General features: G+C 68.8%; 55 protein-coding genes and 1 pseudogene (1 of these 56 cut by a window edge). 14 read left to right on the forward strand and 42 right to left on the reverse strand.

Going from position 1 to position 56982, the window contains the following annotated elements; translation table 11 throughout:
- The 20 genes from AWB95_RS11835 to AWB95_RS11930 form a co-directional block, all read right to left on the reverse strand.
- On the reverse strand, positions 1-168 hold the beginning of the coding sequence (locus AWB95_RS11835) for a phage holin family protein (protein WP_238600862.1). Its footprint begins 192 nt before the window's first position; only the first 168 of its 360 coding nucleotides appear in the window; the start codon lies at positions 166-168; the stop codon falls past the left edge of the window.
- A gap of 82 nt (positions 169-250) precedes the next feature.
- A complete protein-coding gene (wag31, locus tag AWB95_RS11840; RefSeq protein ID WP_085168256.1) occupies positions 251-1063 on the reverse strand; it encodes a DivIVA-like cell division protein Wag31 in 813 nt (270 codons plus the stop codon).
- Between the two features lie 229 nt (positions 1064-1292).
- A complete protein-coding gene (locus AWB95_RS11845) occupies positions 1293-1583 on the reverse strand; it encodes a YggT family protein (RefSeq protein ID WP_062540808.1) in 291 nt (96 codons plus the stop codon).
- Between the two features lie 104 nt (positions 1584-1687).
- Positions 1688-2326, reverse strand: coding sequence for a cell division protein SepF (locus AWB95_RS11850; RefSeq protein WP_062540809.1), 639 nt, complete (start codon positions 2324-2326; stop codon positions 1688-1690).
- 67 nt (positions 2327-2393) lie between these two features.
- A complete protein-coding gene (locus AWB95_RS11855; protein ID WP_062540810.1) occupies positions 2394-3149 on the reverse strand; it encodes a YggS family pyridoxal phosphate-dependent enzyme in 756 nt (251 codons plus the stop codon).
- Positions 3146-3844 carry a peptidoglycan editing factor PgeF gene (pgeF, locus tag AWB95_RS11860; protein ID WP_062540811.1) on the reverse strand — a complete coding sequence of 233 codons (699 nt, stop codon included), beginning with the start codon at positions 3842-3844 and terminating at the stop codon, positions 3146-3148. Before pgeF ends, AWB95_RS11855 begins: the two co-directional genes overlap by 4 nt.
- A gap of 29 nt (positions 3845-3873) precedes the next feature.
- Positions 3874-5013 (reverse strand): cell division protein FtsZ, encoded by a 1140-nt coding sequence (gene ftsZ / locus AWB95_RS11865; RefSeq protein WP_062540813.1) that lies wholly within the window; start codon positions 5011-5013, stop codon positions 3874-3876.
- A 260-nt stretch (positions 5014-5273) separates the two neighbouring features.
- A complete protein-coding gene (locus AWB95_RS11870) occupies positions 5274-6176 on the reverse strand; it encodes a cell division protein FtsQ/DivIB (protein ID WP_085168257.1) in 903 nt (300 codons plus the stop codon).
- Positions 6173-7630, reverse strand: a complete 1458-nt coding sequence (gene murC, locus AWB95_RS11875) for a UDP-N-acetylmuramate--L-alanine ligase (RefSeq protein WP_085168295.1) — start codon at positions 7628-7630, stop codon at positions 6173-6175. The genes AWB95_RS11870 and murC overlap by 4 nt, the downstream gene beginning before the upstream one ends.
- Positions 7627-8793, reverse strand: coding sequence for an undecaprenyldiphospho-muramoylpentapeptide beta-N-acetylglucosaminyltransferase (gene murG, locus AWB95_RS11880; RefSeq protein ID WP_085168258.1), 1167 nt, complete (start codon positions 8791-8793; stop codon positions 7627-7629). Before murG ends, murC begins: the two co-directional genes overlap by 4 nt.
- Positions 8790-10373: a putative lipid II flippase FtsW gene (gene ftsW / locus AWB95_RS11885; RefSeq protein WP_238600871.1), complete on the reverse strand. Its 1584-nt coding sequence runs from the start codon at positions 10371-10373 to the stop codon at positions 8790-8792. Before ftsW ends, murG begins: the two co-directional genes overlap by 4 nt.
- 18 nt (positions 10374-10391) lie before the next feature.
- A complete protein-coding gene (gene murD / locus AWB95_RS11890; protein WP_085168259.1) occupies positions 10392-11849 on the reverse strand; it encodes a UDP-N-acetylmuramoyl-L-alanine--D-glutamate ligase in 1458 nt (485 codons plus the stop codon).
- Position 11850: 1 nt separating this feature from the next.
- On the reverse strand, positions 11851-12930 hold the full coding sequence (mraY, locus tag AWB95_RS11895) for a phospho-N-acetylmuramoyl-pentapeptide-transferase (protein WP_062541898.1): 1080 nt from the start codon (positions 12928-12930) through the stop codon (positions 11851-11853).
- Positions 12927-14483, reverse strand: coding sequence for a UDP-N-acetylmuramoyl-tripeptide--D-alanyl-D-alanine ligase (locus tag AWB95_RS11900; protein WP_085168260.1), 1557 nt, complete (start codon positions 14481-14483; stop codon positions 12927-12929). Before AWB95_RS11900 ends, mraY begins: the two co-directional genes overlap by 4 nt.
- Complete coding sequence (locus AWB95_RS11905) at positions 14480-16033, reverse strand: UDP-N-acetylmuramoyl-L-alanyl-D-glutamate--2,6-diaminopimelate ligase (protein WP_238600863.1); 1554 nt, start codon at positions 16031-16033, stop codon at positions 14480-14482. Before AWB95_RS11905 ends, AWB95_RS11900 begins: the two co-directional genes overlap by 4 nt.
- A gap of 70 nt (positions 16034-16103) precedes the next feature.
- Positions 16104-17978, reverse strand: a complete 1875-nt coding sequence (locus AWB95_RS11910) for a peptidoglycan D,D-transpeptidase FtsI family protein (protein WP_232315781.1) — start codon at positions 17976-17978, stop codon at positions 16104-16106.
- Between the two features lie 68 nt (positions 17979-18046).
- The gene (ftsL, locus tag AWB95_RS11915) at positions 18047-19168 is read right to left on the reverse strand and encodes a cell division protein FtsL (RefSeq protein ID WP_085168262.1); all 1122 of its coding nucleotides are present in this window, start codon (positions 19166-19168) and stop codon (positions 18047-18049) included.
- A complete protein-coding gene (gene rsmH / locus AWB95_RS11920) occupies positions 19168-20400 on the reverse strand; it encodes a 16S rRNA (cytosine(1402)-N(4))-methyltransferase RsmH (RefSeq protein WP_139818489.1) in 1233 nt (410 codons plus the stop codon). Before rsmH ends, ftsL begins: the two co-directional genes overlap by 1 nt.
- Positions 20375-20806, reverse strand: a complete 432-nt coding sequence (gene mraZ, locus AWB95_RS11925) for a division/cell wall cluster transcriptional repressor MraZ (RefSeq protein ID WP_062538546.1) — start codon at positions 20804-20806, stop codon at positions 20375-20377. The genes rsmH and mraZ overlap by 26 nt, the downstream gene beginning before the upstream one ends.
- Before the next feature lie 340 nt (positions 20807-21146).
- Entirely contained in the window at positions 21147-21536 is a 390-nt protein-coding gene (locus AWB95_RS11930) for a DUF3040 domain-containing protein (RefSeq protein WP_062538545.1), read from the reverse strand.
- 208 nt (positions 21537-21744) lie between these two features.
- On the opposite strand from AWB95_RS11930, the gene AWB95_RS11935 reads away from it, so the two are divergent.
- Positions 21745-22344 (forward strand): GNAT family N-acetyltransferase, encoded by a 600-nt coding sequence (locus tag AWB95_RS11935; RefSeq protein WP_062538550.1) that lies wholly within the window; start codon positions 21745-21747, stop codon positions 22342-22344.
- A 60-nt stretch (positions 22345-22404) separates the two neighbouring features.
- The gene (locus AWB95_RS11940) at positions 22405-23079 is read left to right on the forward strand and encodes an LppM family (lipo)protein (RefSeq protein WP_099539470.1); all 675 of its coding nucleotides are present in this window, start codon (positions 22405-22407) and stop codon (positions 23077-23079) included.
- Here AWB95_RS11940 and AWB95_RS11945 read toward each other — a convergent pair.
- The gene (locus tag AWB95_RS11945; protein ID WP_062538544.1) at positions 23076-23966 is read right to left on the reverse strand and encodes a mycobacterial-type methylenetetrahydrofolate reductase; all 891 of its coding nucleotides are present in this window, start codon (positions 23964-23966) and stop codon (positions 23076-23078) included. The genes AWB95_RS11940 and AWB95_RS11945 overlap by 4 nt on opposite strands.
- Positions 23967-24142: 176 nt before the next feature.
- On the opposite strand from AWB95_RS11945, the gene idsA2 reads away from it, so the two are divergent.
- On the forward strand, positions 24143-25222 hold the full coding sequence (idsA2, locus tag AWB95_RS11950; protein WP_062538543.1) for a bifunctional (2E,6E)-farnesyl/geranyl diphosphate synthase: 1080 nt from the start codon (positions 24143-24145) through the stop codon (positions 25220-25222).
- Positions 25223-25227: 5 nt separating this feature from the next.
- On the forward strand, positions 25228-26748 hold the full coding sequence (locus tag AWB95_RS11955; protein WP_062538542.1) for an alpha-(1->6)-mannopyranosyltransferase A: 1521 nt from the start codon (positions 25228-25230) through the stop codon (positions 26746-26748).
- Here the strand turns inward: AWB95_RS11955 and AWB95_RS11960 are convergent.
- A complete protein-coding gene (locus AWB95_RS11960; protein WP_062538541.1) occupies positions 26735-27139 on the reverse strand; it encodes an Rv2175c family DNA-binding protein in 405 nt (134 codons plus the stop codon). The two genes, AWB95_RS11955 and AWB95_RS11960, sit on opposite strands and share 14 nt — an antisense overlap.
- 79 nt (positions 27140-27218) lie before the next feature.
- Here AWB95_RS11960 and AWB95_RS11965 point away from each other — a divergent pair, with 79 nt between their 5' ends.
- Complete coding sequence (locus AWB95_RS11965; RefSeq protein WP_180275949.1) at positions 27219-28367, forward strand: protein kinase domain-containing protein; 1149 nt, start codon at positions 27219-27221, stop codon at positions 28365-28367.
- An 84-nt stretch (positions 28368-28451) separates the two neighbouring features.
- Here the strand turns inward: AWB95_RS11965 and AWB95_RS11970 are convergent, their stop codons facing one another.
- The 3 genes from AWB95_RS11970 to AWB95_RS11980 form a co-directional block, all read right to left on the reverse strand.
- On the reverse strand, positions 28452-29840 hold the full coding sequence (locus tag AWB95_RS11970) for a class II 3-deoxy-7-phosphoheptulonate synthase (protein WP_062538548.1): 1389 nt from the start codon (positions 29838-29840) through the stop codon (positions 28452-28454).
- Positions 29841-29918: 78 nt separating this feature from the next.
- The gene (locus AWB95_RS11975; protein ID WP_062538539.1) at positions 29919-30413 is read right to left on the reverse strand and encodes a polyadenylate-specific 3'-exoribonuclease AS; all 495 of its coding nucleotides are present in this window, start codon (positions 30411-30413) and stop codon (positions 29919-29921) included.
- A gap of 11 nt (positions 30414-30424) precedes the next feature.
- Positions 30425-31300, reverse strand: a complete 876-nt coding sequence (locus tag AWB95_RS11980) for a hypothetical protein (protein WP_062538538.1) — start codon at positions 31298-31300, stop codon at positions 30425-30427.
- A gap of 83 nt (positions 31301-31383) precedes the next feature.
- Here AWB95_RS11980 and AWB95_RS11985 point away from each other — a divergent pair, with 83 nt between their 5' ends.
- Complete coding sequence (locus AWB95_RS11985) at positions 31384-32682, forward strand: glycosyltransferase 87 family protein (RefSeq protein ID WP_062538537.1); 1299 nt, start codon at positions 31384-31386, stop codon at positions 32680-32682.
- 6 nt (positions 32683-32688) lie between these two features.
- Here AWB95_RS11985 and AWB95_RS11990 read toward each other — a convergent pair whose 3' ends face one another.
- The 5 genes from AWB95_RS11990 to AWB95_RS12010 form a co-directional block, all read right to left on the reverse strand.
- Complete coding sequence (locus tag AWB95_RS11990) at positions 32689-33420, reverse strand: lysophospholipid acyltransferase family protein (protein ID WP_062538536.1); 732 nt, start codon at positions 33418-33420, stop codon at positions 32689-32691.
- Between the two features lie 102 nt (positions 33421-33522).
- Complete coding sequence (locus AWB95_RS11995) at positions 33523-33903, reverse strand: hypothetical protein (RefSeq protein ID WP_062538547.1); 381 nt, start codon at positions 33901-33903, stop codon at positions 33523-33525.
- Entirely contained in the window at positions 33900-35171 is a 1272-nt protein-coding gene (locus tag AWB95_RS12000) for an ArsA family ATPase (RefSeq protein WP_085168263.1), read from the reverse strand. The genes AWB95_RS11995 and AWB95_RS12000 overlap by 4 nt, the downstream gene beginning before the upstream one ends.
- On the reverse strand, positions 35164-35601 hold the full coding sequence (locus AWB95_RS12005; protein WP_062538535.1) for an SRPBCC family protein: 438 nt from the start codon (positions 35599-35601) through the stop codon (positions 35164-35166). The genes AWB95_RS12000 and AWB95_RS12005 overlap by 8 nt, the downstream gene beginning before the upstream one ends.
- Positions 35602-35687: 86 nt before the next feature.
- Positions 35688-36077 carry a hypothetical protein gene (locus tag AWB95_RS12010; RefSeq protein ID WP_062538534.1) on the reverse strand — a complete coding sequence of 130 codons (390 nt, stop codon included), beginning with the start codon at positions 36075-36077 and terminating at the stop codon, positions 35688-35690.
- Between the two features lie 117 nt (positions 36078-36194).
- Here AWB95_RS12010 and AWB95_RS12015 point away from each other — a divergent pair, with 117 nt between their 5' ends.
- Positions 36195-37991: an AMP-dependent synthetase/ligase gene (locus AWB95_RS12015; RefSeq protein ID WP_085168264.1), complete on the forward strand. Its 1797-nt coding sequence runs from the start codon at positions 36195-36197 to the stop codon at positions 37989-37991.
- Between the two features lie 330 nt (positions 37992-38321).
- Here AWB95_RS12015 and AWB95_RS23275 read toward each other — a convergent pair whose 3' ends face one another.
- The 5 genes from AWB95_RS23275 to AWB95_RS12035 all read right to left on the reverse strand — a co-directional run bounded on the left by AWB95_RS23275 (position 38322) and on the right by AWB95_RS12035 (position 42177).
- Positions 38322-38480, reverse strand: a complete 159-nt coding sequence (locus AWB95_RS23275; RefSeq protein WP_169714672.1) for a hypothetical protein — start codon at positions 38478-38480, stop codon at positions 38322-38324.
- A 268-nt stretch (positions 38481-38748) separates the two neighbouring features.
- Positions 38749-39879 carry a GDP-mannose-dependent alpha-(1-6)-phosphatidylinositol monomannoside mannosyltransferase gene (pimB, locus tag AWB95_RS12020; protein ID WP_085168265.1) on the reverse strand — a complete coding sequence of 377 codons (1131 nt, stop codon included), beginning with the start codon at positions 39877-39879 and terminating at the stop codon, positions 38749-38751.
- Positions 39880-39888: 9 nt separating this feature from the next.
- Positions 39889-40668: a hypothetical protein gene (locus tag AWB95_RS12025; RefSeq protein ID WP_085168266.1), complete on the reverse strand. Its 780-nt coding sequence runs from the start codon at positions 40666-40668 to the stop codon at positions 39889-39891.
- A gap of 13 nt (positions 40669-40681) precedes the next feature.
- Complete coding sequence (gene ripC, locus AWB95_RS12030) at positions 40682-41815, reverse strand: peptidoglycan hydrolase RipC (protein WP_085168267.1); 1134 nt, start codon at positions 41813-41815, stop codon at positions 40682-40684.
- Positions 41816-41937: 122 nt separating this feature from the next.
- Positions 41938-42177: a hypothetical protein gene (locus AWB95_RS12035; RefSeq protein ID WP_062541811.1), complete on the reverse strand. Its 240-nt coding sequence runs from the start codon at positions 42175-42177 to the stop codon at positions 41938-41940.
- A gap of 104 nt (positions 42178-42281) precedes the next feature.
- On the opposite strand from AWB95_RS12035, the pseudogene AWB95_RS12040 reads away from it, so the two are divergent.
- A pseudogene (locus tag AWB95_RS12040) lies at positions 42282-44066 on the forward strand (DEDD exonuclease domain-containing protein); the annotation flags it as partial.
- On the opposite strand, the gene trpD reads toward AWB95_RS12040, so the two are convergent.
- On the reverse strand, positions 44004-45002 hold the full coding sequence (trpD, locus tag AWB95_RS23760) for an anthranilate phosphoribosyltransferase (protein WP_238600872.1): 999 nt from the start codon (positions 45000-45002) through the stop codon (positions 44004-44006). The pseudogene AWB95_RS12040 and the gene trpD sit on opposite strands and share 63 nt — an antisense overlap.
- A gap of 186 nt (positions 45003-45188) precedes the next feature.
- On the opposite strand from trpD, the gene ctaE reads away from it, so the two are divergent.
- The 4 genes from ctaE to qcrB are packed head-to-tail and all read left to right on the forward strand — an operon-like array spanning position 45189 to position 49472.
- Entirely contained in the window at positions 45189-45800 is a 612-nt protein-coding gene (gene ctaE, locus AWB95_RS12050) for an aa3-type cytochrome oxidase subunit III (protein WP_062539962.1), read from the forward strand.
- Positions 45797-46642, forward strand: coding sequence for a cytochrome bc1 complex diheme cytochrome c subunit (gene qcrC, locus AWB95_RS12055; RefSeq protein WP_062539961.1), 846 nt, complete (start codon positions 45797-45799; stop codon positions 46640-46642). The genes ctaE and qcrC overlap by 4 nt, the downstream gene beginning before the upstream one ends.
- A complete protein-coding gene (gene qcrA / locus AWB95_RS12060; protein WP_346223238.1) occupies positions 46636-47835 on the forward strand; it encodes a cytochrome bc1 complex Rieske iron-sulfur subunit in 1200 nt (399 codons plus the stop codon). Before qcrC ends, qcrA begins: the two co-directional genes overlap by 7 nt.
- Positions 47832-49472: a cytochrome bc1 complex cytochrome b subunit gene (gene qcrB, locus AWB95_RS12065; protein ID WP_062539959.1), complete on the forward strand. Its 1641-nt coding sequence runs from the start codon at positions 47832-47834 to the stop codon at positions 49470-49472. Before qcrA ends, qcrB begins: the two co-directional genes overlap by 4 nt.
- Before the next feature lie 91 nt (positions 49473-49563).
- Here qcrB and AWB95_RS12070 read toward each other — a convergent pair whose 3' ends face one another.
- The 4 genes from AWB95_RS12070 to ctaC all read right to left on the reverse strand — a co-directional run bounded on the left by AWB95_RS12070 (position 49564) and on the right by ctaC (position 52640).
- Positions 49564-50196 carry a DUF2561 family protein gene (locus tag AWB95_RS12070; RefSeq protein ID WP_085168270.1) on the reverse strand — a complete coding sequence of 211 codons (633 nt, stop codon included), beginning with the start codon at positions 50194-50196 and terminating at the stop codon, positions 49564-49566.
- Positions 50196-50957, reverse strand: a complete 762-nt coding sequence (locus AWB95_RS12075; RefSeq protein WP_085168271.1) for an MmpS family transport accessory protein — start codon at positions 50955-50957, stop codon at positions 50196-50198. The genes AWB95_RS12070 and AWB95_RS12075 overlap by 1 nt, the downstream gene beginning before the upstream one ends.
- Before the next feature lie 192 nt (positions 50958-51149).
- The gene (locus AWB95_RS12080) at positions 51150-51569 is read right to left on the reverse strand and encodes a cytochrome c oxidase subunit 4 (RefSeq protein WP_085168272.1); all 420 of its coding nucleotides are present in this window, start codon (positions 51567-51569) and stop codon (positions 51150-51152) included.
- An 18-nt stretch (positions 51570-51587) separates the two neighbouring features.
- Positions 51588-52640, reverse strand: coding sequence for an aa3-type cytochrome oxidase subunit II (ctaC, locus tag AWB95_RS12085; protein ID WP_062541565.1), 1053 nt, complete (start codon positions 52638-52640; stop codon positions 51588-51590).
- Positions 52641-52792: 152 nt separating this feature from the next.
- Here ctaC and asnB point away from each other — a divergent pair, with 152 nt between their 5' ends.
- Positions 52793-54712 carry an asparagine synthase (glutamine-hydrolyzing) gene (gene asnB / locus AWB95_RS12090; protein WP_062541564.1) on the forward strand — a complete coding sequence of 640 codons (1920 nt, stop codon included), beginning with the start codon at positions 52793-52795 and terminating at the stop codon, positions 54710-54712.
- A gap of 56 nt (positions 54713-54768) precedes the next feature.
- On the opposite strand, the gene AWB95_RS12095 is transcribed toward asnB, so the two are convergent.
- On the reverse strand, positions 54769-55746 hold the full coding sequence (locus AWB95_RS12095; protein WP_062541566.1) for a carbohydrate kinase family protein: 978 nt from the start codon (positions 55744-55746) through the stop codon (positions 54769-54771).
- Positions 55747-55867: 121 nt separating this feature from the next.
- Here AWB95_RS12095 and AWB95_RS12100 point away from each other — a divergent pair, with 121 nt between their 5' ends.
- Positions 55868-56551, forward strand: a complete 684-nt coding sequence (locus tag AWB95_RS12100; RefSeq protein WP_062541563.1) for an Rv0361 family membrane protein — start codon at positions 55868-55870, stop codon at positions 56549-56551.
- Positions 56552-56595: 44 nt separating this feature from the next.
- Here AWB95_RS12100 and AWB95_RS12105 read toward each other — a convergent pair whose 3' ends face one another.
- On the reverse strand, positions 56596-56952 hold the full coding sequence (locus tag AWB95_RS12105; protein ID WP_085168273.1) for an iron-sulfur cluster assembly accessory protein: 357 nt from the start codon (positions 56950-56952) through the stop codon (positions 56596-56598).
- Positions 56953-56982 lie beyond the last annotated feature (30 nt).

The raw sequence follows: 56982 nt of genomic DNA on the forward strand, positions 1-56982 counted from the left end.
GCCGGTTTCGCGGCGCTGGCGTTCCTGCAGCGCATCGATGATCAGCAGCACCACCCCGAGCACGCTGGCAGCGATGCACACCCAGGCCACCAACTCGTTGCTGGTGACAACGGCGAACACCAACGCGGCAAGGCCTATCACCGCTAACACCAGCGCGATAATCAGCATCGCTCAACCTCCAGCCGACGGGGCAAGACACTAAAGACTGCCAAGCACGCTACCGCCCGCCGGGCCCGGCACCTTCGATCTGTTAGTTATTGCCGCGATTGAACTGGTTGAATCCCCCGGCGTCGTTGGTGGCGCTGGAGTCGACGGGCGCCGCAGAGCCGCGCTGGCCGAGTTCCTCGAGCTGCGATTCGAGGTAGGTCTTGAGCCGGGTGCGGTATTCGCGTTCGAAGGTGCGCAATTGCTCGAGCCGGCCCTCCAGCACGGTGCGCTGCTGGTTGATGGTGCCCATGATCTCGGAGTGCTTGCGCTCGGCGTCCGCCTGCAGCGCGTCGGCCTTCTCCTGGGCCTGCCGCAACTGGGCTTCCGAGCGGGTCTGCGCGTCGGCCAGCATCGCGTCGGCACGCTGCCGCGCCTCGGCCACAGTGGTTTCCGCTTCCCGGCGGGCTTCGGACAGGATCTGGTCGGCGTTCGCCCGGGCATCCGCCAGCAGCTTGTCGGCCTCGGCCTTGGCGGTGCTGGTCAACCGGTCTGCGGTGTCTTGCGCCAGGCTGAGTACTCGGGCGGCCTTCATGGCCTGGTCCTCGCTGACGGCGGTGGCCGCCGCGGGCTGCACCGGGGCAGGTGCGGGCGTGGGCCGGGGCTCCGGCTCCGGCTCCGGCTCGTACAGCGGCATCGCCTGGGTGGGCTGGGCACCGCCACCGGCGCGGGCCGCGGCCAGCTCCTGGTCCAGCTCGGCGACCCGCTGGCGCAGATCCGAGTTCTCCTCGATGAGGCGGGTCAGCTCGTTTTCCACCAGGTCGAGGAAGGCGTCGACCTCGTCTTCGTTGTAGCCGCGCTTGCCGATCGGCGGCTTACTGAAGGCCACATTGTGGACATCGGCTGGTGTAAGCGGCATTGTTTGCCCCCTCGAGTCTGGACGGTCAAACCGATCTGGAAAGTGTAGATCGGCATGAACGGTGTCGTAGCCGTACTGCAACTGCCGCCCATCCTGTCACACCAGACCCGCCGGTTGCCGATTCGCCCGATAATTAAGACCGAATTTCAAACTTTAAGAGCCGCGAAATCGATGCCTTAAGAATCCAAATGCCGCTGCCGCAAACGGTCTTACCCACCCGGGCACCGGGTCAGACAGCGGCGCTGAAGGCCAGTTGCATGCCGATGAACGCCACCAGCAGCAGCACCATGATCGAGAGGTCGAAGCGGACGGCGCCGATGGTGAGCTGCGGGATGAGCCGGCGCAGCAGCTTCACGGGCGGATCGGTGAGCGACATGATGAGCTCCAGGATCACCACCGTGGCGCCGCGCGGGCGCCAATCGCGGCTGAACGACCGGATGAACTCGATGACCACCCGGGCGATCAGCAGGAGCCAGAAGACGAACAGCGCAAAGCCCAGAATTTTGAAGAACAGCGCCAACGAGAGCCCGACCTTACTGATGAGGATGTGACATTCACGACAGCGCCGACGGTGGCGCCGGCGCGGCGATTGCCAGCCTACCCGGCCACGGGTGTCGGGCCCCGTTACTGGTAGGCGTAGAAGCCGGTTTCGGCGATCCGGCGACGTTCCTCTGGCGTCACGTCGACGTCGGCGGGCGAGAGCAGAAACACCTTGGTCGCGACCTTGTCGAACGAGCCCCGCAGCGCGAAGGCCAGCCCGGCAGCGAAGTCGACCAGCCGCTTGGCGTCGGCGTTGTCCATCGACACCAGGTCCATGATCACCGGGGTGCCGTCGCGGAAGCGCTCGCCAATGGTGCGGGCTTCGCTGTAGTCCTTGGGCCGCAGCGTGGTGATCTTCGACAGTGGGCTGCCCTCTTCGAAGAGCATCGCCATCCGGCGCGGGTCCATCGCCAGCGCGCCGCGGGTCGAGCCCCGCAACGCGCCGAACCGCGGCCGGGCCAGCTCGGTGCGCTCGTAGTCGCGGGCCCGGAAGCGGTGGTCGTCGGCGTAGCCGCCGCGGTAGCTGCCCGGCGGGTAGTCGGCGGGCTCACCGCGGAGGTCGTCGTAGTCGCGCCCCTCGTAGCGGTCGTACCCGTCGTCGGCGAACCGGCGGCGCGAGTAGCCGTGCTGGGTGGGAGCGCGGTCGTCGTCGTAGTACTCGTCGTCGTAGTCCTCCATCGGCGCCATACCGAAGTAGGCCTTGACCTTGTGCAGTGTGCTCATCTCGGGACCCCTTCTTGGCGGCTGAAGATTCGGTGTCTGTGATGAAGGTGTGACTGGAGTGACTAGTTCACGGTGACCGTAACGGTCGGCGGCCCATTAACGCGGTACCGACACGCACACAGGTCGAACCATGTTTGACAGCCGCTTCCAGGTCGTTTGACATGCCGGCCGACAATCCGATCGCGTTCGGGTGCGACTGTCGGACCCGATGGTGCTCGGATTGCAGCCGCGCGAACGCGGTCTCGGCATCCCAGTCCAGCGGCGGGATGGCCATCAACCCGGCGAGTTCCAGCGCATCGGCGGTGTCGACGCGGGCACAGATTTCGTCGACGGCGTCGGGCGCAGAGACGTCGACACCGCCGCGGGACACGTCGCCGTCGAGGCTGAGCTGCACGTAGACGCGCAGCGGGTGCTCGCGTCGGCCCTCCTGCAGTGCCGCGCCCACCGCGCGTTCGAGCGCGGTCACCACCCGCATGCTGCTGACCGAGTGGACGGTGTGCGCCCAGGTGGCCAGCGACCGGGCCTTGTTGCGCTGGATCTGGCCCACCATGTGCCACTGCACCGCCGCCGAGGCCGGCCCCAGCAACTCCCGGAGTTGTCGCACCTTCGCCGACGCTTCCTGTTCCCGGGATTCGCCGAACGACGAGCATCCCAATCGCGACAAAATCGCCACATCGGTTGCCGGAAAGAATTTGGTAATCGGCAGAAGTTCAATTTCGTCGACATTACGTCCGGCCGCCTCGGCGGCGGCCGCAAGGCGTCTGCGCAGTGCGCTCAAGGCGTCGGCCAATTCGGATTCCCGGTTGCGCAGCACGGCGGTCATTCGATCCACACCACCGACGCCATCCGGCCGGTCGGCGCGCCGCGGCGATGACTGAACAGGCTGGTGTCCTCGACCGTGCAGCGCGGGTCGACGTCGATGGCGATTACCCCCAAATCCTTTAGCTGGCAGGCGATTCCGGCGCGAAGATCCAGCCCCGGCGTGCCGGCCGAGGTGGTGGTGCGGCTTCCCGGCAGCGCCGCCTCCACCTCGTCGGCCATCGCGGCGGGCACCTCGTAGTCGCGGCCGCTGACCGCCGGGCCGAGCAGAGCGGAAATGTCGTCGGTGTGCGCGCCGGCCGCCAGCATTGTCTCCAGGGTGCGGGCCACCACACCTTTTTGGGCGCCGACCCTACCGGCGTGCACGGCGGCGACGACCCCGGCGCGTGCGTCGGCCATCAACACCGGCACGCAGTCGGCGGTCAGCACCGCCAACGCCAGGTGCCGCTCGGCGGTCACCAGGGCATCGGTGTCGTCGACCGCGGTATCCCGCGGGCGATCGACGACCTCGACCCGGTCGCCGTGGACCTGGTGCATCCAGATCAGCGGGTGCCCGATGGCCGCGCCCAGCCTGGTCCTGTTGGCCGCCACCGCAGCGGGGTCGTCGCCCACGTGGTCGCCGAGGTTGAAGCTGTCGTAGGGCGGCGCCGAGACGCCGCCCACCCGGGTGGTCGTCACCCGCCGGATGCGAACGCTCACGTACCCAGTATCCGTGCGGCGGTGAGGGGCTAGCGCCGCATGAACGGCGGCACGTCGACGTCCTCGTCGTCCTCCCCGCCGATGTCCAAGGTTGAGCCGTTGGTCTGCAGCGGCACACTGACCGCGTCCGCGGGCTCGAACAGCGGCGAGGCCACCTTGCCGGCCTTCCCGGGCGCGATCGTTTGGCCCTGGCCGCTGCCAACGATCGGCTTGCGACCGGGCCCGGCGGCGTCGAACCCGGCCGCGATCACCGTCACCCGGACTTCGTCGCCCAGCGAGTCGTCGATGACCGTGCCGAAGATGATGTTGGCGTCCTGGTGGGCGGCGTCCTGCACCAGCGAGGCGGCCTCGTTGATTTCGAACAGGCCCAGGTCGCTTCCGCCGGCGATCGACATCAGCACACCGCGCGCGCCCTCCATGGACTGCTCGAGCAGCGGCGAGTTGATCGCGATCTCGGCGGCCTTGAGCGCCCGGCCGTCGCCGCGGGCCGAGCCGATGCCCATCAGCGCGGTGCCGGCGCCGGACATGATGCCCTTGACGTCGGCGAAGTCGACGTTGATCAGCCCCGGCGTGGTGATCAGGTCGGTGATGCCCTGCACGCCGTTGAGCAGCACCTCGTCGGCGCTGCGGAAGGCGTCCATCAGCGACACCGCGGCATCGCCCATCTGCAGCAGCCGGTCGTTGGGAATCACGATCAGGGTGTCGCAGCTTTCCCGCAGCGTGGTGATGCCGGTCTCGGCCTGAAGGCCACGCCGCTTGCCCTCGAAGGAGAACGGCCGGGTGACGACGCCGACGGTCAGCGCGCCCAGCTTGCGGGCAATGCTGGCGACGACGGGCGCCCCGCCGGTGCCGGTGCCGCCGCCTTCGCCGGCCGTGACGAACACCATGTCGGCCCCGCGCAGCAGCTCTTCGATCTCGTCCTTGGCGTCCTCGGCGGCCTTCCGCCCGACCTCGGGGTCGGCGCCGGCGCCCAAGCCGCGGGTGGAGTCGCGCCCGACATCGAGCTTGACGTCGGCGTCGCTCATCAACAGCGCCTGGGCGTCGGTGTTGATGGCGATGAACTCCACGCCCTTGAGCCCCTGCTCGATCATCCGGTTGACGGCGTTGACACCGCCGCCCCCGATACCCACGACTTTGATGACGGCCAGGTAGTTATGCGGGGGGGTCATCATTCCGTCTTCCTCCCTGTGGGACTTTGGCCTAGTGGCGTTGCCGCCTGGCAAACCTAAACCTCAAGTAAAGGGTTAGAGTTATGTCAAGTAGTTCCGCGCAAACAGAACGGTATGGGCACGACGCGCGCGATCCATGCAGGCGCGCCGGGGACTTCCCGGCGAATTTTCGGCAATTTCGCGCCGGGCCCTGCGCGAGCGTGAAGCCAGTTTCACTTTCGACGGCGAGCGTGAAACCAGTTTCACGCTCGATCGATCGGTTACTTGACCGTCGGCAGGTCGGGGCTGGACACGTCGTAGGTGTGCCCGGGCTGGGTGAGCAGCGCCGCCAGCTTCTCGGCCTTTTCCTCGGTGCGGTCGGTGGTCCCCCAGATCACCGTGCGACCGTCGGTCAGGGTCAGCGTGATCGAGGAAACCGACGGCGCCGCTATCCGGCCGACCTGTCCGGCCACCTCCGGGCGCAGCGCGGTCAGCACCTCCAGGGCGGCCTTGGTCGCCGGGTCGCTCGGCCCCGGGTTGTCGACGTCGAGGTAGGGCAACGCCGGCGGTGGCGGCGCGGTCGCGAAGTCGACGCCGTCGCGGTCGTAGAGATGCGGGCCGTCGGGAAAGTCCTTGACCACCACCGGAATTCGCTCGACGACGGTGATTCGCAGCGCCGACGGGTATTGGCGCTGCACCCGCGCACTGGCCACCCGGCGGATGGCCGCCACCCGGTCGGCGACCGCGCCGGTGTCGATCTGCAGCAACGGCGTTCCGGGCTGGACTCTCGCCGCGTCGAGCACTTCCTCGCGGGTGACCGTTCCGGTCCCGGTGACGACGATGCTGCGCGCCGACATGACCGGCGTGAAATACAGAATCAACCCCAGCCCGACGGCGACCACCGACACCAGGATGGTCGCCAGTGCCATCTTCAGCCCCCGAACCGCGCCTCGCGGAACGGGTTTCGACTCGCTGGTCTGCCCGCGGGCGCGGCGTTTGGCTTCGCGGCGAGCCTGCTCGATCGCCCGCGCGCGGGCCTGCGCCGCCCGCCGCTCGGCGCGTTCCCGGCGTGCGCGCCGGCGAGGACCCTCGAACTCCCCCGGCGGAGCACCCTGTAGCGGCGGCCCGGCGGCGAAGATCGGTTCCGTCACGACCTCGGCGGGAGCATCGTTGTCATCGGTCACAACAACATCCCCGGCCGTCCCGGCGTGCTGCGGTTGGCCCGCACCCGCAGCGCGGTGAGGATCTCGGGCCCCAGCATGGTCACGTCGCCGGCGCCCATCGTGACGACGACGTCGCCCGGCCCGGCGGCCGCGGCCACCGCCTCGGCGACCGCGGAGAAGTCGGATACGTAGTGCACCGGCACACTGACGTGCTCGGCGACGCTGGCACCGCTGACCCCGGCCAGCGGCTGTTCGCGTGCCGCGTAGACGTCGAGCACGAAAACCTCATCGGCCGCATCGAGCGCCCGCCCGAATTGGGCTGCGAAATCCCTTGTGCGGGAATACAAATGCGGCTGGAAGACCGCAAGCGACCGGCCGCTGCCGCTCTGCTCGAGCAGGGTGCGCACAGCGGACAGCGTCGCGCCGACCTCGGTCGGGTGGTGGGCGTAGTCGTCGAACACGCGCACCGACGATGCGGTGCCGATCAATTCGAAGCGGCGACGCACCCCTTCGAAGCCGGCTAGTCCATCGAGCACGCGGTCGGCGGGAGCCCCGATCTCGACGGCGGCCACCAGGGCGCCCAGCGCGTTGAGCGCCATATGCCGGCCCGGCACCGAGAGCCGCATCACCGACGGGTGGATTTCGCCGGACAGCTTGATGTGCGCGACCCCGCCGGTGCCCTCTTGCTCCCAGGACAGCAGCTCGCCGGCTAACTGGTCGCCCGACGAGCCGTAACGCAGCACCCGAATCCCCAGTGCCGCAGTGCGTTCGGCCAGCGCCGCCGCGCCCGGGTCGTCGGTGCAGACCACCAGCGCCCCGCCCGGGACCAGCCGTTCCACGAACGAGTCGAACACCGCCGCATAAGCGTCGGCGCTGCCGAAGAAGTCCAGGTGGTCGGACTCGATGTTGGTGACCACCGCGACGTTCGGGGTGTACTCCAGCAGCGAGCCGTCGCTTTCGTCGGCCTCGGCGACGAAATAGTCGCCGCTGCCGTGGTGGGCGTTGGTGCCGGCCTCGCCCAGCTCGCCGCCGACCGCGAAAGACGGATCGAACCCGCAGTGCTGCAGCGCGACGATGAGCATCGACGTCGTCGTCGTCTTGCCGTGCGTGCCGGTCACCATCAGCGTGGTGCGCCCGGCCATCAGCTTGGCCAGCACCGCGGGCCGCAACACCACCGGGATGCCGCGCCGCCGGGCCTCGACCAGCTCCGGGTTGGTTTTCGGGATCGCGGCGTGCGTAGTGATCACAGCGGTGGCGCCACCGGGCAGCAGATCCAGCGACGACGCGTCGTGGCCGATCCGGATCACCGCGCCGCGAGCCCGCAGCGCGCGCACCCCGCGGGACTCCTTGGCGTCCGATCCCGAGACCATCCCGCCGCGGTCCAGCAGGATGCGGGCGACCCCCGACATGCCCGCTCCCCCGATGCCGACCATGTGGACCCGCTGCAGCTCGCGGGGCAACGGCTCGGCGGTCATCGCCGCCCCCGGCGCAGCGCGCACGCCACGTCCAACGCGACACGGGCGACCTGCTCGGCTGCGTCGCGGTGACCGACCCGCGCCGCGGCTGCGGTCATCGCCGCCAGGCGCGGTGCGTCGGTCAGCAGCCCGGCCACCTGCTGCGCCACGAAACCCGGCGTCAGGTCGGCGTCGGCGACCAACAGGCCGCCGCCGGCGTTGACCACCGGCAGCGCGTTGAGCCGCTGCTCACCGTTGCCGATCGGCAGTGGCACGTAGACGGCGGGCAGGCCGACGGCCGACACTTCGGCCACCGTCATCGCGCCCGACCGGCAGATCGCCAAGTCGGCGGCGGCGTAGGCCAGGTCCATCCGGTCCAGGTACGGCAGTGCCACGTACGGCGGGTCGCCCGGCGCCGGGGTGCGCAGGTCGAGAGCGTTCTTGGCGCCGTAGGCATGCAGTACGGCCACGCCGGCGGCGGCCAAGTCGGCGGCGGCCGCGGCGACCGCCCGGTTGATCGACGCCGCACCCTGCGACCCGCCGAACACCAGTAGCACCCGCGCGTCGTCGGCGAAACCGAAGTTCGCCAGCGCCGTCGACCGCAGCGCCGCACGGTCCAGCGAGGTGATGGCCGAGCGGATCGGCACGCCGACCACCTCGGCGCGCGGCAGCCCGCAATCGGGCACCGCGGAGAGCACGCGCTGCGCGGAGCGGGCCCCGACCCGGTTGGCCAGCCCCGCGCTGGCGTTGGCCTCGTGGATCACCACCGGCACGCGGCGACGGCGGGCGGCCAGGTAGGCGGGCAGCGCCACGTAACCGCCGAATCCGACCACGACGTCGGCGGCGACGCCGTCGAGCACGGCACCGGCTTGCCGGACCGCCCGCAACACCCTCGGCGGGAGCCGGAGCAAGTCTCCGGTGGGCTTGCGGGGCAACGGAACCGGGGTGATCAGCTCGAGGTGGTAGCCGCGCTCGGGGACTAGCCGGGTCTCCAGGCCGCGGGGGGTGCCCAGTGCGGTGATGCGGACCTGCGGATCCAGCGCCACCAACGCGTCAGCGACGGCCATCGCGGGCTCGACGTGGCCGGCCGTGCCGCCGCCGGCGAGCACCACCGACAACGACGTGCTGCCCGAACGGGAGTTGTCGTTCACCCCGCTGGTCGGCTCTGTGACCGAGTCCCTCACCCGTAACGCTGACCTTCCAGTGCGCGAGCACGCCCGCCGCGTGCGTGCCGCTCTTCATGCCTTTGTCGCGACCCGCTGCGCCCGGCTGCGCCGCGCTGGCGATCGCCACCGTTGTGTTGTCGCGACCCGCTGCGCCCGGCTGCGCCGCGCTGGCGATCGCCACCTCCATCATGCCGCCCGCGGGTCCGCGTGGTACCCCCAGACCGGCCGGCGGGCCGGTCGGCCGCGCGGGCCCGAGCCGGCCGAGCGGGTGGCGTGGGGTTTTGCGGGCGGGCGCGCAACCGGTCGCGCAGCGCCTCCACCCGGGTGGGCGAGTACGGCTCGGGCAACGGCAGGCGCAGCAGCCGGTTCATCCGGTCGTCGCGCCCGGCGCGCAGCGCGGCGACGGCCTCCGGTTCGTGGCGTGCCGCGTTGGCCATCATGCCGATCATCAGAAGCGTTGTCGCCGTTGATGTTCCACCGGCGGAAATGAGCGGCAGCTGCAGGCCGGTGACCGGCAGCAGGCCGATCACGTAGCCGACGTTGATGAACACCTGGCCGAGGACCCACATCGTGGTGGTAGCGGTCAGCAGCCGCAGGAAGGGGTCGGCGGAGCGGCGCGCGATGCGCATGCCGGTGTAGGCGAACAAGCCGAACAGCGCCAGCAGCCCGAACGCGCCGACGAAGCCGAGCTCCTCGCCGATGATCGCGAAGATGAAGTCGTTGTGGGCGTTGGGCAGGTAGTTCCACTTGGCGGTGCCCTGGCCCAGGCCGTGGCCGAAGATACCGCCGTTGGCCAGCGCGAACTTTGCTTGTTTGGCCTGGTAGCCGGAGCCCTGGGAGTCGGCGGCCGGATCGAGCCAGGACCGCACCCGGTCGGACCGATAGCCCTCGGACACCGCGAGGATCGCCGCGGAGACGATCACCGCGAGCAGCGAACTGAGGAAGACGCGCAGCGGCAGGCCGGCGTACCACAGCAGGGCCAGCAGGATGATGCCCAGCGACACCGTCTGGCCGAGGTCGGGCTGGGCGACGATGAGTGCCAACGCGATGACGGCCGCCGGCACCAGCGGGATCAGCATCTCGCGCAGCGACGCCCGCTCCATGCGCCGGGCGGCCAGCAGGTGCGCCCCCCAGATCGCGAACGCGATCTTGGTCAGCTCGGAGGGCTGCATCGAGAAGCCGGCGACCACGAACCAGCCGCGAGAACCGTTGGCGTAGTGGCCGACTCCGGGCACCAGCACCAGGACCAGCAGCACGATCGTGAGTGCGTAACCGGTAAACGCGGTGCGGCGCATCAACCGCACCGGCACCCGCAGCGCCAGGTAGCAGGCCACCAGCCCGATCACCGTCCACAACACCTGGCGGCCGAAGATCACCCAGGCCGACCCGTCGTCGTCGTAGGAGCGCACCCCCGACGCGGAGAGCACCATGATCAGGCCGAGCGTGGTCAGCAGCGCGGCCACCGCGATGATCAGGTGAAACGACGTCATCGGCCGGCCCAGCCAGGTGCCGAACCGGGTCCTGGGAGCCGCTGTGCCGCTCGCCGGCGTCTCGGCCGCTTCCCCACCCTTCGGATCCCGGTGCAGCAACCGGGCCAGCGCGTTCTTCACCACCGCCTACCGGGTCGTGGCGCGTACCGCGGCGGCGAATGCGTCGCCGCGGTCGGCGTAACCGGTGAACTGGTCGAAGGATGCGCCTGCGGGCGCCAGCAGCACGGTGTCGCCGGGCGCGGCGATGTCGCGGGCGGCGGCCACGGCGGCGGCCATCACGCGACTGCCGGGGGCCTCACCCGGTAGAGCAACAACTCTTGTCACAGGAGTCACAGGAGACTCAGCAGTCGCATGCATATCAGCATCCTCGCCTGTCACAAGCTCCACGACGGGGACATCCGGCGCGTGTCGCGATAACGCCTCGGCAACCTTGTCCCGGTCGCGGCCGATCAGAACCGCCCCGACCAGCCGCGACGCCATCCTGGCCACCGCCTCGTCGACCGACGCGCCCTTGAGCAGCCCGCCCGCGATCCACACCACCCGCGGGTAGGCCAGCACGGATGCCACCGCGGCGTGCGGGTTGGTGGCCTTGGAGTCGTCGACGTAACTGATCCCGTCGACAACGGCAACCAGCTCGGCGCGGTGCCGGCCCACCCGGAAGCTCGCCAGCGCGTCCGCAATCGCCGTCGCGGGCACGTCGAGACTGCGGGCCAGCGCGGCCGCGGCCAGCGCGTCGAGCACTCCGACCGGCCCGGGCACCGGTATCGACGAGACCGCGGCCAGGGCCAGGTCGTCGGCGAAGGCGCGATCGATCAGCTGGCCGTCGCGCACGCCGAGTTCGCCGACGGCGGGCTCACCCAGCCGGAAGCCGACCCGCACCGGCGCCGGCGCGTTGTCCAGCAGCGCCGCGGCCCGTTGATCGTCGAGCCCGACGACCGCGACCCGCCCGCCCAGCACCCGCGCCTTGGCGACGGCGTAGTCGGCCATGCTGCCGTGCCAGTCCAGATGGTCCTCGGCGATGTTGAGCACCACGCCGGCCTCCGGCCGCAGCGACGGCGCCCAATGCAGCTGGAAGCTGGACAGCTCGACGGCCAGCAGATCGGCGGGCTCGCGCAGCGCGTCCAGCACGGGGTTGCCGATGTTGCCGCACAGCCGGGCGTCCAGGCCGGCCGCGGTCAGCATCGCGTGCAGCATCGACGTGGTGGTGGTCTTGCCGTTGGTGCCCGTGACGGCCAGCCAGCGCCGCGGGGGCCCGTAGTGGCCCGACGCGTCGAGCCGCCAGGCCAGTTCGACGTCGCCCCAGATCGGCACGCCGGCGGCCGCGGCCGCCGCCAGCACCGGCGCCGTCGGCGGGAAACCCGGGCTGGTGATCACCAGGGCAAAGTCGCCGATGCGCGACGCGGCGGTCGACGGGTCCACCGCCGCCAGCCCGGCGTCGGCGTACCGCTGCCGGGTGGCCGGATCGTCGTCGCACAGCGTCGCAGGCACGCCCAGCGACCTCAGCACCGAGAGCACCGACTGCCCGGTGACCCCGCCGCCGGTGACCAACACCTGCGTGCCGGGCGCCAACGGTTCCAGTGTCATCTCAGCCGCCGGTCGCCGCGAGCCATTCGCTGTAGAACAGCGCCACACCCAGACCGCAGCTGATCGCGGTCAGCAGCCAGAACCGGATGATCACCGTGGTTTCGGCCCAGCCGACAAGCTCGAAGTGGTGGTGGAACGGCGCCATCCGGAACACCCGGCGACCGGTGGTGCGAAACGTCAGGATCTGCAGCACCACCGAGACGATCTCGGCGACGAACAGCGAACCGAGCACGACGGCGAGGAGTTCGGTGCGGCTGGTCACCGACAGCCCGGCGATGATGCCACCCAGCGCCAGCGACCCGGTGTCGCCCATGAAGATCTTCGCCGGCGCGGCGTTCCACCACAAAAAGCCGATGCAGGCGCCCGCCGTCGCCGCGGCGATCAGCGCCAGGTCCAGCGGGTCGCGCACGTTGTAGCAGCCCAGGCCCGGCGCGGTGGCGCAGGCGTTGCGGTACTGCCAGAACGTGATCAGCACATAGGCGGCACAGACCATAGCCATGGCTCCCCCGGCCAGCCCGTCCAGGCCGTCGGTGAAATTCACCGCGTTCGACCAGGCGCTCACCATCACCACGCAGAACAGCACGAACAATGCGGGAGCCAATGTGACAGTAGCGATTTCGCGCACGTACGACAGGTCGGCGCTGCCCGGGGTGAGCCCGTCGTCGTTGCGAAATCCAAGCACCAGCACGCCGAACACCACTGCGGCGGTGATCTGCCCGACCGTCTTGGCGGTCTTGTTCAGTCCCAGGTTGCGCGACCGGCGGATCTTGATCAGATCGTCGACGAACCCGACGCCGCCGAGCGCGGTGGCCAGGAACAGCACCAGCAGCCCCGACGCCGAGGGCCCGCCGCCGTCGAATGCCATGCCCGCGAGGTGGGTGCCCAGGTAACCCGCCCAGATGCCGGCGAGGATCGCCACCCCGCCCATCGACGGCGTGCCGCGCTTGGTCTTGTGGCTCGGCGGTCCGTCTTCGCGGATCTCATGGCCGAAGCCCTGCCGGGTGAACAACCGGATCAGCAGCGGGGTCAGCACAATCGACACCGTCAGCGCGATGGCGACGGCGATGAGGATTTCGATCATCGGGCAGCGTCCAGGCCATCAGCGTCCAGGCCCATCGGCTCGGCGGCGGGTGACGAGCGCTTAGCGCGAGGAGAGACGCCGCCCATCGGCTCCGCGAGCAGCGCGTCGGCGAGCGCGCCCAGCCCGGCCGCGTTGGACGCCTTCACCAGCACCACGTCGCCCGGCTGCAGTTCGGCCCGCAACAGCGCCAGGGCCGCGTCGGCGTCGGCGACGATGGTGGCCTCGCCTCCCCACGAACCCTCCATGACCGCGCCGTGGTGCATGGCGTTCATCGACCTCCCGGTTCCCACGACAATGAGTCGAGACACATCTAAGCGCACCGCCAACCGGCCGATGCGATCATGCTCGGCAATCGTGTCGTCGCCGAGTTCGGCCATCTCGCCCAACACAGCCCAGCTGCGCCGTCCGCCCCGCGCCATCCACGCCAGCGCCTGCAGACCCGCTCGCATCGAGTCGGGGTTGGCGTTGTAGGCGTCGTCGATGACGGTGACGTCGTCGGCGCGGGCGGTCACCCGCATCCGGTGCTGCGAAACCGGTCCCGCGGCACCCAGCGCGGCCGCCACCTGATCGAGGCTCGCGCCACATTCCAGCGCGACCGCCGCCGCACACAACGCGTTGCCGACCTGATGGTCGCCGTGCACGGCCAGGGCGACGTCGACGGCCCGCTCACCGGCGTGCAGCGTGAACTGCGGGCGGGCCAGCTCGTCGAGGGTGACCGGGCCGGCCCACACGTCGGCGGGTCCACTGCGGCTGACCCGCACCACCCGGGCGGCGGTTTTGTCGGCCATCGCCGCCACCGCCGGGTCGTCGACGTTGAGGACGACCACGCCTGACTCTGGAATAGCTTGCGGCAGTTCGGCTTTCGTTGCCGCGATGGCCTCGCGGGAGCCGAACTCGCCCAGGTGCGCGGTGCCGACGTTGAGCACCACCCCGATCGCGGGTGGAGCGGTGGCGGCCAGCGCCGCGATGTTGCCGGGATGACGCGCCGAAAGCTCGAGGACCAGAAAATCGGTACTTTCGGTGGCGCGCAGCACCGTCCAGGGATGGCCGAGCTCGTTGTTGAACGAGCCCGGCGGTGCCACCACCTCGCCGAGCGGGGCGAGCACCGCGGCCAGAAGATCCTTGGTCGACGTCTTGCCCGACGAGCCGGTGATCCCGACGATGGTCAGGCCGTTGGCGACCAGTTGCGCGGCCACCGCCGAGGCCAGCCTGGCCAGCGCGACCAGCACCGCCGCGCCCGACCCGTCGGTGTCGTGCTCGAGCACGCCCGCGCGGCTTGATGCCTGCCGGTCGGGGGTCACCACGATTGCCGGCACTCCGACCGGACGGGCGGCCAGCACAGCCACCGCGCCGGCCGCCACCGCCGCCGCGGCGTGGTCGTGCCCGTCGGCGCGCGCGCCCGGCAGTGCCAGGAACAGCCCGCCGGGCGTGATTTTGCGGGAGTCGAATTCGACGGTCCCGGTGACGTGCACGTCGGCAGCATCCGCGGGCGAGATGTCGGCCAGCTCGCCGCCGACGATCTCGGCAATCCGGGCGACGGTCAGGTCGATCATCGGCGCTGCTCCTCCAGGGCGGCACCGAGCTCGACGCGGTCGTCGAACGGGCGGGTCTGCCCGCCGCCGCTCTGCCCGGTTTCGTGGCCTTTGCCGGTGACCAGGACGATGTCGCCGGGGCCCGCCCATCCGACCGCGTGCCGGATGGCGGCGCGCCGGTCGCCGATTTCGACGACCTCCGCGGTGCCTTCGGTTGTGCCGGAAAGGATTTCGCGACGGATGGCGGCCGGGTCTTCACCGCGGGGGTTGTCGTCGGTGACGACCACCAGGTCGGCCAGCTGCGCCGCGATCCTGCCCATCGGCGCCCGCTTGCCGGGGTCGCGCTCGCCGCCCGCCCCGAACACCACGGCCAGCCGGCTGCCGGGACGGCGCAGTGACATCAGCACCGCGCGCAGCGCGCCCGGCTTGTGGGCGTAGTCGACCAATGCCAGGAAGTCCTGGCCGCGGTCGATCTGTTCGAGTCGCCCCGGCACCCGGATGTCGCGCAGCCCGGTCGCGGCCTGCTCCGGCGATACGCCCAGCACATCCAGGATGGCCAGTGCGACAAGCGTATTGGCGATGTTGTAGCGGCCCGGCAGCCCGATGCGCACCCGGTGGTGCACGCCGGCGGGGTCGACGGCGGTGAAGTCGTGGCCGCCGGCGTCGGCCGTGACGTCCTCGGCGCGCCAGTCCGCGACGTCGCCCTCGGCGCTGACGGTGATCGCGGCGTCCGCGCGTTCCGCCATCGCGCGGCCGGCGTCGTCGTCCACACACACCACGGCGGTGCGAGCGTGCAACGGCGAGGCCGGGTCGAACAACCGCGCCTTGGCCTCGAAATACTCGGCCATGCTGCCGTGGAAGTCGAGGTGGTCGCGGGACAGGTTGGTGAACCCGCCCACGGCGAACCGAACACCGTCGACGCGGCCCAGCGCCAGCGCATGACTGGACACCTCCATCACCACGGTGTCCACGCCGCGTTCGGCCATCACCGCGAGCCGGGCCTGCAATGCGGGCGCCTCCGGGGTGGTCAACGCGCTGGGAACGTCGGCGCCGTCGATCCGGATGCCGATGGTCCCGATCAGACCCACGATCCGGCCGGCCGCCCGCAGACCGGCCTCGATCAGGTAGGTCGTGGTGGTCTTGCCCGACGTTCCGGTGATCCCGACCACGGCCAGCCGCTCGGACGGATGCTGGTAAATCGTGGCGGCGAGTTCGCCGAGCACAGTGCGCGGCGACGGGTGAATCAGCACCGGCACCGCAGCGGCCATCTCGGCGACCCCGTCGGCATCCGTTAGCACCGCCACCGCGCCTCTCGCGACGGCGTCACCGGCATAGCGGGCGCCGTGGGTCGATGAGCCGGGCAGCGCGGCGAACAGGTCGCCGGGCTGCACGTCCTGTGCTCGCAGCGTCACCCCGGTGACCCGCAGGTCGGGTACCACGCTGCCCTCCGCGGACACGGCGCCGATCTGGGCCGCCAGCCCCGGCAACGGCACGCCGGACCCGGCGCTGGGCCGCAGCGCAGTGGGCACGTCATCACCTCCGTCCGCTGCCTGTTTCAGACGTCGTATCAACGCCGTTAACGGCCATGACACCTTATCTGTCCGGCGGCGTCGCGGGTCGCGGAGACGGCCGCTGTCGGCGTCAGGCCTGCAGGGTCAGCGGCGGCCCGGGATCGGGCGACAGCGGAACGTTTTCGCGCTGCAGCAGCCAGCCCGCGATGTTGTGGAACAGCGGAGCAGCGGTGTGTCCGGGTGCGCCGTCCGACGAGCGCTGCGGGTTGTCCATCATGATCCCGATGACGTAGCGCGGATTGTCGGTGGTGGCCATCCCGGCGAAGGTGATCCAGTACACGTCGTCGAAGTAGCAGCCGCAGGCCGGGTTGATCTGCTGTGCCGTCCCGGTTTTCCCGGAGATCTGGTAGCCCTCGATCGCGGCTGCGGGACCGGTGCCCTGCTGATAGCCCATCGGGTCGCGCTGCACCACGGCGCGCAACATGCTGCGCACGGTTTGCGCGGTCTCCGATGACACCACCCGAACACCTTGCGGCCGCGGCTCTTCGGTGCGGGTGCCGTCCGGCGCGATGGTCGCCTTGATGATCCGCGGAGGCATCCGCAGGCCGTCGTTGGCGATCGTCTGATACATGCCGGTCATCTGCAACAATGTCATCGAAAGCCCTTGCCCGATAGGCAGGTTGGAGAACGTGCTGCCCGACCACTGGTCGATCGGGGGCACCAGTCCCGCACTCTCACCGGGCAGTCCCACGCCGGTGCGCTGCCCCAGCCCGAACTTGCGCAGCATGTCGAACCAGCGGTCGGGGCCGACGCGCTGGGCCAGCATCAGCGTGCCCACGTTGGACGATTTTCCGAAAATGCCGGTGGTGGTGTAGGGCATCACGCCGTGGTTCCAGGCGTCGTGCACGGTGACGCCGCCCATGTGGATGGAGCCCGGCACCTGCAGTACCTCGTCGGGGTTGGAGAGGCCGTATTCGATGACCGACGACGCGGTGATCACCTTGTTCACCGAGCCCGGCTCGAACGGTGACGACACCGGCAGGTTGCCCATCTGCTTGTCGCCCTGGCGCCCGATGTCTTGGGACGGGTCGAAGGTGTTGTCGTTCGACATCGCCAGCACCTCACCGGTTTTGGCGTCCAGCACCACAGCGGAGACGTTGCGGGCACCGGAGAGGTTTTTGGCCTGCTGCACCTGCTGCTGGACGTAGAACTGGATGTCGTCGTCGATGGTCAGCTGCACCGTCGAACCGTTGACGGCCTTGTGCTGGTTGCGGTAGCTGCCGGGGATCACCACGCCGTCGGAGCCGCGGTCGTAGGTGACCGACCCGTCGGTCCCGGCCAGCACCGCGTCCAGCGAGTCCTCCAGGCCCAGCAGACCGTGCCCGTCCCAGTCGATGCCGCCGACGATGTTGGCGGCCAGCGATCCGCCGGGGTACTGCCGCAAATCCTGACGCTCGGCACCCACTTCCGGGAATTTCGTGGTGATCGCGGTGGCGATGGCCGGGTCGACCGCGCGCGCCAGGTAGACGAACGTCTCGTCGCTTTGCAGCTTCTTCAGCACCGTGGCGTTGTCGGGCTTGTTGTTCAGCCGGGCCGAAACCTCCTTGGCGATGTCGCGCAATCGCTGCCCAGGATCGGGGCTGTTGGCGTTTTTCTGTTTGGCCTCGGCCAGTTGCTTGCGGATCTTGCGCGGTTGGAAGGTCAGCGCGCGGGCTTCGATGGTGAACGCGAGCTGGTCGTTGTTGCGGTCGACGATGCTGCCGCGCATGGCTTTTTCGACGTCGGTGACTTTGAGTTGACCCGCGGCCTCGGCCCGTAGGCCTGCGGCGCGCGGCACTTGAAGGTAGAACAGCTGCGCGGCGGCGACGAGCAGGGCCACGAAGATGACTGCGTTGCCGACTCGGTGCCGAAAGACGAACGACGCGCCGCGCACGCCCAGTTCGGCGGCTTGGCGGGTACGGCGTTGGCGTGCCGAGTGGCCCGACGGCGCCTTCGTGACATCGATTGCCCGCCTTGGCTTCCGAACGTCATGGCCACGCTGCGACGAGCGCGCCCCGGCGCCCTTTTTGCCCCTCACCGGGCCGCGCCGGGGGTTGTGACGGTCAGCGGACCGAACTGCTCGCCGTTGGTCGGCGGCGGCGCGACGGGCGGTGCGACGGGTGCGGCGGGCAGGGCGAGCGGAACAGGTGCAGGCGGCGCAACCGGCGGAGCCGCTGTGCCGCCCGGAGGCAAGACATCAGGAGCGGCGGGTACGACGGGCTGCGGACCTGGCACGGGTAGTGGGCCGGGGGCCGGCGCCACGGCGGGGGCAGCGGGCGCGCCGGGCATCGGCGGCATGTCCTGCGGCGGCAAGTGCGGGCTGCCCGGTGTCGTAGCACCATTGGGGTCGCGGACCATGACTTCCGGCCCGACCGGGCCCGGGACAACCGGCGTCCCATTGGTGACCCGCATCGGCACTTCCACCGAATTGGGCCGAGCCGGTGGCGGAGCGGGCTTTTCGTCCGGCAGCTTGGTGTTCAGCGGCGGCGGCGGAGCGCCGTCGGCCGGCTTGGGCGTGCCGACGACAACCCAGTTGCCGCCTGGATCCTGGATCAGGTGGGCGGTGTCCTTGGTCGGGATCATGCCCAGGCCGCGAGCGGCTTCCGCCAGCGCCGGGGCGGCCTGCGCCTGCAGCACGTCACGTTCGAGCGCCTCCTTTTGCTGCTGGAGTAGCTGCGTGGTCTTGCGGGCACTGCCCAGCTGGTAGGAGCGTTCGGCGGAGTCGGTGGACAGCCACAGCGTGACGCCCAGCCCGGCGCCCAGCGAGCCGATGATCAGCACCACGAACGGCACCTTCGCGGCCAGCGTCCGCGGCCGCAGATCGATCGACGCCAGCCGATTCAGCAAGCGCTCTCGCAGTGGAGGCCGAATAACCTTGGGCGCCTTAGCCTTCCGTGCCTTAGCGCGAGCCTTGGCCTGGCTGGTGCTCTTGGGCGGTGCCGGCCGCTCGGCGGGCCGGGAAATGGGCGTGGTCTGCGGCGCGGACCGCGCTGCTCGCGGCTCGCAGGCCGGGGCCGAGGCCTTTCCTTGCCGCGACCGCCTCCCCGGCGCGGGCTCGACTGGTCGGCGCTCGGCCTTACGGCGAGGGGGCTGGTCCTGCCTGCGACGACGATCGCCGTCCCGGGAGCGTTGTGACGCTTCGCGTTTGGCCTTCATCAATCCCCCCTCCCTGCTGCCTGACGTTGCTGTTCGGTTCGTTGCAGGGCCCGCAACCGCACCGCGGCGCTGCGCGGGTTGCGCAGAATCTCGGCGTCGTCGGCGCGTTCGGCGCCACGGGTCAGCGACGTGAATTGTGCTGCATGCCCGGGGAGTTCAACCGGCAGATCGGTCGGGGTACGCGACGCGGTGGCATCGGCGAACGCCCGCTTGACGATGCGGTCTTCCAATGACTGATACGCCAGTACCACGATGCGTCCACCGGTCGCCAGGGCGTCCAGCGCGGTGGGCATTGCCGCAGTCAACGAGTCCAGTTCGCTGTTGACAGCGATACGCAGCGCCTGGAACGTGCGCTTGGCCGGGTGTCCGCCGGCGCGCCGGGCGGGCGCCGGAATCGCCTGGTAGATAAGCTCAACCAGCTCACCCGTCGTGGTGAACGGTGTGGCCGCGCGGCGGCGGACGATCTGTGCGGCGATGCGGCGCGCGAACCGTTCTTCACCGTAGCGGCGGAGAATGTCGGCCAGCGCGGCCTCGTCGTAGCGGTTGACGATGTCGGCTGCGCTCAGCGGCGACCCGGGGTCCATCCGCATGTCCAGGGGCGCATCCTGGGCGTAGGAGAAGCCTCGCTCCGGGCGGTCGAGCTGCATCGACGAAACGCCCAGGTCGAAAAGAATCCCGTCCACTGAACCCGTTGTCGCGTAACCGGATTCAGCGAGAGCTGCGGCGATGCCGTCGTAGCGGGTGTGCATTAGCGTAACCCGGTCGGCGAAACGCGCCAGCCGCTTGCCGGCGATGTCGAGCGCCGTCGGGTCGCGGTCGAGTCCGATCAGGCGGAGGCCCGGCAGCGCGGCCAGGAATCGCTCCGCATGCCCACCCGCGCCGAGGGTGGCGTCGACGAGAAGTGCACCCGATCCGTCGGAGTGGCGCCGGGTCAGCGCCGGGGTGAGCAGCGCGACGCAGCGTTCGGCCAGCACGGGTACATGGCCGAAATCGCCCGTTGCCTCAGGCACGACTACACCCTCCCGATGGGTGGCGGGGGCCGCCGGCGCGGTCGCCCGGGTCTGTGGCGGGCGACCCGCTGCGCCCGGCTCCGCCGCGCTTGCGATCGACCGCACACCGAGGTCCCTGTCCGAGAGCACGAACCTGGCGTTGGGGAAGTACGTCAGGGTCGGTTCGGGCAAGGGCCACGGTGCACGGGCATGCGCCTCAGATGATGTCGCCGAGTGCTTCATCGCTGGCCGCGGAGAAGTTCTCTTCGTGGGTCTGTTGGTATTCGTGCCACGCCTGCGCATCCCAGATCTCGAGGTAATCGACCGATCCGATCACTACGCAGTCCTTCGACAGGTTCGCGTAGCGGCGATGGTCAGCCGACAGCGTGATTCGGCCTTGAGCGTCGGGATGCTGTTCGTCGGTGCCGGCGGCGAGGTTGCGCAGGAACGCCCGCGCCTCCGGGTTGCTTCGGGACACCTTGCTGGCCCGGCGGGCCAGTTGCTCGAACTCCGCACGCGGGTAGACAGCCAGGCTGTGGTCTTGGCTCTTGGTGACCATCAACCCTCCTGCCAGCGCGTCGCGGAACTTCGCGGGCAGCGTCAGCCGCCCTTTGTCGTCGAGTTTGGGCGTGTAGGTGCCCAAGAACATCTGGCCACCTCCCGCCACGGGGCGGAGCCTTCACTCCGCCTCTCCCCACGACTTCAGCCACCATACCCCACAATCCCCCACTTTGCCCCATTTAATGGATACAGATAGCTGTTTCGCTGGGAAATTGATTGTCGGGACCGGCGCGTCGCGTCGAGAAACACCAGTTCAACTGGTCCTAACGGGGTGTGGGGCGAGGTGGGGCGACTGAGCCTGCGATGACCGCGCCGAGCCTGCGCACAGAGCGCTACTTCACCCAAGATGGCCCTCACCGCAGTCTCGGCGGGCCGCTCAGCGCAACAAAAAGGGGCAGCCGGCGGCTGCCCCTGGGTCGACTTGACGCTTACTCGTCGAAGCGGCGCCGGAACCGGTCCTCCATCCGGCTGGTGAACGAACTACCGGTGCCCTTGATGCGGCGCTGTCGCGGTCCGGGGAGGTCCGGCTGGGCGGACAGGCGCGGCCCGGTGATGGCGTAGACGACACCGCCGAACATGACCAGGAAGCCGAGCACCGAAAGAACCGGGAAGTTCCCGATCATCGTGGCCTTGAACGCCACCCCGGAAACCAGCATGCCCAAACCGATTACGAACAGCGCGGCGCCCTGCAGCCGCCGCCGCGCCGTGGGCGCGCGCAATCCACCCCCGCGAACGCTGGAGGCGAACTTGGGATCTTCGGCGTAGAGAGCGCTCTCGATCTGGTCGAGCATGCGCTGCTCATGATCGGAGAGTGGCATTCGTCCCTCCTTGCCGACAAGCTGTGACGTGACGATACCCGTTATGTGGGCAACTAACTCAGATGATACGAGGTCGATCTGCGCCGTACCACTGGTTCGTCAGCAGATTGTAACTGCGCCGGATTGCCGCGCCCCACCGAGACCGCCGGTGAAGATAATGAGCGATGGAAGCATGAGAGCAATGACCGTCCGAGGAGGACACCGCGAGTTGGCGACATTCCTCATCGATCTGTCGCCGCACGATATGCAGCGCCGGCTCGATGACGCCTTGGGCGTGTACGTCGACGCAATGCGTTATCCCGCCGGGACCGAAAACCAGCGCGCCGCTATGTGGCTGGAGCACATTCGGCGCCGCGGCTGGCAGGCCGTCGCCGCGGTGGAGGTCGATGTCGACCCCGGTGGGACCCCGTCGGCCGAACAACTGAGCAACGCTCCGCTGCTGGGCGTGGCCTACGGCTACTGCGGCGCGCCCGATCAGTGGTGGCAGCAGCAGGTGGTGTCGGGACTACAGCGAGGAGGCCTGCAGGGCCCGGAGATCGCCCGCCTGATGACCAGCTACTTCGAATTGACCGAATTACATATCCATCCGCGGGCGCAGGGCCGCGGCCTGGGCGAGGCGTTGACGCGGCGGCTGCTGGCCGGGCGAGGCGAGGCGAATGTGCTGTTGTCGACACCGGAAATCAACGGCGAGGCCAATCGGGCGTGGCGGTTGTACCGGCGGCTGGGCTTCGTCGACATCATCCGTGGCTATCACTTCGCCGGGGACCCACGGCCATTCGCGATATTGGGCCGCGCGCTGCCGCTATAGCAACAGGTCTGGCACGATGACCTGGTGCATGCCCGCGGCATCCAGGCTCTGGCCGGACGACTGACATCTCGACGCCTGCTTGCCGTAGCCCTGTTGCTGGTGGTGGTGCCGCTCGCCACCGGATGCCTGCGGGTCAAGGCGTCGCTGACCATCTCCCCCGACGACACGGTGTCCGGAGAGATCGTCGCTGCCGCCAAACCACGCAACGACAAGGACGCCGGACCGCAGCTGGACCCCAACATCCCGTTCAGCCAGAAGGTGGCGATCTCCAAATACGACCGCGACGGCTACGTGGGATCGCAGGCGGTGTTTTCCGACTTGACCTTCGCCGAGCTGCCACAGCTGGCGAACATGAACCCCGACGCCCAGGGTGTGAACCTGACGCTGCGCCGCGCCGGCGACCTGGTGATCCTCGAGGGCCGGGCGGACCTGACGTCGCTCACCGATCCCGACGCCGACGTCGAGCTGAGCGTCGCCTTCCCCGGCGCGGTGACCTCCACCAACGGTGAGCGGGTGGACTCCGACATGGTGGCGTGGAAACTCAAACCCGGCGTGGTCAGCACGATGACCGCCCAGGCCCGCTACACCGATCCCAGCACCCGTTCGTTCCGCGGCGCGGCGTTGTGGCTGGGCCTGGCGTCCCTGGCGGTCGCTGGGATAGTCGCGGGGCTGGCGTGGTACAGCCGCGACCGCTCGCCGCGCTTCGCCGAGCCCGCCGACGGGCCGCCCGACTAGACCCCGGGCGCCCAGTAGTCCAGCAGCTCGGCGAAGGTCTCGAAAGCCGCCGCGGTAACGCCGTAGGTGGCCTCGAGGTGGACGCTGAGCGGGTAACCCAGGTCGGCCACACCGTCGATCACCCGCTTGTAGAGGTCGAGCATCAGCCTGCGCCGCTCTGCCGGCTCGCTGCCGGCCAGCGTCTTGACGAACGCCTGCTCCTCGGCGACGGCGGCGTTGCCCGGGTCCTGGATGAGCCAATTGATGAACCCCACCCGGTTCTCGACCTTCGGCACGAAGCCGAACGACAGGAGGATCTCGGGCCGGTGGTCGGTTTCCTTGGCGAAGTCGGCCAGAAACCGCACGATCGCGTCGGAGTACAGCAGCTGGGTCTGAGCGAACGTCGCACCCTGCTCGCATTTGAAGTTGAACCGACCGGCTTCGCCCTCCCGCGTCGGGATCAAGATCACGCCCCGGTTGACCACGAGATCGCGATACATCGACAACGCGTCCGTCGGCGCCACGCCGGAGCCCTCACCGTCTTGCATGGTGCGCGGAACACCCACGAAGACAATGCCCTCGATCCCAGCGCCGACCAGATCGGCGAGCCGCGTACGCAGCGACGCCTCGTCGGAGAAAGCCGTGACCTGGCTGCACAATCCGCGCACGCCCGGCAACTCCGGTTTGATGATCGACCAGAAGTCCAGTACATCCAGCTTCGGCTTCATCTCGACCGGCCGATCGTCCTCCTCGGCGATCAACCCCGGAATCATCACGTGCCCGATCCGTCCGCCGAGCCCGACATCCGCGGAGAACTGCAGCACCTTGCGGGCATCGTCGATCGCTTGCGCCGAACCGCGGTCCACGTTCGGCGGCACCAGCTCGAGCGCAATGGTGTTCAGAGTCACAAGGCTGCTCCTCATCGGATGGCTAGGTTTCCCGCCGCGGCAGGCCGACCGCCGGCGCCTCGCCCCGCCGCGTCGTCGCAGACGCCGGGCGACCTGGCGCAGGTCATCACGACAGCATAGGCGCCAGGCGACATAGACTGTCGGCCCAGGGCGGCTCGAGAGAAAGGGGCGTCGCGCTGAGCGTCGAAGCAGCGGCAACCGTCGAGTTCGCCGACGCCATCACCGAGCAGTTGCGGGCCTATCTGCGCGCTCGCCGCACTGACGCTGCCCATATCGGACCCGAGTACGACGCGCTCGTCGCGGCGCTGGAGGAGTTCGTGCTCGGCGGGGGCAAGCGGCTGCGCCCGGCCTTTGCGTACTGGGGCTGGCGCGCGGTGGCGTCCAACGACCCGGATACGCAAGTGCTGCTGCTGTTTTCGGCGCTGGAGTTGTTGCACGCCTCGGCGCTGGTGCACGACGACGTGATCGACGGGTCGGCGACCCGCCGCGGCCGGCCCACCGCGCACGTGAAATTCACTGCGCTGCACCACGACCGGCACTGGCAGGGCTCGTCGGAGCGGTTCGGGATGTCGGCGGCCATCCTGCTCGGCGACCTGGCACTGGCCTGGGCCGACGACATCGTCGCCGGGGCCGATCTGCCTCCCGATGCGCGCCGCCGGGTTCGGCAGGTCTGGGCCGACATCCGCACCGAGCTGCTCGGCGGCCAATACCTGGACATCGTCGGGGAGGCCAGCGCCGCCGAGTCGATCGCCTCAGCGATAACCGTCAACACCTACAAGACCGCCTCCTACACCGTGTCGCGACCGTTGCAGCTGGGTGCTGCCGCGGCTGCGGACCGCCCCGACGTGCACACCCTTTTCCACGAGGTCGGCACCGACCTGGGGCTGGCGTTCCAGCTGCGCGACGACGTGCTGGGCGTGTTCGGCGATCCGGCGGTAACCGGCAAGCCCTCCGGCGACGACCTGCGGTCCGGCAAGCGCACCGTGCTGCTGGGCACCGCGATCGAAATAGCCGACAAGTCGGATCCGTTGGCGGCCAACATGTTACGGTCGTCGATCGGCACCGATCTGACCGACCCGCAGGTGCGCGACGTGCGCGCGGTGATCGAAGGGGTGGGCGCACTGGCCGCGGTGGAAGAGCAAATCGACACACTGACCGGGCGTGCGTTGACCGCTTTGGCCGCCGCGCCCATCAACGCAGCGGCCAAAACGGGGCTGTCCGAGCTGGCCAGGCTAACCGCGAATCGAACCGCCTGAGCCCGATGTCCACTCCGACAGCCACCCCCGTTGCCCAGCAACACCTTTCGCGACTTCGCGAGTTCGCTACCTCTGCTGAGGCCCGGCCTGCGCTGCTGGGCGGCAGCGGCGCCGTGCTCATCACCGCGGGCGGACTCGGCGCGGGCAGCACCAAACCGCACGACCCGCTGCTGGAGGCGCTTCACCTGTCCTGGTTGCGCTTCGGCCACGGCCTGGTGCTGTCCTCGGTCCTGCTGTGGCTCGGCGTCGCGCTGATGTTGATCGCCTGGCTTCGGCTGGGGCGGCGCGTTGTCGCGGGCGAGGCAACCGAATGCACGATGGTGGCCACCACCGGCTTCTGGCTGGCGCCGTTGTTGCTGTCGGTACCCGTCTTCAGCCGGGACACGTATTCCTATCTGGCTCAGGGCGCGCTGCTGCGCGACGGCTTCGACCCCTACGCCGTCGGCCCGGTGGACAACCCGAATCCCTTGTTGGACAACGTCAGTCCCATCTGGACAATCACCACAGCGCCCTACGGTCCGGCATTCATCCTGATCGCCAAGCTCGTCACGATGGCGGTCGGCAACCATGTGATCGCCGGAACCATGGTGCTGCGCTTGTGCATGCTGCCCGGGCTGGCGCTGTTGATCTGGGCCACACCGCGAATAGCCCGACATCTGGGTGCCGACGCCCCGACCGCGCTGTGGATCTGCGTGCTCAATCCGCTGGTGATCATCCACCTGATGGGTGGCGTGCACAACGAGATGCTGATGGTAGGTCTGATGGTGGCCGGCATCGCGCTGACGCTCGAGCGTCACCACGTCGCGGGCGTCACGCTGGTTGCCGTGGCGGTCGCCGTCAAAGCCACCGCCGGAATCGCATTGCCGTTTTTGGTCTGGGTCTGGATGCGCCATCTCAGCGATCGACTGGGATACCGGCCGCTGCGCGCGTTCGCGGCGGCCACCGCGACGTCTGTGCTGATCTTCGTGGCGGTCTTCGCGGTGTTGTCCGCGGTGGCGCGAGTGGGTTTGGGCTGGCTGACCGCGCTGGCAGGCTCGGTCAAGATCATCAACTGGCTGACCGTGCCGACGGCCGTGGCCAACCTGATTCACGCGATCGGCGGGTGGTTCTTCCCGGTCAACTTCTACGCGGTGCTCCATGTCACCCGGGCCGCCGGGATCGTGATCATCGCCGTGGCACTGCCGCTGCTGTGGTGGCGATTCCGCCATGACGACCGTGAGGCGCTGACCGGGACCGCGTGGGCGATGCTGGTCGTGGTGTTGTTCGTGCCCGCGGCTCTGCCGTGGTATTACACCTGGCCGCTGGCGGTGATCGCGCCGCTGGCGCAGTCACGGCGGGCGATCGCGGCGATCGCCGGCTTCTCCACCTGGGTGATGGTCATCTTCAAACCGGATGGAGCCCATGGCATGTACTCGTGGGTCCACGTCATCATCGCCACCGGTTGCGCACTGATCGCGTGGTACGCACTGTATCGGGCACCGCGGCCCGAAGTCGCCGGGGACGCCGAAAGTCTCAGTACGCCATAGCTTGTGCCCGGCGCAGCACCTCACGGGCCTGATGGGCATGCAACGCGTCGACCGGACGTGCGTTGCTGATGGCGTCACGGGTGCCGTCGCGGGTGATCGTCAGCGACGGATCCGGGGTAAACAGCCAGCGCACGATCTCGGTGTCGCGGTAACCGCCGTCGTGCAGCACCATCAGCAGCCCCGGCAGGCTCTTGACCACCTGGCCGGATTCGGTGAAGAAGACCCGCGGCACCACCACGTCGCCGGCGCGCCGCACCGCCACCAGGTGGCCTTCCCGCAGCTGCTGGTGAACCTTGGTAACCGGCACACCCAGGAGCTTGGCGACGTCGGGCAGGTCATAGGTGGGTTCGTCGGGATCCAGAACGTCGTCGCCGGCCGGAATACTGCTCATCGCGCTCAGTGTAGAGCCGATTCCGCCGCGCTGAGTGCAGGTTTCGAGCTGAATTCGCGGCGGCGCCTACGATGAGCCCGTGACGGATCCCGTGGTCGGCGCGTTGCTCGACGGGCGCTACCGCGTTGTGGCCAAGATCGCCACCGGCGGCACCTCGACGGTGTACCGCGGCATCGACGAACGCCTCGACCGGCCGGTCGCGCTGAAGGTGATGGACTCGCGCTACGCCGGCGACGGGCAATTCCTCACCCGGTTTCAGCTGGAGGCCCGCAGCGTGGCGCGGCTCAAGCACCCGGGCCTGGTCGCCGTCTACGACCAGGGCCTCGACGCGCGGCACCCGTTCCTGGTGATGGAGCTGATCGAGGGCGGCACCCTGCGCGAGCTGCTGGCCGAACGCGGTCCGATGCCGCCGCATGCCGTTGCCGCGGTGCTGCGCCCGGTGCTGGGCGGGCTGGCTGTCGCGCACCGCGCCGGTCTGGTGCATCGTGACGTCAAGCCCGAGAACGTGCTGATCTCCGACGACGGCGAGGTCAAGATCGCCGACTTCGGACTGGTCCGCGCCGTCGCGGCGGCCGGAATCACTTCGGCCAGCGTCATTCTCGGCACCGCCGCCTACCTGTCGCCGGAGCAGGTCCGCGACGGCAACGCCACCCCGCGCAGCGACGTGTACGCGCTGGGAATCGTGACCTACGAGCTACTGACCGGGCAGACGCCCTTCAGCGGCGACTCAGCGTTGTCGGTCGCCTATCAACGGCTCGACACCGACGTGCCGCCGCCCAGCGCACGAATCGAGGGTGTACCACGCCAATTCGACGCGTTCGTGGCACGAGCGACGGCGCGTGACGCGGCCGGCCGATACGCCGACGCACTCGAGATGAGCAGCGTGCTGGACGAGCTCGCCGACGAGCTGAACCTGCCGGAGTTCCGGCTGCCCGCACCCCGCAACTCGGCGCAGCATCGGTCAGCGGCGGTGTATCGCAGCCGGACCGCGCAGACGACCGGCCAGGTGCGGCACCCGACCCGTCAACTCACCCGCGACTGGTCGGACGAGCCCGAATACTCCCAAACGCCAGGGCAATTCGCGGGCATCGAGATCAGCGAGTTCGCCTTGGCCCGGCAACACGCCCAGCGCATGGTGCTGATCTGGATCGCGGTGGTGCTGGCGATCACCGGGATGGTCGCCGCCGCCGCGTGGACGATCGGCAGCAATCTGGCCGGACTGCTCTGACCGCCCTCCCGCGCGAGCGTGCACAGTTGTACGGCATTGCCCGGCGTGTCGCATACAAACACGCACGCCCGCGACCAAGCTGTCTTAGTCGCGCAGCATTTCGGCGACCAGGAACGCCAGCTCCAGCGACTGCTGGGTGTTCAGCCGCGGGTCGCACGCCGTCTCGTAGCGGCCGGCCAGGTCGGTGTCCGAAATGTCTTGCGCCCCACCGAGACACTCGGTGACGTTCTCGCCGGTGATCTCCACGTGGATGCCACCCGGGTAGGTGCCCAGCGCGCGGTGCACCTCGAAGAAACCCTGCACCTCGTCGACGATGCGATCGAAGTGCCGGGTCTTGTACCCGGTGGACGACTCGTGGGTGTTGCCGTGCATCGGGTCGCACTGCCAGATCACCTGATGACCGGTGGCCTGCACCTTTTCGATGATCGGCGGCAACAGGTCGCGCACCTTGTTGTTGCCCAGCCGGCTCACCAGGGTCAGCCGGCCCGGCTTGTTGTACGGGTCGAGGCGCTCGACGTATTCGACCGCCAGCTCGGGAGTGGTCGTGGGGCCGATCTTGACGCCGATCGGGTTGGAGATCACCTCCGCGAACGCGACATGCGCGCCGTCGAGTTGCCGCGTGCGGTCGCCGATCCACAGGTAGTGCGCCGAGAGGTCGTACAGCTGCGGCTCGCCGTCGTCGGCGTTGGACAACCGCAGCATCGCCCGCTCGTAGTCGAGTACCAGCGCCTCGTGGCTGGCGTAGATCTCGGCGGTCTGCAGGTTGCGGTCCTCCACCCCACACGCGCTCATGAACCGCAGGCCGCGATCGATCTCCGCGGCCAGTGCCTCGTAGCGCGCGCCGGCCGGCGACGTCCGGACGAACTCCCGGTTCCAGTCCTGCACCAGGTGCAGCGACGCCAGGCCCGACGACGTCAGTGCCCGCACCAAATTCATCGCGGCGCTGGCGTTGGCGTAGGCGCGCACCAGCCGCGACGGATCGTGCTCGCGCGCCGCGGCATCCGGGGCGAACCCGTTGACCATGTCGCCGCGGTAGGACCGCAGCCCCAGCGCGTCGATATCCGACGAACGGGGCTTGGCGTACTGGCCCGCGATGCGGGCCACCTTCACCACCGGCAGGCTGGCGCCGTAGGTCAGCACCACCGCCATTTGCAGCAGCGCGCGGATGTTGGCCCGGATGTGTGGCTCGGTGTTGTCAACGAACGTCTCCGCGCAGTCACCGCCCTGCAGCAGGAACGCTTCACCGCGCGCGACCTGGGCCAGCTGCTCCTGCAGCTGCACGATCTCCGATGCCACGGTGACCGGCGGCACGCTCTCTAAGACCGTGCGCATCGCCCTGGCCTGATCGGCCGGCCAGCTGGGTTGTTGCGCCGCGGGCTTGGCCAGTGCGACGTCGAGTTGGGCCCGCAGATCGGCCGGCAGCGGCGGCAGCGCGGGCAGCTGGTCGATCGGTACGTCGACGGTCCAGTTCACCCGTATATGGTAACCGGCCACCGCAGCCTCTTGATCAGGACGAACGCTCACCTGCGGCGGTGCTGACTGACCGACTCCTCAGCGGCCCGCATCGGCGTCGGCCGTGATCAGCCGGAACCGCCGCAGCTGGTCGCGGGCGTCGACCAGGGCGTCGTGCACGTCCGAGGGGCGTCGCGGCATCCGGGGGCGTCCGCGCTCCTCCCACAGCTGACGCAGCTCCCGGGTGAACCGGGGAATCGCCGCCGGCAGCTCCGTCATCGGGCCCCACAACTGACATAACGCCACATGGTCGTAGGCGCCGACCCACGCCCACAGCTCGATCGGCTCGTCGCCGCCGACACCGAGGAAGCTCTCCAGATCCGAACGGATCCGGGCGCGGGGACGCCACAGCGGCGACGCGGGGGGCGGCAGCTTCGGCAGCACATGGGTGCGCACCCAGCTGCCGGCGCGTTCCGGGTCGAATTCGGTGGACACGGCGTAGTACTCGCGGCCGTCCTCGGCGGCCACCCCGATGGAGATCAGGTCGATGGTGCGGCCGTCCTCGATGAATTCCGTGTCGTAGAAGTACCGCACGACGCGAAAGCCTAACCGCGGCTCCCCGGCACCAGGACGCGCATCGGGCCCGTGGGCGGCGGCGCGGGATGGACTTCGAGGTCCAGCTGAGCGTCCACGGTGCGCTCGTCGGGAAGGCGCGGCGTACCCGCGATGCTGCTCTGGACCCACAGCTTGGCGCGTATCACCGGCCGGCGCAGCTGACGTTCCCGCTGCACCGCCCGGCGCATCTTGTCCACCTGATTGGTGTAGCGCCACCGTGCCCACGGCGCGTGCGGACGCGACAGCCGGATCGCGCCGATGACCAGCAGCACCACGAAGAACATGCCGATCAGACCGGTCCACACCTTGCCTTTGAGCAGCACCACGATCGCCAGCGGTGGTGTCAGCACCAACCCCAGGATCACCGCGGCGTGCAGCAGCGGTGAGTGGGTGTCCTGCCACAAGGACAGGAAGAACATCATCGGGTGCAAACCCAGGACCAGCAGCCCGCCGACCGCGACCGCGGCGAAGACCGCGTCCACCGAGGTGCGCCCGTCCTCCTCCCAGTAGACGTCCTGCAGGTGCAGGATCAACGCGTACTCGTCGAGCACCAGGGCCGCGCCGATGCCGAAAAAGGTTGCTGCCGTTGTTAATTCGGCTTGATTGCCCTCAAGCGCCAAGGTCACCAGGGTCACCCCGGAGAGCATCACCAGGACCACCCCGATGACCACGTGATGAATGTGCATCGACCCGATGTGAATGTTGCGCGGCTCCCACCATTTCGGCGGTACGCCACGGTCGGCGCGGTGACGGATGTAGCGCACGAACGTGCGCGTCACGAAGAACGTCAGGATGAACGCGACCAGACAGCACAGCAGCGGCAATCGCCCGCGGTCGATGATGTCATGCCGCAACCAGTCGAGCACCTTAAAAAAAGTACGCCCACTTCGCACGCATCGGCCGTTGCAATACCGCGTGGCGCCAATGTCACCGATAGGCTGTCTGCGACATGAGTAGACGGCAGTCGCCCGACCTGGGCAGCATGCGCGGGCGGGTTGCCGGTAGGCAGGTCGCCGTCTGGGCGTTGCTGCTGCTGATCGCCGCAGCGGCGTTCGGCTACGCGGGCTGGCAGTTGATCTGGCACGCGCAGTACCGCATCGACATCGACGTCTATCGGATGGGTGGTCAGGCCTGGCTGGACGGCCGTCCCCTTTATGCCGGCGACGCAAAGTTCCACACGCCGATCGGCCTGGACCTGCCGTTCACCTATCCCCCGCTGGCTGCCATCGCGTTCTGCCCGTTCGCCTGGCTGGGGCTGCCGGCCGCCAGCGTCGCGATCACGCTGACGACGCTGGCGCTCTTGATCACCTCGATGATGATCGTGCTGACCCGCCTCGACGTGTGGGACACCTCGCGGGTGGCGCCCGGGCCGGCCTGGCTGCGCCGATGCTGGCTGGCCGTGGTCATCGTGGCGGTGTCGGCGACGTGGCTGGAGCCGATCAGGTCGAACTTCGCGTTCGGGCAGATCAACGTCGTGCTGATGACCCTGGTAATCGCCGATTGCCTGCCGCGTCGGACCCCGTGGCCGCGCGGGCTGATGCTGGGGCTGGGCATCGCGCTGAAGCTCACGCCGGCAGTCTTCTTGCTGTATTTCCTGCTGCGCCGCGACGGCCGCGCCGCGCTGACCGCGCTTGCGTCGTTCATGGTCGCTACCCTGGCCGCGTTTGCGCTGGCCTGGCGCGACTCGTGGGAGTACTGGACGGACACCGTGGGCAAGACCGACCGCATCGGCGCCGCCTCGCTGAACACCAACCAGAACGTCGCGGGCGCGTTGGCCCGGCTGGGGCTCGGTGAGCACGAACGCTTCCCGTTCTGGGTGGCCGCGTGCCTGCTCGTGTTGGCATTGACGGTCTGGGCGGCGCGGCGGGTGCTGGCGGCGGGCGAACCGACTCTCGCGGTGATCTGTATTGCCTTGTTCGGGCTGGTGGTTTCGCCGGTGTCGTGGTCGCACCACTGGGTGTGGATGCTGCCGGCGGTATTGGTGACGGGCGCGCTGGCATGGCGGCGCCGCAGGCCCGCGCTGGCACTCGTCAGCGCGGCCGGGGTGGCGGTGATGGTGTGGACGCCGATCGACCTGATGCCCAAACACCACGAGACGACGGCGGCCGGGTGGCGCCAGCTCGTCGGGGCGTCTTATGTGTGGTGGGCGCTGGCGACCATCCTCACGGCCGGGGTGGCCGTCGCGGCGCGCACGGCGCCGCGGGAATCGACCGTTCCCGAGCCGGCAGCGGTCTCCGCAGTCGGCTGACGGGCCTTAGCCGGCGGCGGTCTCCGGGATGCGTGCCGGCGGTTCGCTCGCCGGCACCGATCCGTTACCGCGGTCCTTGACGGTGGCCGCGTAGATGTCGACGTATTCCTGACCTGAGAGCCGCATCAGCTCGTAGATCACCTCGTCGGTAACGGCCCGCTCGATGAAGCGGTTGCCGGCCAACCCCTCGAACCGGGAGAACTCCATCGGCTTGCCGAACCGCACGGTGACCCGGCCGAACCGCCACATCTTGCTGCCCGGGGGATTGACCTTGTTGGTGCCGATCATCGCCACCGGGATCACCGGTACGCCGGTGTGCAGCGCCAACCGGGCCAGCCCGGTCTTGCCTTTGTATAGCCGCCCGTCGGGTGAGCGGGTGCCCTCGGGGTACATGCCGAGCAGCTTGCCCTCCTTGAGCAACCGCTCGGCGGTTCGCAATGCCGCATCCGCGGTGTCGGCGTCGGTGCGGTCGATCGGGACCTGACCGGTGGTGCTGTAGAACCAGCGCAGGAACCATCCCTTCAGGCCGGTACCGGTGAAGTATTCCGCCTTGGCCAGGAAGGTGATGCGGCGTCGCACCACCAGCGGCAGGTAGAAGCTGTCGGCGACCGCGAGGTGGTTACTCGCCAGGATCGCCGGCCCGGATTGCGGGATGTTTTCCAGTCCTTCGACTTTCGGCCGTCCCAGCAGGGCAAGCAGCGGGCCCATGAAGATGTACTTGAAAAGCCAGTACCACATGGCCCCTCCCTCTCTCACCCGCGCCGGATAGTATTCTGCGCCAACTGTACCGATCGAGTGTGGATGCGACTACAGCACGCGGCGCCCGGCTTCGGATCGCCGCTACTCCTCGACGGTGATCGTGATGGGCTCGTAGCGGCTCTTCGCGCCAGCTTCAGGAGCAGGCTCGGCGACGCCGCCGCCGGGCGGCCCTTCCGGCGGCGGGGGGGTCATCGATCCGTCGACCTCGGCGATGATGGCGCGGATGACCGCCAGCAGTGCGACGCTGTGCTCGGCGATGACCGTCAGCAGTGGGTGCTGTTCGCCGGCGGCCAGCGCGGCCAGCGCACAGACCGGACACCACACCTGTTGGCATTTGCCGGTTCCCGGACCGCCACCCGACGCGCGCATCGCCGCCGCGCGCACCGCCGGGTCGATTCCGTCCAGGATGGTCTGCGCCAGTTTCCGCAATTCCGGACCGATGTCGGGGTGCACGCCACTCACGCCGGCCACACCTCCGGATTGGGTCGAAAACGCACCGTCAGCTCACTACCTCGAAGATGGGCGTCCAGCACCGTGCACCGCCGCAGTACGGACGCCAACCGAACTCGGCGCCGCATGCCGCCGGCGCGGATGATCAGGTCGTCGTCGACCCGGCCCAGGCTCAGCGCGCCGGAATCGACTTGCGGCAACTCTAGCCGCAATCGGTACACCGACTGCAGCCCTGATCCCGATTCGAGGTCCACGATGGGACGCAGCGGTCCCGGCGGCGGCGATCCGTCGCGACGACGGGCGCTGTCGAGCAGCTCGGCCAGCGCCTTGGGGCCGATCGGCTCGCCCGCCAGGTGCGGGGTGAGTACCAGCGCCACGTCGCCGATCGCGGCGTCCAGCTCGTCCAGCACGGCACGCTGCTCACCAATGCGCTCGGCGTACCAGTCGAACGCCGGATGGTCGGGCAGGTTGCGGTATTCATATGAATCGTCTTGCACCAGAACCTGATTGACGATCAACTCCTCCACCCGTACGCCCATCAGCGCCAACGAGCCCAGTGTGCGGACCGCCTCGGCGGCCACCACCCGCTCGGCGGTCAGCACCAGATGCGCGCCGACCAGCGCAGGGTCGGTGAGCAGGGCCGAGAGCCGCTCGACGCTGGCGCTGATGCGTTCCAGGAGTTCCACCACCGCCACCGAGCGGTCGTCGGCGGCGCCGGACAGTCGGCGGTGGCGCGGCCACGCGCGCTCCACGTACAGCGCGAAGGTGGCCGGCAGCGTCAGCATCCGCAACGCGTCGGCGGTGGACGCACAGTCGACGACGACGTGGTCCCACCTCCGGGCCGCGGCCAGCTCACCGACCTCGTGCAGGCCGAGGACTTCCTGGATGCCAGGTAGCGCCGAGAGTTCTTCGGGCGCAACGCTATCCAGCTCCGACTCGGGAAAACGCCCGCCCAGCGCGTCGACGACGTCACGCCAGCGAGCCTCCAGCAGCGCCAGGGTGTCCAGCGCCAGCGCGTCCAAGAACCCACCGCCGGTGTCGGCTCCGCCGGTCTCAAGGTCGGCGAGCACGCGGACCGGGTCGCGCCGGCCGGTCGGCGGAACCGCGACGCCCAGCACGTCGCCAAGCGAATGCGCCTGATCGGTGGACACCACGAGCACCCGCTGGCCGGCGCGCGCGTCGGCAACGGCCGTGGCGGCCGCCAGGGTGGACTTTCCTACCCCGCCCTTGCCGACGAAGAGACTGATCCGGGCCAGGACGGGCGTTGCCGACTCACTCAGCCTCGACTCGTTTCTTCAGATCCTTCAACGCGGTGTCGGTCAGCCTGCGCTCGGCCTTGCGCTTGAGCAACCCGATCATCGGAATAGCCAGGTCGACTGTGAGCTCGTAAGTCACGTCGGTGCCAGACCCCTTGGGCGACAACAAGTATGCGCCCTCGAGGGAACGCAATATCGAGCTGGAAACCAGTGACCAGCGTACCGAACCGCGGTCTTTCGGCCAGTCGTAGGAGAACACCAGGGTGTCCTTGAGCACCGCGGTGTCCAGCACCATGCGCGCGACTTTCGGGTAGCCGTCGGCGTCGGCCTCCAAGACTTCGGCCTCCTTGTACTCAGAGACCCACTCCGGATAGGAACCGATGTCGGCGATCACGTCCATCACGGTGCTGGGGTCGGCATCGATGTAGATCGTCTGCGCCGTCTTCTCCGCCACCTGGCTGCTTCCCTCTCCCCCGCAAGCGGGTGCTACCCCCAGTGTCTTTCGCAGAAACGGTACTCCCCGCGCCGGTCCGACCGGGGTCAAGCCACTGGCGCGACCCCGACGGGACGTGACCGCTCCAGCGTCGCCTTCACTTCGAACGCCATATTCTTGCCCGCAACCCGGCGGCGGTGGGTCATTCGGGCGAGGTTCATCCGGGCCAGCTGCCAGGCCGCCGCACCGGAGGGCTCGGCGTGCAGGAAGTAGTGCAGCAGCACCCCGTCCAGCACCGGTTCGAGCCAGATCTCCATTGTGCCGGTGAGCGGTCCGGTCACCGCCCAGCGGATTCCTTTCTCGGCGCGGTCTTCGACGACTTCGAGCCGCAGATCGGGCCACCACCGCCGCCAACTGGCCCGGTCGGCAACCGCCGCCCCGACCCGGGCGGCGTCGGCGGCGACAAACGTCTCGTCGGCGACTTGAATGCTGTGCACGGCGCTAGCTTCACATATCTCTGACGGCGCCGGATACCGCGGTCCGGGAGTGAACAGCATCACGTCCGGACTAGGCTGGACTGCACTTTGCCGCCTACATCAAGCGAGGTCACAAGAGTGCGTGAATTCAGTGTTCCCGCCCCGTTCACGGTGGGCGAGCGCGACAACGTCGTCGCCGCGGTATTCGAGCATGAGCGCGACGATCCCGACTTCGTGATCTTCCAGCGCCTGGTCGACGGCGCCTGGACCGACGTCACCTGCGCCGAGGCGGCAGCCCAAATCCGTTCGGCCGCATGCGGTTTGATCGCAGAAGGAGTGCAGGTCGGCGACCGGGTGGCCATCTTCTCGGCTACCCGCTACGAGTGGGCGATTCTCGACTTCGCGATCCTGGCGGTCGGGGCGGTCACCGTGCCGATCTACGAGACGTCGTCGGCCGAGCAGGTGCGCTGGGTGCTGCAGGACTCGGGCGCGGTGCTGGTGTTGGCCGAAACCGATGCCCACGCAAAGATCGTCACCGAGCTGACCGGCGAGTTGCCGGCGCTGCGCCGGGTGATGCACATCGACGGCTCGGGCCCCAAGGCAATCGAGGCGCTCGCCGAAGCCGGCGCTTCCGTGGATCCAGCCGAACTGACCGGGCGGGTCGAGGCCCTGCGGGCCGAGGCGCCGGCCACGCTGATCTACACCTCCGGGACCACCGGCCGGCCCAAGGGCTGCCAGCTGACCCATTCCAACCTGGTCTATGAGATCCGCGGCGCCAGAGAATCGCTGCCGACGCTGCTGGGCAAGGGCCAGCGGATGCTGGTCTTTTTGCCGCTGGCCCACGTGCTGGCCCGCGCGATCACCCTGGCCGCCTTCACCAACAAGGTCACCGTCGGTTTCACCAGCGACATCAAGAACCTGGTGCCGATGTTTTCGGTGTTCAAGCCGACGATCGTGGTCTCGGTGCCGCGGGTCTTCGAAAAGGTGTACAACACCGCCGCGCAGAACGCCGACAACGACGGCAAGGGCCGGATCTTCCAGATTGCCGCCCAGACCGCGGTCGACTGGAGCGAAGCCCAGGACCGCGGCGGCCCCGGCCTGTTGCTGCGCGCCAAGCACGCGCTGTTCGACCGGCTGGTGTACCACAAACTGCGCGCGGCGCTGGGCGGCAACTGCCGCGCCTCCATCTCCGGCGGCGGGCCGCTCGGCGCGCGGCTGGGCCACTTCTACCGCGGTGTCGGCCTGACCATCCACGAGGGCTACGGCCTGACCGAGACCAGCGCGGCCATCACGGTCAACCGGGTCGGCGACCTGAAGATTGGCACCGTCGGGAAGCTGTTGCCCGGCAACAGCATGCGCCTCGCCGACGACGGGGAACTGCTGGTGCGCGGCGGGGTGGTGTTCCGGGAGTACTGGCACAACGAGCAGGCCACCGCCGAAGCGATGGCCGACGGCTGGTTCAAGACCGGTGACCTCGGCTCCATCGACGACGACGGGTTCTTGACGATCACGGGCCGCAAGAAGGAGATCATCGTCACCGCGGGCGGCAAGAACGTGGCGCCGGCCGTGCTGGAGGACCAGTTGCGGGCACACCCGCTGATCAGCCAGGCGATGGTGGTCGGGGACGCCAAGCCGTTCATCGGGGCGCTGATCACCATCGACCCCGAGGCGTTCGAGGGCTGGAAGCAGCGCAACAGCAAGGCATCTGGCAGCTCGGTGGGCGACCTGGCCACCGACCCCGACCTGGTCGCCGAGGTGGACGCCGCCGTCAAGCAGGCCAATCAGGCGGTCTCGCACGCGGAATCGATCCGCAAGTTCCGCATCTTGCCCGTCGACTTCACCGAGGACACCGGCGAGCTGACGCCGACGATGAAGGTCAAGCGCAAGGTGGTGGCCGCAAAGTTCGCCACCGATATCGAGGCGATCTACGCCTAGTCCGGCCACCAGTCGCAAAAAGCCCCGTTTCGCACGGCGTTTCGGGGCCTGGTACGTGAATCAAGGTGACGATGGCATGGGTGACCGCCCGGCGAACCGCTGCGTCGGGTTCCCTTGTGTCAGTGTGTATTTGGGGTATTAGGCGGCGGGTTCGAGGGTGACCTTGAATCCTTGGGCTTCGAGTTTGGCCACGAGGCGACGGCACATTCTTCCCATGCCCGGCATTGCACACCAGCACCTCAAACTCACCATGGGCCACCACTGCGTGATAGACCGGCATCGAATAGATCCCGGTGGCCTCCATCGCCACGTGCGTCACACCCTGGCTCCTCAACCACCGCGCGCACTCCCGCAACACCCATAGAAGGTCTTGAACGTGCGTTTGATGGTCTTGCGCCCATCAGGACCCTCACCCGGCACCCGCGCGGCCACCGCGATGATGTCCTTGCCCACATCAACAGAGGCACACCGCTCATACAGAATCTGCATCCCGCCAGTCCCTTCCGGCTCAGCTTCGCAACCAACCAACGTGCGCTACGGTGCAGAGCCCCCAAAAATTAACTAAGAGACTGGTACTCGCGCTCATAGCAGCAACCGGGAAACACCCGCAGGTGGAAGGCTCCAGCGTCATTCTTTTGCACGGCCACACACGACCAAGCCCCTACGACGTCGACACCGCAACTCACGCGCCAATTCTCATCCACCGCGAGCGGGCGCACCAGCGCCAATCACCCTCTTTTGCGTCTACTCGCCATCACTACAGCAGCTCGGCCAGCCGCGCGGCCAGCGTGTCCCACCGCCAATGCGCCGTCACCCAGGCCCGGCCCGCGGCGCCCATCGCTGCGGCGCGGTCGGGGTCGGCCAGCAACTCGGTGACGGCGTCGGCGACCTGCTGCTCCGAACGACCATCGACCACGAGGCCAGTTTCGTTGTGCCGCACGGTTTCCGGTGCCCCGCCCGAGCATCCGGCGATCACCGGCACGCCGGTGGCCGACGCCTCCAGGAACACGATGCCCAGCCCCTCGACGTCCAGCCCGGCGCCGCGGGTGCGGCACGGCATCGCGAACACGTCGGCCATCGCGTGGTGGGCGGGCAGTTCGGCGGCCGGCACCCCGCCGGTGAACGTCACGTGTTCGCCGACCCCGCAGCGCTGGGCCAGCTGCCGTAACGACGTCAGATACGGACCGCCGCCGGCGATCACCAGCGCGGCGCCGTCCACCCGCCGCCGGATCGCCGGCAGCGCGCGGATCAACATGTCCTGACCCTTGCGCGGCACCAGCCGCGACAGGCACACCACCGTGGGCCGCTGCCCCAGCCGGTAGCGGGCGCGCAGTTCGGCGCGGCTGGCCGCGTCGGGCCGGAACCGCTCGGTGTCCACGCCGGGCGGCAGGTACTCCAGCGCGGCCGCGGGACCGAAGGCCGACGCGAACCGCGCCCGGGTGTAGCGGCTGACGAAGGTGACGACGTCGGTGTCCTCGCCGATGCGACGCAGCACCGACCGCGCCACCGGCAGCATCGACCAGCCCACTTCATGGCCATGGGTGCTGGCCAGCACGCGGCTCGCCCCCGCCCGGCGGGCGCGCCGGGCCAGCAGCGCCAGCGGCGCGGCCGCACCGAACCAGACGGTGTCGATACCGTGCTCGGCGATCAACCGGCGCATCCGCGCGTCCACGGCGGGCCCCGGCAGCATCAGCGTGCCGGGGTGACGCACCACCTGGTAACCGGCCGCCCGGGCGTCGAACGTGTCGGCACCCTTCCATTGCGGTGCATACACCGTCACCGCGTGCGACCCGGTAGCGGCCACCCGGGTGACCAGCTCCTCCAGGTAGGACTGAATCCCGCCGGGTCGTGGGGGAAAGTCGTTGGTAACCAGCAGGACCCGGGACATCGGGATAGGCTAGCCGGTCGGTGAAAGCCAGCGCCGCCAGCGGGCAACCAGACCCGCCGGGTCGGCGCCGAGCACGTCGTGCACGGCGGTGGGCAAGTCGGCGTGCCCGGGCCCGCACGCGGCCACATAGAAGGCACGCAATGTCGCCGCGCCGTAGCTGCCGGCGACGAAATGCGCGAACGACCACGCCCGGTCATAGGCCAGCGAACGCGCCGGCCCCGGGGTGTCCAGGTCGGCGTCCGACGGCAGGGCCGTCGGCAGTGCGGGGGCTGCCGCGGTCGGTGGGCGTGCCACGAAGTCGGCCACGCCCTCGGTCAGCCAGCGAGGCGCGTCCAGTGCGGTGTCGGCCCGTGCCGCGTAATGGAAAAGCTCGTGGCGCAACACGATTCGTAGCGCCGAATCGCTCATGGCGGCCGCGCCGGGGGCGAACACGATGCGCTGACCGACCGCGACCCGGCCGGGATCCACCCGATCGGCGACGGCCACTGCCGCGATGTCCGCCCACTGCGACGAGGGCCCGCCGCCGGCCTGTGCCTCGAACTGGTGCTGCGAGCCGGTGGCCACCACCACGATCTCGCGCGGCCAATCCATCCCCCAGAACGCCTGCACCGCATCGACGGCCGACGGAATCTCCGCCGAGACGCGGTCCAGCAGAGGTCCGGCGCCCGAACCGCCGAGGTTGACCACCCGAACGGTGCGCCCGGCCGCGACTTCCTGCGGCGGGGCCGACGGACGGGCCAACACCGCCGCAGCGAGGATCAGCTCCGCGACAAGCGCGCACGCCAGCAGCAGGCGGCGGAACTCAGTAACGGCGAGCGTTGTAAATCGGGCCGGACGAGGTCATCGGCACCACCCGCACCGGCTGACCGTAGGTGGAGGAATGGACCATCAGCCCGTCGCCGACGTAGATGCCAGCGTGTGACGCGTCGGAGTAGAACGTCAGTACGTCACCGGGCTGCAGGTCCGACAGCGCGACCGGCTGCCCGCCATGCGCGAGCGCCTGGCTTGAGTGCGGCAGCGGGATGCCGGCCTGCTGGAACGCCCACATCACCAGCCCGGAGCAGTCGAAACCGCCGGGCGAGGCACCGCCCCAGGCATAGGGCTGGCCGACCTGCGTCAGGGCCGCCTGCACCGCGATGGCGCCCTGGCCGCTACCGCCCGCGCCGCCCGGCAATGCGTCCGGCGCGGAACCCTCCGGCCCGCCGCCAGGGTGTAGCGCTTCGGGTGCGGGAGCGGCCGCGGCCAGCGTGGCGGCCGGCGGCGGCACCGGCCCGGGGTCGGCCAGCGCCGTGCGCTGTCCCGGGGTGAGCGACTGGTATTGCGACTTGACGACGGCGATCTGCAGCTGCAACTTGCTCTGCTTGGCCTGCAGACCGGCACGCACGGCCGCCGCTTGCTCGGCAGCGGTCTTGGCGTCGGCGGCCGATTTCGCCGATACCTGCTCGGCTTTGGCGGCCTGCTCGCCGGCGGCCCGGTAGCTGGCCATCTGTGCGGACATCTCACTGGCGATCACGCGCTGCACGGCCAGCTTGCCGATCAGGTTCTGCGGCGATTCGGCGGTCAGGATCGCGTCCATGCCGTCGGTGCGGCCGCCCATGTACATGGCCGCAGCAAATTTGTTGACGGAGGACTGGAAGGTTGCCAACCGCGACTTCGTAGCTTCCACGGCGGCTTGGTCGTCGGTGTGCTTCTTCTCGGCGGCACGCAGCGCAGCCAGCTTCTCGTTGAGTTCGAGCTGGGCGCTGTGCATGGCCTCGGTGGTCTGCTCGGCCTGGCGGGACAGCTCGTTGAGCTTTGCCACGGCGTCTTGAGCCGGGTCGGCCAGCACAGTGACGGCGGTGATGCCCGAGAAAGCGACGAAGCCCGCTATGACGGCGACAGCAAACCTCTTGAGGGTGCGTTCAGTCCAGCCTCCATCGCGTAGCCCCGACCCCAAGATTTCGTGTCCTTACCCGTCGACAAAACCGTCACATCTGCTTTAGGTCTCAGACAGGTTACGAAACGGTATAGGCAATGTCCAACAGCAGAACATTAAGAAATCAGCAAGACTTCTGGCCGTCAGGCCACCCCGGGCCGGTGGCGGTGAATCGGCACCAGCCGCAGCCTCGGCGCCATCCCCGCATCGGCGAGCACCTCGAGCGCGGCACGCTCGTCGTCCAGCAAAGTTTCCGGTACCCCGAGTAGCACGCTGACGACGCAGTCGCGGCACCCCGGCCCGCGCACCGCGCAGTCGTCGCAGTCGATGGTCACCGGTCCGGTCGGCCCGCCCGGGTCATCTGGCCTGGTCGTTTGCGCCATCTGGCTGGTCCTTTCGGTCGCATGGCTGATCCGACCGCAGGCTAACCGCCGCCACCGACAAGTCTTCGGGCTCGATGTCGGTGCGGTTGCCTAACGTCTCGCCCATGGGTGTGCCCGCCCCCGAGCAGCTGAGCTTCGCCGAGGTGGAGCGGGCCGCCGACCAGCCGCTGCGGGAGACCACGTTCGTGGTCGTCGACCTGGAAACCACCGGCGGTGCCGCCACCGACGCCATCACCGAGATCGGCGCGGTCAAGGTCCGCGGCGGCGAGGTGCTGGGCGAGTTCGCCACACTGGTCGATCCGCAGCGCGACATCCCGCCGCAGATCGTGCGGCTCACCGGCATCACCACCGCGATGGTGTGCGACGCCCCGACCATCGGCGCGGTGCTGCCGGCCTTCCTCGAGTTCTCCCGCGGGGCGGTGCTGGTGGCCCACAACGCCCGCTTCGACGTCGGGTTCCTGCGGGCCGCAGCCGAGCGGTGCGGAATCCCGTGGTCCCGCCCCCAGGTGCTGTGCACGGTCCGGCTGGCCCGTCGTGTGCTCACCCGCGAGGAAGCCCCCAGCGTGCGGCTGGCCGCGCTGGCGCGACTGTTCGCCGTGGCCAACCAGCCAACCCACCGGGCCCTCGACGACGCCCGCGCCACCGTCGAGGTGTTGCACGCGCTGATCGAGCGGGTGGGCAACCAGGGTGTCCACACCTACACCGACCTGCGCTCGTATCTGCCCGGCGTGACGGACGCCCAGCGCCGCAAACGGGTGCTGGCCGAGCGGCTGCCGCACCGGCCGGGCGTCTACCTGTTCCGCGGGCCGGCCGGTGAGGTGCTGTACGTCGGCACTGCAATCGACTTGCGGCGCCGGGTATTTCAGTACTTCAACGGCGCCGACCCGCGAGGCAGGACCAAGGAGATGGTCGCGCTGGCCGAGAGCATCGACCACATCGAATGCGCGCACGCCCTGGAAGCCGGCGTGCGCGAACTGCGGATGCTGGCCGCGCACGCCCCGCCGTACAACCGGCGGTCCCGGTTCCCGCACCGCTGGTGGTGGATTGTGTTGAGCCACGAGGCATTTCCGAGATTCTCGGTGGTACGCGCCCCACGCCACGAGCAGGCGATCGGCCCGTTCCGTTCCCGCGCCGAAGCCGTCGACACCGCCGCCCTGTTGGCCCGGTTCACCGGGGTGCGCACCTGCACCACCCGGCTGGCGCGCTCGGCGCTGCACGGCCCCGCCTGCCCGGTCCGCGAAGTGTCGCCGTGTCCCGCCGGCCGCGACATCACCGCCCGGCAGTACGCCCCGACGGTCGAGCGCGCCGCGGAGTTGATCGACGGGAGCGACAACGCGGCGCTGGCCGCCGCCGTCGAGCAGATCACCGCGCTGGCCGAGCGGCACCGCTACGAGACCGCGGCCCGGCTGCGGGACCACACCATGACCGCCGTCGAGGTGCTCTGGCGCGGCCAGCGCCTGCGGGCGCTGGCCGCGCTGCCAGAGCTGGTGGCCGCCGCGCCCGACGGGCGCGGCGGCTGGCAGCTCGCTGTCGTCCGCTACGGGCAGCTCGCCGCGGCCGGCGGCGCCGACCGCGGGGTGCCGCCGATGCCGGTCGTCGACGCCCTGCGGGCCGGCGGGCAGGTGGTGCTGCCCCGCCCCGCCCCGCTGGGCGGGGCGCTGATCGAGGAGACGGCGCTGATCGCGCGCTGGCTGGACGGCCCCGGTGTGCGCATCGTCAGCGTCGACGGCGATGCCGGCTGGGCCTCGCCGCTGCGTTCGGCGGGCCGCTGGGCGGCGTGGGCGGCGGCGGCCCGCTCGGCGCGGGCCGCCGCCCTGCAGACCGAGTCAGAGCTGCTGGCCGAACCGCACCCATCGCGCGAGGAGCTGTTCGGCCGCACCGGAATCGATCGCCTCGGTGGCGCGGCGCAGTCCGTCCTCCCACGCCGGCAGCCACTCGGCGCGGCTGGATAGCCCGGCATGTGCCACGATCGCGCCGGCGGCGTTGAGCACGACGGCGTCGCGCACGGGGCCCTTGGCGCCGGACAACACGGCCCGCGCCTCGGCGGCGTTGGCCGCTGCGTCGCCGCCCAGCAGGTCGTCGAGATCGGCACGCGCGAACCCGAACCCGGCGGGATCGAACGTCAGCTTGTCGACCGTGCCGGCCTGCACGCGCCAGATCGTGCTGGTGGTCGTGGTGGTCAGCTCGTCCAGCCCGTCGTCGCCGTGCACCACCAGCACGCTGGAGCGCCGCGCCGCGAACACCGTCGCCATCACCTCGGCGAGGTCGGCGAATGCGCAGCCGATCAGCCCGGCCCGCGGCTGGCCCGGATTGGTCAGTGGCCCAAGCAGATTGAACACCGTCGGCACACCGAGTTCGCGCCGCACCGCCGACGCGTGCCGGTACGACGGATGGAAGGCCGGAGCAAAGCAGAACCCGATCCCGAGCTCGGCGACGCTGCGGGCGACCTCGTCGGGTCCCAGGTCGATGCGGACCCCGAGCGCCTCGAGGGTGTCGGCGCCTCCGGCCAGCGACGAGGCCGCCCGGTTGCCGTGCTTGACCACCGGCACACCGGCGGCCGCGACCACGATCGCGGCCATCGTCGACAGGTTGACAGTGGACACGCCGTCGCCGCCGGTGCCGACCACGTCGACGGTGTCGGCGGTGGGCAGCCGGTGCGCGTGCTGCAGCATCACCTCGGCGAGCTCGCCGACCTCCGCGGCGGTGGGAACCTTCATCGTCAACGCGACCGCGAACGCAGCGACCTGCGACGGCGCCGCGGCGCCGGTCATGATCTGCTCCATCGCCCAGGCGGCCTGCCCGCGGGCCAGGTTTCGGCCCGCCATCAGGCCCGCCAGCACCCGCGGCCAGGAGGACTCGAGAGCAGACTCCGCCACGCGCCGATCGTCCCACAGGGCGATCGCAAGCGCGGCGCAGCCGGGTCGCCCTGCAAGAGCCACGGCGAATCGGCGACTCGCCAATTGCCGCCCCCGGGTGGAGTTCGACAACTACAAAGCGTCATACTTGCGGATGTGACGAGTGCTGTAGGGACCTCGGGTACTGCCATCACGTCGCGCGTGCATTCGCTGAACCGACCAAACATGGTCAGTGTCGGCACCATTGTGTGGCTTTCCAGCGAGCTCATGTTCTTTGCTGGCTTGTTCGCAATGTACTTCACGGCGCGCGCCCAGGCCGGTGGCGACTGGCCGCCCGAGCCGACGCACCTCAACCTGTATCAGGCCGTCCCGGTCACGCTGGTGCTGATCGCGTCGTCGTTCACCTGTCAGATGGGCGTGTTCGCCGCCGAGAAAGGCGACGTATTCGGCCTGCGCCGTTGGTATGTCGTCACGTTCCTGATGGGGTTGTTCTTCGTGCTCGGGCAGGGCTACGAGTACTACCACCTGACCGGGCACGGCACCACGATCCCGGGCAGTGCCTACGGCAGCGTGTTCTACCTGGCCACCGGCTTCCACGGGCTGCACGTCATCGGCGGCTTGATCGCCTTTATCTTTTTGCTGGCCCGCACCACGATGAGCAAGTTCACTCCCGCACAAGCGACCGCGTCGATCGTCGTCTCCTATTACTGGCACTTCGTCGACATCGTCTGGATCGCGCTGTTCGCCACGATCTATTTCGTCCGATGACCGCTAAGAACAGGAGTGCTCGGTTGAAGACTTCTGCGTCACCACGCGCGAAACGTCGGCTGCGCCGCCGGCTCTCCGCCGGACTGCTGCTGTTGGTGGCGCTGGCCGCTGCCGGCGGGCTGGCCGCGGTGTTGACGCCGACGCCGCAGAAGGCGGTCGCCGACGAGTCGTCGTCGGCGTTGCTGCGCACCGGCAAGCAGCTGTTCGAGACCTCGTGCGTCACCTGTCACGGCGCCAACCTGCAGGGCGTGCCCGACCGCGGCCCGAGCCTGATCGGCGTCGGCGAGGCCGCCGTGTATTTCCAGGTCTCCACCGGACGGATGCCCGCCGTGCGCGGTGAAGCGCAGGCGGCCCGCAAGGACCCGATTTTCGACGCAGGGCAGATCGACGCGCTCGGCGCCTACGTGCAGGCCAACGGCGGCGGCCCGACCGTGGTGCGTAACCCGGACGGCAGCATCGCCCAAAAGTCGCTGCGCGGAGACGATCTGGGCCGCGGCGGGGACCTGTTCCGGCTCAACTGCGCGTCCTGCCACAACTTCACCGGCAAGGGCGGCGCGCTGTCGTCGGGCAAGTACGCGCCCGACCTGGAGCCGGCGACCGAACAGCAGATCCTCACCGCGATGCTGACCGGGCCGCAGAACATGCCGAAGTTCTCTGACCGTCAGCTGTCCTTCGAGGCCAAGAAGGACATCATCGCCTACGTGAAAACCGTCAGCGAAGAGCGGCAGCCGGGCGGCTATGGCCTGGGTGGCTTCGGACCGGCTCCCGAGGGCATGGCGATGTGGATCATCGGGATGGTTGCCGTCATCGGCGCAGCACTGTGGATTGGGGCGCGATCGTGACTAACGCGAAGGGCACCGACACACCGGGTCAGAAAGGCGTGCCGGGCGAGCCCAGCGCGGCGGAACTGAACGCGATGTCGCGTGAGGAGCTCGTCGAGCTCGGCGGCCGGCTCGACGGTGTGGAAACCGTATACAAGGAATCGCGCTGGCCGGTCGCCGACACCAGGGCCGAGAAGCGCGCCAACCGCCAAGTGGCCCGCTGGTTGTTGCTGGGCGGCTTTTTCGGGTTGGCGCTGCTGCTGGTCTTCCTGTTCTGGCCGTGGGAATACAAGCCGAAGGAAGCCGAGGGCAGCTTCCTGTACACGCTGGCCACCCCGCTCTACGGCCTCACGTTCGGATTGTCCATCCTGTCGATCGCCGTCGGCGCGGTGCTGTTCCAGAAAAAGTTCATCCCCGAAGAAATTTCGATCCAGGAACGCCACGACGGCGACTCGCCGGAGATCCACCGCAAGACGGTGGTCGCCAACTTGACCGACGCCTTCGAGGGCTCGACGTTGCGGCGCCGCAAGCTGATCGGGGCGTCGCTGGGCATCGGCCTGGGCGCGTTCGGCCTCGGCACCCTGGTGGCCTTCGCCGGCGGTCTGATCAAGAACCCGTGGAAACCGGTGGTGCAGACCGCCGAGGGCAAGAAGGCCGTGCTGTGGACGTCGGGCTGGACGCCGCGCTATCACGGCGAAACCATCTATCTGGCCCGCGCCACCGGCGAGCACCTTGGCGCGCCGTTCGTCCGGATGCGCCCCGAAGACATCGACGCGGGCGGCATGGAAACCGTCTTCCCGTGGCGCGAATCCGACGGGGACGGCATCAGTCACGAGTCGCGGGAGCGGTTGCGCGAAATCATGATGGGTGTGCGCAACCCGGTGATGCTGATTCGCATCAAACCGGGCGACATGCCCCGGGTGGTCAAGCGCAAGGGCCAGGAAAGCTTCAACTTCGGCGAGTTCTTCGCCTTCACCAAGGTCTGCTCGCACTTGGGTTGTCCCTCATCGCTTTACGAGCAGCAGTCCTACCGGATCCTTTGCCCGTGTCACCAGTCGCAGTTCGACGCACTGCATTACGCCAAACCGATCTTCGGGCCGGCGGCACGAGCGCTGGCGCAGCTGCCAATCACCATTGACAGCGACGGATATCTGGTCGCCAACGGCGACTTCATCGAGCCTGTCGGACCGGCATTTTGGGAGCGCACCTCATGAGTCCGAAAATTGATGTTGGCAATCTGCTGGCCCGCCAGGCGCAGGACATCGACACCCGGTATCACCCGGCTGCCGCGGTGCGGCGCCAGCTCAACAAGGTCTTTCCGACGCACTGGTCGTTCCTGCTCGGCGAGATCGCCTTGTACAGCTTCATCGTTCTGCTGATCACCGGCGTGTACTTGACGCTGTTCTTCGACCCGTCGATGACCGAGGTCACCTACAACGGCGTCTATCAACCGCTGCGCGGTGTGGAAATGTCGCGCGCCTACGAGTCCGCGCTCAACATCTCCTTCGAGATTCGCGGCGGGCTGTTCGTCCGCCAGATCCACCACTGGGCCGCATTGATGTTCGCCGCCGCGATCATGGTGCACCTGGCGCGCATCTTCTTCACCGGCGCGTTCCGCCGGCCGCGCGAAGCCAACTGGGTCATCGGCTCGCTGCTGCTGATCCTGGCCATGTTCGAGGGCTACTTCGGCTACTCGCTGCCCGACGACCTGCTCTCGGGTATCGGGCTGCGGGCGGCGCTGTCGTCAATCACGTTGGGAATGCCGGTGATCGGGACGTGGTTGCACTGGGCGCTGATGGGCGGTGACTTCCCCGGCAATATCCTCATTCCCCGGCTGTACGCGCTGCACATCCTGCTGATCCCGGGTGTCATCCTGGCGCTGATCGGCGTACACCTGGCGCTGGTGTGGTTCCAGAAGCACACCCAGTTCCCCGGGCCGGGTCGCACTGAGCGCAATGTTGTCGGCGTGCGGGTGATGCCGGTGTTCGCGGTCAAATCCGGCGCCTTCTTCGCGCTGACCACCGCCATCCTCGGCCTGATGGGCGGCCTGCTGCAGATCAACCCGATCTGGAACCTGGGTCCCTACAAGCCGTCTCAGGTTTCCGCGGGTTCTCAGCCGGACTTCTACATGATGTGGACCGAGGGCCTGGCCCGCATCTGGCCGGCGTGGGAGTTCTACTTCTGGCATCACACGATCCCCGGCGCGGTCGGCGTCGCGCTGATCATGGGCCTGGTTTTCGTGTTGCTGACCATCTATCCGTTCCTGGAGAAGCGCCTCACCGGCGACTACGCGCACCACAACCTGCTGCAGCGGCCGCGTGACGTTCCGGTGCGCACCTCGATCGGCGCAATGGCGATTGCCTTCTACATGGTGCTGACGCTGAGTGCGATGAACGACATCATCGCGTGGAAGTTCCACATCTCGCTGAACGCGACGACGTGGATCGGCCGCATCTCGGCGGTGGTGCTGCCGCCGCTGATCTACTTCGTCACCTACCGGTGGTGCATCGGGTTGCAGCGCAGCGACCGCGCGGTGCTCGAGCACGGGATAGAAACCGGGATCATCAAGCGGCTGCCGCACGGTGCCTACATCGAACTGCATCAGCCGCTCGGGCCGGTCGACGACCACGGTCACCCGATTCCGCTGGAATACCAAGGGGCTCCGGTGCCCAACAAGATGAACAAGCTCGGCTCGGCCGGCTCGCCCGGCTCCGGCAGCTTGCTGTTCGCCGACCCGCCGTCGGAGGACGCGGCACTTCGGGAGGCGGCACACGCCGGCGAGCAGCGCGCTCTCACCGCGCTGCGGGAGCACCAGGACGGCTCCAACGGTTCGGTCAACGGCGAACACTGAACCAGCCGTCCGGGCCCCCATCTGCTGCGCGGCCGGCCCGACACAGTTGGATTGTCACGAATAGCGCGGTGGCCGTGAGGCTTTCGCGCGGCTAGTGCTGCGAGAGCGTGCGCCGCAGCCGCCGCACATGTTGCCACGGGATCACCGGCATGGTGACCGTCACAACCCCGGCGATCACGTACGCGCTCCAGGCGGCCCCCTGATGTCCGACGGCCATCAGGTAGGTCGCCGTCGCGACCGCGATCAGCGCCACCCCCATCGCGGCCATCAGCGCCACGCTGCCACGCAGCCAGATTCGCTCCACTGCCGCGTCCGGCAACCGCAGCGTGGTCAACCGCTCGGTGCGGGCCTGCTGGATCGCGTTGCGTGCCGGCGGGTGGCCTGGCCGTACCTGCTGGCCGTCCGCGCTGCGCGCCGGCACCACCACCGACCGCGCGGCGGCCTCGGGCCGCGTGGTGCGGCGGGCCCGCAGCAGCACCGGGATGGCCGCCAGGATGACCAGCGCCGAAACGACGATGATGACGTAGAGCACGGCCGACGAATGCGGGTTGCCGGTGCTCTCGTGGAAGCCGCGGCCCAAGTCGGCCAGTGCGACGACGGCGGCCACGCTCACGCCGACGAGCACCAGCCAGATCGCGGCGCAGACGCCGATCAGGATGCGGTCGCCGGTGGTCGGCGACATCGTGGACCAGCCGCGCGGGCCGGTGGAATATCTGTCGGCCATCAGCAGCTCGTCTGCGGCGCGTTGTTTTCGTTCGACGACAAGACTTGGCCGTCGCTGGTGGTGATCGAGCAGTTCAACCTGCTGACCCGGAACAGGCTGGATGCCTCCACCGATCCCACTTCCGACTGCGAGATCGGCGTGACCGTGATCGACCACGGGATGTAGACGTTGTGCTGGGTACGTCGCCGACCGGAGGCGTCGACGTAGGTCACCGAGATGATGTCGCCTGGCGCTTTGGTGCCGGTCACCGAGTAGGTGACCTGCCGCGGGCCGGCCGGCGTGGTCGTGGTCGGCGGCGGTGGCGCGGCGGACGAGGTCGCCGGCGGTGGCGCCGTGGTGACGATGATCTCGTCCTGCATCGGTGGCGTGGACGTGGGAGCGGTTTCGGGGGTGGCCAGTTTGTTGGTGTCGGTGCGGGCGAACAACAACGACACCGACACCACCAGAGCGATCGCCGCCACGATGGCGGCGATGCCCACCACCCACGGCCAACGAGGCGGGGCGGCTTCCTCCTCGGCCGGCTCGTCGTAGCTGTCGTAGTCGTAGAGGTCGAGATCGACCGGCACATACGGACCGCTGGTGAAGTGCTCGGACTCGGGGGCCGAGTAGGCCCGCGAATAGATTTCGGTCTCGCTGGTCTGGACGCTGTCGTCGGCGTGGTTCCCGTCGTAGGCTTCTTCGTCGAAATCGTGGTCTTCGCTGGGCTCGACGCCGGGTTCCAGTTCCTCCGATTCCGGTCCTGGGGGATTCGGCCCGCTCATGTTTGCCTGTCCTGTCCGACTACATCACCAGCGCACGCAGCGTCGCGGCTGCATGGCCGAGTGCGCACTGCGATAATCCTCATTGTGCCTCGCAAACCCTACCCAACCGGCACAGGCACGGCATTCCCGGCGACCTGGTCACGGATCAACTGATGCCCCGATTGTGACCTTGCCAGTGACTGGTGGGCGCGGTCAGTGCTTCTCGGGACCGAGGTAGTACTCGAAGACCAGCCCGGCCGCCGAGCTCAGGATGAACACGACGCCGGCGACAATCAGCCAGGGCAACCACAGCGCGATGCCGACGGCGGCCACCGAGCCTGCCAGCGCCACCAGCACCGGCCACCAGCTGTGGGGGCTAAAGAAACCCAACTCCCCTGCGCCGTCGCTGATCTCGGCGCCCTCGTAGTCCTCCGGGCGGGTGTCGAGCCGGCGGGCCACAAACCGGAAGAATGTGGCGACGATCAGCGCCATCCCGCCGGTCAACACCAGCGCGGTGGTGCCGGCCCATTCCCCCCCGCCGGTCGCGAACAGTTGAGTGAGCACGCCGTAGAGCACCGCGGTCACGACAAAGAATGCGGCCACGAATTCGAACAGCCTGGCTTCGATATGCATCGCTGGTTCCTGGCTTTCCTACTTACTCGCTTGGGGTGACCGCTCACCGCGGCGGGTTTCGAACGGGTGGGTGGTCTGGGCCAGCGGGGGCTGGTTGATCGCCTGCAGCGCTTGGGCGTTTGTCTTTCCCGCGATCCGCTGCTGCAGGTAGGCCTTGAAGTCGTTGGGCTGCACCACCCGAACCTCGAAGTTCATCATCGAGTGGTAGGTGCCGCACATCTCGGCGCAGCGGCCGACGAATGCCCCGGTCTTGGTGATCTCTGCGACCTGGTAGCGGTTCACCGAGTGGTTGGCCTCGGGGTCGGGCATCACGTCGCGCTTGAACAGGAACTCCGGCACCCAGAACGCGTGCACCACGTCGGCGGAGGCCAGTTGGAACTCGATCCGCTTGCCCGCCGGCAGCACCAAGACCGGAATTTCGGTGCTGGTGCCCACCGTTTCGACTTTGTCGAAGTTCAGGTAGGTGCGGTCCGAGGTGTTGCGTCCGCGCACCGGGCCGACGAGTTCCTCCCCGTGCTTGTCCTTGCCTTCGGGCTTGGAGACCATCGCCGCCTTGCGCGCCGGGTCGGCACCGTCGTATTTGAGGGTTCCGTCCTTGAAATCGACCTTCTGGTAGCCGAATTTCCAGTTCCACTGGAACGAGGTGACGTCGACGACGACCTCGGGGTCGGACGCCAGGTGCAGCATCCGCTCCTGCACCACGACGGTGAAGTAGAACAGCACCGAGATGATCAGGAACGGTGTCACGGTGAGCACCAGCTCCAGCGGCATGTTGTAGCCGAATTGCCGGGGCAGTTCGGTGTCGGTGGCCTTCTTGCGGTGAAACGCCGCCGCCCAGAAGATCAGCCCCCACACGATGACCCCGACCACCAGCGAGGCGATCACCGCGCCGAGCCACAGCTCGCGGTTGCTCTCGGCCTCGTGGGTGATGCCGTTCGGCCAGCCCAGGCCAAGCACCTGCTGCCAGCTGCAGCCGCTGAGGGTGACCGCCAGCAGGCCCAGAGCGCCGGCCAGCAACGGCAGACGGAACCGACGGGAGCCTGCAGAACGGCCTGCCCCGCGAGGTGTCACCTTGGCGCCTCCTGTATCCCGAGCTGGGCCGACGACCTCGGCCGCTCCCTGCAGCAGTCGAATACTACGCAGCGTAGACCACGGGGCCTAGCGCAGCCGCGCAGACTCCCCCTCCGACCGTTTGCCGGGTCTTGACGGCATACTGGGGGCCGATGTGCGGACTGCTGGCTTTCGTGGGTGCGGCCGCCCACGACGCCGCCAGCGCCGTGGCCGACGCGTCGCACCTGATGCGCCACCGGGGCCCCGACGAGCCGGGCACCTGGGCCGACGACACCGTTGTGTTCGGGTTCAACCGGCTCTCGATCATCGACATCGCGCACTCGCACCAGCCGCTGCGATGGGGGCCGCCGGAATCCCCCGACCGCTACGTGCTGGTGTTCAACGGCGAGATCTACAACTACCTGGAGCTGCGCGCGGAACTCGCCGCCGACTACGGCGCGGTCTTCGCCACCGACGGCGACGGCGAGGCCATCATCGCCGCCTACCACCACTGGGGCACCGACGCGCTGACCCGACTGCGAGGCATGTTCGCGTTCGCGCTGTGGGACGCGGTTGCAGGTGAATTGTTTTGCGCCCGTGACCCTTTCGGCATCAAGCCGCTGTTCGTGGCAGCCGGGACCGCCGGCACCGCGGTGGCCAGCGAGAAGAAATGCCTGCTGGAGCTGGCCGAGGTGATCGGGTTCGACACCCGCATCGACGAGCAGGCGGTGCAGCACTACACCGTGCTTCAGTATGTGCCGGAGCCGGAGACCTTGCACCGCGGCGTACGGCGACTGGAATCCGGCTGTTACCTGAGGGTTCGACCCGGAGCCGCGCCCGAGACCACGCGCTACTTCGTGCCCCGGTTCGCGGTCGCGCCGATCACCCGCGGCACCGAGCAGGCCCGCTACGACGAGATCACCGCGGTGCTGGAGGACTCGGTGGCCAAGCACATGCGCGCCGACGTCACCGTCGGCGCGTTCCTGTCCGGTGGCATCGATTCCACCGCGATCGCGGCGCTGGCCATCCGGCACAATCCCCGGCTTATCACCTTTACGACGGGCTTCGAGCGCGAAGGGTTCTCCGAGATCGATGTGGCCGTCGCCTCGGCGGAGGCGATCGGCGCCCGGCACGTCGCCAAGGTGGTCAGCCCCGACGAGTTCGTCGCCGCACTGCCCGAGATCGTCTGGTATCTCGACGAACCCGTGGCCGACCCGGCGCTGGTGCCGCTGTTCTTCGTGGCTCGTGAGGCCCGCAAGCACGTCAAGGTGGTGCTGTCCGGCGAGGGCGCCGACGAGCTGTTCGGTGGCTACACGATTTACCGGGAGCCGTTGTCGCTCAAGCCTTTCGACTACCTGCCCGCCCCGCTGCGCCGTGGGGTGGGCAAGGTGTCCAAACCGTTGCCGGACGGCATGCGCGGCAAGAGCCTGCTGCACCGCGGATCGCTGACCCTCGAGGAGCGCTACTACGGCAATGCCCGCAGCTTCTCCGACGACCAATTGCGCGACGTGCTGCCCGGGTTTCGCCCGGAGTGGACACACACCGATGTCACGGCGCCGGTGTACGCACAATCGGCGGGCTGGGATCCGGTGGCCCGCATGCAGCACATCGACCTGTTCACCTGGCTGCGCGGCGACATCCTGGTCAAGGCCGACAAGATGACGATGGCCAACTCCCTAGAGCTGCGGGTGCCTTTCCTGGACCCGGAGGTGTTCGCGGTGGCCTCCCGACTTCCGGTGCAGGCCAAAATCACTCGCAGGACAACCAAGTACGCGCTGCGCCGCGCGCTGGAGTCCATCGTCCCGGCGCATGTGCTCAACCGGCCCAAGCTGGGCTTCCCGGTGCCGATCCGGCATTGGCTACGCGCCGGTGAACTGCTGGAGTGGGCGTGCGCGATGACGGATTCCTCGCAGGCCGGCCACCTGGTGGACATCGCCGCAGTGCGCCGAATGCTCGACGAACATCGTTGCGGCGCAACGGATCACAGCCGCCGCTTGTGGACGGTGTTGATCTTCATGCTGTGGCACGCGATCTTCGTCGAGCATTCCGTGGTGCCGCAGATCGCCGAACCGCACTACCCGGTGCAGTTGTAGCCGTTCACTGCGTCCACCAGGCGCCCTACTCGCACTTTTGCCTGGTGTGCGCAGAATCAACGCGAAAGTGCGGCGGCGATCTCCTGCGCCGCTTCGTCGCCGTAGGCACCGGCCAGCCGGGTCACCGCAGCCTCGCGGTCCCAGTCCCATTCCTGCGTGCCGGTCGACTCGAGCACCAGCACCGCCACCAGAGAACCGAGCTGCGCGGAGCGCTCCAAGCCCAACCCGGCGCTGCGCCCGGTCAGGAAGCCGGCCCGGAACGCGTCGCCCACGCCCGTGGGGTCGACCTGGCTGGTCTCCGGCACCACCCCGACGTGGATGGTGGTGCCGTCGCGGTCGACGATGTCGACGCCCTTGGCGCCCAGCGTGGTCACCCGCAGCCCGACCTGCGCCATCACGTCGGCCTCGGTCCAGCCGGTCTTGGACAAAAGAAGGTCCCACTCGTAGTCGTTGGTGAACAGGTAGGTGGCGCCGTCGATGAGCCGGCGGATCTCCTCACCCGAGAGCCGGGCCAGCTGCTGGGACGGGTCGGCGGCGAAGGCCAGACCGAGTTTGCGGCACTCCTCGGTGTGCAAGAACATGGCCTCCGGGTCGTTGGCCCCGACGATCACCAGCTCCGGCGTGCCGATCGCCGACACCACGTCGGCCAGCGAGATGTCGCGGGCCTGCGACATGGCGCCCGGGTAGAACGACGCGATCTGGGCCATTTCCAGGTCGGTGGTGCAGACGAACCGCGCGGTGTGCGCCGTGTCCGAGATCAGCACGTTGTCGCAGTTCACACCGTGGGCTTGCAGCCAATCGCGGTAGTCACCGAAGTCGTCGCCCGCGGCGCCGACCAGCGCCACGTCGCCGCCGAGCACGCCGATGGCGTAGGCCATGTTTCCGGCGACTCCCCCGCGATGGATCACCAGGTCGTCGACGAGGAAGCTCAACGAAACTTTCTGCAGGTGGTCGGCGAGCAGTTGTTCGGAAAACCGGCCCGGGAACCGCATCAGATGGTCAGTTGCAATCGAACCGGTCACCGCGATCGTCACGAAAAATCCACCCTTCATTCGTAAGCTCGTCTAGCTAAGCTTACGCGCGGCGGCGGTCGCGCTTGCGCTAGCCTGCCTAGAGCAGCGTCGCCGGAGTCAACCAGCGTAGGAGAAGCCCCGAATGCCCGGTCCGTACTCGCCGAACCATGGGGTCGGCGCCGACGGACCGCCGTTCACCGACCCGCACCCGAGCCAGCCCATCCCCAACCCCCAGGCGTACCCGCCGCCGTCGGAGACGGATCCGGGACAACCAACCGAAGCCGCGCCGCCGTCGGCCGCCTACCCGGGGCTGTTGCCGCCGCCGGTGCCCTACCGCAAGCGGAAGCGCAAGCGACTGGTCATCGGCGCGCTGGTGGCCCTGCTGGTGATCGCCGGGATGACGACTGCGATCGTCTACGGCGCGCGTCAGGGCGGATCCGGCTCGGGCGCAACGTTTTCGGAGCCGACGGCCAAGGCGGCAATTCAGGGCTATCTGAACGCGTTGCAACACCGCGATACCGAGGCGATTGCGCGCAACACGCTGTGCGGCATCTACGACGCGGTGCGGGACCGCCGATCCGACCAGGCGCTGGCCAAACTGTCCAGCGACACATTTCGCAAGCAGTTCTCCAGCGCGCAGGTGACTTCGATCGACAAGATCGTGTACTGGTCGAACTATCAGGCGCAGGTGTTGTTCACCATGAGGGTGACCCCCGCCAGCGGGGGTCGGCCGCGCGACAACGTGCAGGGCATCGCGCAATTGCTGTTCCAGCACAACCAGGTGCTGGTGTGCTCCTACGTGCTACGCACAGCGGGCACGTACTGAGTTCTCGCGCGGCGACCCGCTTCGCCGCGCTTGCGATCGCTAGCTCAGTTGAACGAGTCGCCGCAGGCGCAGGACCCGGTGGCGTTCGGGTTGTCGATCGTGAAGCCCTGCTTCTCGATGGTGTCGACGAAGTCGATCGAGGCGCCTTGCACGTACGGCGCGCTCATCCGGTCGACGGTCAGGGTCACGCCGCCGAATTCCGCGGTCAGGTCACCGTCGAGGGAGCGGTCGTCGAAGAACAGGTTGTAGCGCAATCCGGCGCAGCCGCCGGGCTGAACCGCGATACGCAGCGCCAGGTCGTCGCGGCCCTCCTGGTCCAGCAGCGACTTCGCCTTGGCTGCCGCGGCGTCGGTCAGAATCACGCCGTGGGTCTTGGTGGCTGACTCGTCCTGAACGCTCATTGCTTCTCCCTAGATGTCAATGCGTCCCCT

The sequence above is a fragment of the Mycobacterium celatum genome, assembly GCF_002101595.1.
Lineage (GTDB): Bacteria > Actinomycetota > Actinomycetes > Mycobacteriales > Mycobacteriaceae > Mycobacterium > Mycobacterium celatum.

Bases quoted from the DNA above. Each gene is read 5' to 3' on its own strand.
- AWB95_RS11900 (WP_085168260.1), bottom strand. From the start codon at position 14,483: ATGATCGACCTGACCGTCGCCCGGATTGCCGAGATCGTCGGCGGCGAG.
- AWB95_RS11985 (WP_062538537.1), top strand. From the start codon at position 31,384: ATGAGTAGACGGCAGTCGCCCGACCTGGGCAGCATGCGCGGGCGGGTT.
- AWB95_RS12080 (WP_085168272.1), bottom strand. From the start codon at position 51,569: ATGCATATCGAAGCCAGGCTGTTCGAATTCGTGGCCGCATTCTTTGTC.
- AWB95_RS12075 (WP_085168271.1), bottom strand. From the start codon at position 50,957: ATGAGCGGGCCGAATCCCCCAGGACCGGAATCGGAGGAACTGGAACCC.
- qcrC (WP_062539961.1), top strand. From the start codon at position 45,797: ATGACCGCTAAGAACAGGAGTGCTCGGTTGAAGACTTCTGCGTCACCA.
- mraZ (WP_062538546.1), bottom strand. From the start codon at position 20,806: ATGTTCTTGGGCACCTACACGCCCAAACTCGACGACAAAGGGCGGCTG.
- rsmH (WP_139818489.1), bottom strand. From the start codon at position 20,400: ATGAAGCACTCGGCGACATCATCTGAGGCGCATGCCCGTGCACCGTGG.
- pimB (WP_085168265.1), bottom strand. From the start codon at position 39,879: ATGTCCCGGGTCCTGCTGGTTACCAACGACTTTCCCCCACGACCCGGC.
- AWB95_RS11955 (WP_062538542.1), top strand. From the start codon at position 25,228: ATGTCCACTCCGACAGCCACCCCCGTTGCCCAGCAACACCTTTCGCGA.
- AWB95_RS12070 (WP_085168270.1), bottom strand. From the start codon at position 50,196: ATGGCCGACAGATATTCCACCGGCCCGCGCGGCTGGTCCACGATGTCG.
- AWB95_RS12035 (WP_062541811.1), bottom strand. From the start codon at position 42,177: ATGGCGCAAACGACCAGGCCAGATGACCCGGGCGGGCCGACCGGACCG.
- AWB95_RS11930 (WP_062538545.1), bottom strand. From the start codon at position 21,536: ATGCCACTCTCCGATCATGAGCAGCGCATGCTCGACCAGATCGAGAGC.
- AWB95_RS11960 (WP_062538541.1), bottom strand. From the start codon at position 27,139: ATGAGCAGTATTCCGGCCGGCGACGACGTTCTGGATCCCGACGAACCC.
- mraY (WP_062541898.1), bottom strand. From the start codon at position 12,930: ATGATCGAAATCCTCATCGCCGTCGCCATCGCGCTGACGGTGTCGATT.
- murD (WP_085168259.1), bottom strand. From the start codon at position 11,849: ATGACACTGGAACCGTTGGCGCCCGGCACGCAGGTGTTGGTCACCGGC.
- AWB95_RS23275 (WP_169714672.1), bottom strand. From the start codon at position 38,480: ATGCAGATTCTGTATGAGCGGTGTGCCTCTGTTGATGTGGGCAAGGAC.
- AWB95_RS11855 (WP_062540810.1), bottom strand. From the start codon at position 3,149: ATGACCGCCGTGCTGCGCAACCGGGAATCCGAATTGGCCGACGCCTTG.
- murC (WP_085168295.1), bottom strand. From the start codon at position 7,630: ATGACCGCCGAGCCGTTGCCCCGCGAGCTGCAGCGGGTCCACATGGTC.
- AWB95_RS12100 (WP_062541563.1), top strand. From the start codon at position 55,868: ATGCCCGGTCCGTACTCGCCGAACCATGGGGTCGGCGCCGACGGACCG.
- AWB95_RS11990 (WP_062538536.1), bottom strand. From the start codon at position 33,420: ATGTGGTACTGGCTTTTCAAGTACATCTTCATGGGCCCGCTGCTTGCC.
- AWB95_RS11850 (WP_062540809.1), bottom strand. From the start codon at position 2,326: ATGAGCACACTGCACAAGGTCAAGGCCTACTTCGGTATGGCGCCGATG.
- asnB (WP_062541564.1), top strand. From the start codon at position 52,793: ATGTGCGGACTGCTGGCTTTCGTGGGTGCGGCCGCCCACGACGCCGCC.
- AWB95_RS12105 (WP_085168273.1), bottom strand. From the start codon at position 56,952: ATGAGCGTTCAGGACGAGTCAGCCACCAAGACCCACGGCGTGATTCTG.
- wag31 (WP_085168256.1), bottom strand. From the start codon at position 1,063: ATGCCGCTTACACCAGCCGATGTCCACAATGTGGCCTTCAGTAAGCCG.
- ftsL (WP_085168262.1), bottom strand. From the start codon at position 19,168: ATGAAGGCCAAACGCGAAGCGTCACAACGCTCCCGGGACGGCGATCGT.
- trpD (WP_238600872.1), bottom strand. From the start codon at position 45,002: ATGGCGGGCCGAAACCTGGCCCGCGGGCAGGCCGCCTGGGCGATGGAG.
- qcrB (WP_062539959.1), top strand. From the start codon at position 47,832: ATGAGTCCGAAAATTGATGTTGGCAATCTGCTGGCCCGCCAGGCGCAG.
- ftsZ (WP_062540813.1), bottom strand. From the start codon at position 5,013: ATGACCCCCCCGCATAACTACCTGGCCGTCATCAAAGTCGTGGGTATC.